Here is a 57,671-nt window from a genome sequence, read left to right on the forward strand (position 1 = left end):
GGTTCATGGGGCGGATACTATCTAGCTGGTGAGGTTGGATTTATGTCCTGAAGAGTGCTCTTTGAGGCCAGTAAGATAAAGGGTAGAGATGACTAGGCTGATTAGGGCTGTAACCATATGCTTATGGCTAAAGGTCAGGGCGAGCGAGTAAGCTCTGTCTGAAAGGTTCTGGGTAGTTTGGATAACCTTACAGACAAAACAAAAAGCTTGCACAGAGGCAAGCTTATTAAGGATTCGGCTAACTAAGCGCCTGGTGGAATCGCTAAACTGTCTGCAATAAGCTGGATAAGATTATCTTCTACTTCAAAACGTAGTTCGAGTAGTTCACCTACTTTGGACATATCTCCTTCGAAGTTAGGCAACTCATCGTCTGCATTTACTTTAACGTACTTATCATTGAATTCTAGAAGCGGCTCGGTTGTAAGTACGATCTTCGCGTAAGTTGTATCAATCTCGTCATTGGTTTTAAAGCCTGTTGCTTGCCATTTTTTCATGACCATATCGTAGATCTTAAAATGACCCTCTGAGATATAATCGACAACATGATCACAGAATGAGCTTATTTCTTTAGGGGAAGGGAGTTCAACAACGTTTGATTGCCCGTTGCTAGCTGGCTGCAAGGCACCTAGCTTACAATACTCAACGATTAGAGACTGTCGAGTTTCGAGCCAATGATCGATGACCTCATTAGAGCCACCCCATTGTTCTTGTATTTGTTTGAATTTATTTAGCATGACCATGTCCTCATGATCTGATCACAACCTTGTGATCAAGTAATTGCCTAAGCAGGGTCCGTTTTATTGGTAGCTACTAAAAGTAATAGCTTGAAATATTCTCTGCTACAACTCTAGTATGAAATTAGATTGCCAGTAAAATGAACGAACTGCAAGCAATGAGGCATAGGGATGTTAAAAAAAAGTGATAACAAAATGACAGAGCAAGCTTATTGGTGCGTCGTTTCTGGTAGTGATATTTGGGTTAATAATGATCAGTTTCCGTTTGGCTCTGCTGAAGAGCTTGGGCTGAGTGTGGAGCATGCAATCTGTATTGGTCAGCATCAAGGTCGCAAGGTGTATTGGCTCAACGATTGTGATGTGGAGAATGAGCTGAGCATGGTCAGCCTAAGAGAGTTACTGCACTGGCCTGAAGTGAGTTTCTTGACTGCAAGCAAAGCCATCCAATATGGGCATATGACTCAAAGTATGCGTTTTTGCCCTCAGTGTGGTGGTCGAAATCATCTCAACCATAACCAGGTGGCGATGCAGTGTGGAGATTGCCGCACACTTCATTATCCTCGTATCTTCCCGTGCATCATTGTCGCTGTACGAAACGACAACAAGATATTGCTTGCGCAGCACCCAAGACATAAGACAGGTATGTATACCGTGATAGCGGGCTTCCTAGAGGTCGGAGAGACCTTAGAGCAGTGTGTGGCAAGAGAAGTCAAAGAAGAAACGGGTATCGATGTCGATAATATTCGTTATTTTGGCAGCCAGCCATGGGCGTTTCCATCGAGTATGATGATGGGCTTTCTCGCAGATTATGCTGGTGGTACGCTCAAGCCTGACTACAGCGAGCTATCGGATGCTCAATGGTTTGACGTAACAAGCCTGCCTGATGTTGCTCCTGTTGGAACCATTGCGAGACAGTTGATTGAGAAAACCGTTGATGACGTGATGAAAGATGGTGTGACTGAGCAGATACTAGAGCACTAATTTGCCTGTGATAGTATTTGGCCTATGGGTGATCAAAAGCTAAAAAAAACCCTCCACAAGTGGAGGGGGTAAGTAAGATGTCGTTATGAGATGCTGAGTAGTGACTACTCAGATGTTATAATTGTAATTTTCGCTAGCGAACAAATTTTTAACATGCTCCCGTAATTGGGTGCAAATTAAGCATTGATTTAAAAGTTAATAACTTGATCTAGGTTGCAAAGCACAAAGCTTTTACCCTTCAATCAGTGTTAGAATACTTGCCATCAAAACTAGACAAGATTGAATTGGAATTTAACGGAATGACCGAATTAAAAAACGATCGCTATTTACGCGCACTTTTAAAACAGCCTGTTGATTACACACCGGTATGGATGATGCGCCAAGCTGGCCGCTATCTTCCTGAATACAAAGCAACGCGCGCTGAAGCGGGCGATTTCATGTCTTTGTGCAAAAACGCGGAACTGGCATCAGAAGTAACACTTCAACCTTTACGTCGTTTCCCGCTTGATGCGGCAATCTTGTTCTCAGACATCCTAACTATCCCTGATGCAATGGGCTTAGGTTTGTACTTTGAAACAGGTGAAGGTCCTAAGTTTGAGCGTCCTATCACGTGTAAAGCTGACGTAGAGAAGATTGGCCTACCTGATCCAGAAGGCGAGCTTCAATACGTAATGAATGCCGTTCGTCAGATCCGTAAAGACCTGAAAGGCGAAGTGCCACTGATTGGTTTCTCTGGTAGCCCATGGACTCTAGCGACATACATGGTTGAAGGTGGAAGCTCTAAAGCATTCACTAAGATCAAGAAGATGATGTACGCAGAACCACAAACGCTGCACCTGCTTCTAGACAAGCTGGCTGACAGTGTTATTGAATACTTGAACGCGCAAATTAAAGCGGGTGCTCAATCGGTAATGGTATTTGATACATGGGGTGGTGTACTGACTCCTCGTGACTACAACCTATTCTCACTGCAATACATGCACAAAATCGTTGATGGCCTAATCCGTGAAAACGAAGGTCGTCGAGTACCGGTTACTCTGTTCACTAAGAACGGTGGCATGTGGCTTGAGTCTATCGCAGCAACAGGTTGTGATGCGGTTGGTCTAGACTGGACAATCAACATCGCAGATGCAAAAGCTCGCATCGGCGACAAAGTTGCTCTGCAAGGTAACATGGATCCTTCAATGCTTTACGCTCAGCCTGAACGTATTCGCGAAGAAGTGGGCAGCATCCTTGAAGGCTTCGGCGACGGTGGTACAGGTCATGTATTTAACCTAGGCCACGGTATCCACTTAGATGTACCGCCAGAGAACGCTGGTGTATTCGTTGACGCTGTTCACGAATTGTCTAAGCCTTACCACAAGTAATTCTGAGTAAGATTATTGAAAGCGCTGTTGGGAAACCAACAGCGCTTTTTTTATTGCCTGAAATTGGCATTTGATGGCGGTTTAATCTTGTTGTGTGCAGTTAATTAGGTATTTGGATCATGGTAGGCCAAATGCTCAGAGATGTGTTTCCTGATATAAGGAATGACTTCACTTTCAAACCAAGGGTTCTTCTTGAGCCAGATATTATTGCGTGGCGAAGGGTGGGGTAATGGCAAAAACTCAGGCGCCCAACGTTGCCAATCACGCACGGTTTCGGTCAATGTGCTGGTGGTCTTGTTTGTTAGGTAATGGTTTTGTGCGTACTGGCCAATCAGCAGTGTCATTTGAATATTGGGTAGAGATTGCAGTACTTTGTTATGCCAAAGCTCCGCGCACTCTTTGCGTGGTGGAAGATCACCACTTTTCCCTTTCCCCGGATAACAAAACCCCATAGGCACAATCGCGACTTTTTGCTCGTCGTAAAAAGTATCGCTATCTATCCCTAACCATCCTCTTAATCGTTCGCCACTCGCGTCATTCCAAGGGGTCGACGACTCATGCACCTTGATACCCGGCGCTTGACCTATGATCAGCAAGCGCGCGTTTGGATGCGCTTGAATCACCGGGTTAGCACCGTGTGATAGGTGAGGCTCACAAGCTCGGCATTGTCGAATCTCTTTAAGTAACGAAGAGGACATCAGTAACCTTTATCAAAATCGATGACATGATTAAGTGTAAAGCCATCTCGCCACTGTTTGTAATTCTCTGCGAAGATCTCGACTACTTGTCTTGGCTCACTGAGTGCAGCGATGTGTGGAGTGATGGTGACTTGCGGTAGTTTCCAGAAAGGATGTTCCTGAGAGAGGGGTTCACTTTCAAACACATCTAAAAATGCGTGTTCTACCCATCTGTTTTTTATGGCGAGCAACAAGGCTTTATTGTCGATGCTTTCCCCTCGACCGACATTAAACAGCAACACATTAGAGCAGTAACCTAACGTGGTTTGGTTCAACAGCTGATAGGTTTCAGCGGTTGATGGCAAGGTGTTGACCACAATATCGGCCTGCTTAAGGGCAGCCTCTATCTCATTGATGTGGAAAGTCTCTTTAAAGGTTTCTTGTTTGGATGGGATGCCGGTACGGTTGACACCTATGGTATGAATACCAAAAGCCGCCGCGGTTTTTGCCAAATGACTGCCGATTGAACCTGTTCCTAAAATCACCATAGTTTTGTCAGTTAGGCTAGTATAAAGCTGTGGCTGCCAGTTTCGTTGTTGTTGATGCTGGTGGTAATGAGGGAAGTGTCTACAGTGACTGATTGTGTAACCCAATACGTATTCTGCGATAGCCGGACCAAAGATGCCTTTGACGTTGGTTAGCGTATAGTCCTGACGCAGATCTGGCTGAGTGAGTTTATTGATTCCGGCATAGGTACTCTGTACCCAGTCTAGCTCTTTAAACTCGCCGAGGCGCTCTGCGATTAGAGGTGGTGACGCCAAGACAATCTGTGCTGATTTGGGGTTTTGAGTGATTTCTAGGTCGGGTAAATCCTGGTTTAGAATCAGTTGCGTATAGGTATCGTCATGCTCAGTAAGAATATAGAGCTTATTCGTAAAATTGTTCATCGGCTTACCTTTTCCCCCCAGGGTTTATCAAGTACACTTTCGCTGTCTTTTTCTGCAATTATTGAGTGACTATGCTTCAGAATCCACTGCAGGTTCGTCTTGAAAAGTTAGAACCTTGGCAACAAATTACCTTTATGGCGTGTCTATGTGAGCGTATGTACCCTAACTATGCCATGTTTTGTGAGAATACAGAATTTGCGGAAGCTCGAATCTATCGTGATGTTTTGGATAGCATTTGGGAAATCCTGACGGTTAAAACAGCAAAGGTGAACTTTGAGCGTCAACTTGAGAAGGTTGAAGAGCTATTCCCTAGCGGTGATGATTTTGATTTTTATGGTGTTTACCCAGCAATGGACGCATGCCAAGGCCTAGCAACGCTAATTCATGGTCTGCTTGACCGTGAACATATGTTGGAAGCGGTAATTAAAGTGAGTCAACAATCGGTGAAGACGGTTGCTGAGCTTGAGTTTGCTCAAGGCGCTGAAGAAGTGACGAACGAAAACCAGAAAGAAAACGAAGCGGTGTGTGAAGAGTGGGACGTTCAGTGGGCCATTTTCCGACCTCTACGTGAAACGACTGAGCGTGACTTAGAGCTGATCAAAGACCTACGCCACGAACTGCGTGAAGACCCAGTCAGTAACATTGGTGTTGCGCTATAATTCGCAATTGCACCAAGGTACGAATAAAAACAAAGGCTCCCTAGGGAGCCTTTGTGGTATCTGACGGTATCAAATTGAGATTAAGCGTCTTTTTTGTCTTCGTTCTGCACTTTGTCTTTTGATGCGTCGTCGTCATTCGTTGATTTTGCATCTGAAGAGTCGTTGTCTGCTGGAGTTTCTTCCTCGTCCTCGTCATCGCGGTTTTCGATAACACCGTGTGTCTCTTTCCACTTCTCCCAGCGTTGGAACGCCAGTTCTTGCATGTCAGTCGTCTTATCCGCTTCGTCGACAATCTCTTCGCCCACTAGGTGCTCAAAGATGTCTTCTAGGGTGATGATGCCCTGAATAGTGCCGTATTCGTCCACAACTAAAGACAGTTGCAGGCGGTTTGCCATCATCTGGTCAAAGGCCTTAGCCAAGCCCATGTTGTTCAGCAACACGTGGATAGGGCGCATTACTTCACCCAAAGCTTTCTCACCACAACCGGCTTGCTGCAATCTAAACAGCTCTAAGCGGTGAACAAAACCGATGATGTTGTCACTCTGCTCGCTGTAAACCAGCGGACGTGAGAATGGCGTGTCTTTATGTTGTTCTAGGAACGTATTCACACTCATTTCCGCATCAACACGGAATACCACTGGGCGCGGCGTCATTACCTGAGTCACGGGTACATCTTGAATACCCAGTAGGTTGCTCAGGATTTTTGACTCGCCTTCTGCAAATTCACCGCTCTCTTTTGCCAAAATCGCCATTGCAGATAACTCATCACGCATTTTTGGTGCTTGGTGGCCACGAGCAAGACGTTTGGTGATCTGTTCTGAGAACCATACAAACGGTGTTAGGAAGAACACCATCCAACGAAGCACGCTTGCCGAAGCAGGAGCAAGTTGACGCCAGTAGGTTGCACCAATGGTTTTTGGAACAATCTCAGATAATACCAAGATACCTAGCGTTAGCACGGCAGAGAAGACACCTAACCATTGGCTACCAAAAACGACAGCCGCTTGTGCACCTGCTGTCGCAGCACCGATAGTATGGGCGATGGTGTTGAGCGTTAAAATTGACGCAAGCGGGCGGTCAATATCTGTTTTCAGTTTGTCTAAAGACTCTGCTGCAGGGTGCCCATTTTGTTTTAGTTGAGCAATGTAGCTCGGACTAATACTCAAAAGTACAGCTTCCAAAACAGAACAAATGAAAGAAACTCCAATAGCAATGGAGACGTAAATAGATAGCAGCAGCATGTTTGCCCTTAAATTAAATTGTACGCTTTAGCAGCGATTCAGCGTGGATTATAGTGAAAAAGTAGTGGCTAGGTCATCATTAATTTTGCTCTCAGCCCCTTTTAAACAAGGGCTTGCTTAATAAAATCAGTAACAAATTGTGAGTTATTACTCATATTATGGCTAAAACTACGGCATTAGAGCTAAAGATCGACGACAAACCTTTGCCAGATGGGGCATTTATGTTTTAGAGTGAATTGAATTCAAAAATACAAAGAAGGGAAACCTAAAATGAACAAGACTCAATTAATCGACTTTATTGCTGAAAAAGCGGACCTTTCTAAAGCACAAGCTAAAGCTGCTCTAGAAGCGACTCTTGGCGGTGTTACAGATGCTCTTAAAGATGGCGATCAAGTTCAGCTAATTGGTTTTGGTACTTTTAAAGTAAACCACCGTGCAGCTCGCACTGGTCGTAACCCAAAAACTGGTGATGAGATCCAAATCGCTGCTGCAAATGTTCCAGCATTTGTTGCAGGTAAAGCGCTGAAAGATTCAGTGAAATAATCTAAACTGTACCGAGGTAGTCGTATTCCACCTCGGTACAGGTTTTTATGAAAAAAGCATTTCTTCTCGTTTCACTATTATCTACATTTCTTATTGGCTGTTCTTCAACAAGCCCTCGCAAAAACCTAGAGCAATTTGAAACTCACACTGGCGGCCAAGTCATGGGCGACGCGACGAGTTTCTACTGGGTTACAAACAAGCTAACACAACCTCATACTTCAGCTGACTACGTCACTGTCGGCGATTACGGCTGGTACCAAACTGATTATGCTTGGTCAGAAGGCGTGCTTCGTGAATTCATTCGTGAAGGCGAGCAGCGTAACTCTTCTAATGAGCTGGTTCCCTATCGAGTCCATGTGCGTTTCAATAAGTCAGGCGAAGCTGTGTATCAACAGTATCGTATTGATAGCAAAATCTTACCTATCCAAGCCAAGCAGCTTGAAAACTATCAGAAAGAAGCGACGTCGGTTCTAGAGACCACAACGAAGCAGCATGATGAAGGGCTTAGGCTGATTCAGGGTTACTGGAATGGCAGCTCTTTTAAAACGTGCGCTGGTGGTGAGTTTGATCGCATTGAATTTAACCAGACCTTGCCAGGCTTCGTGATTGACCGATTGGCGTCTGTGGAAAGCTATGCGGCGTTTCTTGGCAGTGATTCACTGGGTAAGATGAGCGTGGAAGAGTTACTGATGCTGGCTGAAGACAGCCATGATTGTGTCGTTAGGCCATCATTGTTGAAAGAATAGCGAGTAATCAAAGGATTGAGAGTATTTGGCCTACTGTAGGCCAAGTGCCTATTTGTCTGTACAAATACAGATTCTTGTGTAAATGAGATAATAAAAGGCGCCTATTGAGGCGCCTTTTTCTGTTATTCACTTGCTGTCATTTGCTTACTGTTATTGGAAAGTAAGCGAGCAACAAGATTGTTTACTGCTCTTGTTCGCGCGCAATCGCACGGTAACCAATATCATTGCGGTGGAACATACCATTCCAGCTAACTTGCTTCGTCAACGCGTAAGCGCGCTCTTGAGCCTCAGAAACCGTATTGCCCAGTGCTGTTGCACAAAGTACACGACCGCCGTTTGTCACAACGTCGCCAGCTTCATTATTTGTCGTACCCGCGTGGAAAACCTTTTGGCCTTCAACTTCGCTTGTTGGTAGTGAAATAACGTCACCTTTTGCGTAGTCAGCAGGGTAACCGCCAGCCGCAAGAACAACACCGATAGAAGCGCGTGGATCCCACTTCGATTCTGCTTCGTCGAGCTTCTCGTCGATAGCCATTAGGCAAAGTTCAACAAGGTCTGACTCCATACGCATCATGATAGGTTGCGTTTCAGGGTCGCCAAAGCGGCAGTTGTATTCGATAACTTTAGGTGTGCCGTCAGCATCGATCATTAGGCCAGCGTAAAGGAAACCTGTGTAAGGTGCGCCTTCTGCGTCCATACCACGTACCGTTGGGTAGATAACTTCCTCAAGGATACGGTTGTGGATTTCTGGAGTTACAACCGGCGCAGGAGAGTAAGCACCCATGCCGCCCGTGTTTGGCCCAGTGTCTTTGTCGCCAACACGTTTGTGATCTTGGCTGGTGGCCATAGGAAGCACGCTAGAGCCGTCAACCATTACGATGAAGCTTGCTTCTTCGCCTTCGAGGAACTCTTCGATAACAACGCGGCTGCCTGCTTCGCCAAAGGCGTTGCCCGCTAGCATGTCTTTGATTGCGTCTTCTGCTTCTTCAAGGGTCATCGCAACGATAACGCCTTTACCTGCCGCAAGACCGTCAGCTTTCACTACGATAGGAGCGCCTTGCTCGCGAACGTAAGCGATAGCTGGCTCAATCTCAGTGAAGTTTGAGTAGTAACCTGTTGGGATATCATGACGAGCTAGGAAGTCTTTAGTGAATGCTTTAGAGCCTTCAAGCTGTGCTGCAGCTTGAGTAGGGCCGAAGATTGGCAAACCTACTTCGCGGAATGCATCAACCACACCGATAACCAATGGTGCTTCAGGGCCCACGATAGTCAGTTCGATTTTTTTATCTTGAGCAAACGCGACTAAACCAGCGATGTCTTCAACGCCGATGTTTACGTTCTCTAGTTTTGGCTCAAGTGCAGTACCTGCGTTACCTGGAGCGATGAATACTGTTTCAACGTTTGGGTTTTGTGCTGCTTTCCAACCTAGTGCATGCTCACGACCGCCAGCACCAATAATCAATACATTCATGTTTTAAACCTTCAATCAAAATTGATAGTAGTAGAACTAAAAAATGTCTGAGCAACACTAAATGATAGTGTTGCTCATCTCGGAGCGCAGCGTTCTCGTTTCCCGTAGCGAAGCGCTCTCGTATCTTTTCTTTCTAGTGGCGGAAGTGACGCATGCCCGTAAAGATCATCGCCATGCCGTGTTCGTCTGCTGCTGCGATAACTTCGTCATCACGCATAGAGCCGCCCGGTTGGATAACACACTTGATGCCAGCCTCTGCAGCCGCGTCGATACCGTCACGGAATGGGAAGAATGCATCTGATGCCATCACACAGCCTTCAACCTGTAGACCTTCGTCTGCAGCTTTGATGCCTGCGATTTTCGCAGAGTAAACGCGGCTCATTTGGCCAGCGCCAACACCAATTGTCATGTCGCCTTTCGAGTAAACGATAGCGTTAGATTTAACGTATTTCGCTACTTTCCAGCAGAATAGAGCATCTTTCAATTCTTCAGCTGTAGGTTGGCGCTTAGAAACCACTTTAAGGTCATCTTCAGACACCATGCCTTGGTCGCGGTCTTGAACTAGCAAACCACCGTTAACGCGTTTAACGTCAAAGCCAGTTGTCTTCGTTGTCCACTCACCACACTCAAGTAGGCGAAGGTTTTTCTTAGCCGCTACGATTGCTACTGCTTCAGCAGAAACTGATGGTGCAATGATAACTTCAACGAATTGACGCTCAGTGATAGCCGTTGCTGTTGCAGCGTCTAGCTCACGGTTGAAAGCGATGATGCCGCCAAATGCAGACGTTGGGTCTGTTTTGAATGCACGGTCGTAAGCTTCTAGGATGTCTTCACCTAGTGCAACACCACATGGGTTAGCGTGCTTAACGATCACACATGCTGGCTGGTCGAACTCTTTCACACACTCAAGTGCTGCGTCGGTGTCAGCGATGTTGTTGTAAGAAAGGGCTTTACCTTGAATCTGGCGAGCTGTAGAAACTGATGCTTCTTCAGGGTTTGCTTCAACGTAGAATGCGGCTGCCTGGTGGCTGTTCTCACCGTAGCGCATGTCTTGCTTTTTCTCGAACTGTTGGTTGAACGTGCGAGGGAATTTGCTCTTGTTTTCAGGAGAAGGTTCGTCACCTTCTTTGTTCTCACCGTAAGATGGAACCATAGTGCCGAAGTAGTTTGCGATCATGCCGTCGTAAGAAGCGGTGTGCTCGAATGCTGCGATAGCGAGGTCGAAGCGAGTCTCTAGTGTTAGAGATTTATCGTTCGCGTCCATTTCAGCGACAACGCGCTCGTAGTCGTGTGCGTTAACAACGATCGTTACGTCTTTGTGGTTTTTCGCTGCAGAGCGAACCATTGTAGGGCCGCCGATGTCGATGTTCTCAACAGCATCAGCAAGGGTACAACCTTCTTTAGCAACGGTTTCTGCGAATGGGTATAGGTTTACAACAACCATATCGATAGGGTTGATACCGTGAGTTTCCATCACGTCATCATCTTGGCCACGACGGCCTAGAACACCACCATGAACTTTTGGGTGCAGAGTCTTAACACGGCCATCCATCATTTCTGGGAAACCAGTGTAGTCAGATACTTCTGTAACAGAGATGCCTTTTTCAGCAAGCAGGCGAGCAGTGCCACCGGTAGATAGGATATCTACACCACGGTTAGCAAGAGCTTGTGCAAATTCAACGATACCAGTTTTGTCTGATACGCTGATTAGAGCGCGGCGAATTGGACGAGCGTTATTCATGCTTCCATCTTCCTCAAATTCATGGGGTTAAAATAAAGATATTTGCCAAAAAAGAACTTGTTTCTATCTTCTTAGCGTGGATTATCTTAGATACCAGTAAGAGATAAAATATTGGCCAGTTTTGGTAAAGACCTTTTGGGTTAGTCTTATGATTAAGCTATAAGATAACCAACTCCAAATTTGATGGCGCAGATTCTAACTAATTTATTACAAAAAAGCTCGCGCAATCGTTTGGCATCTCAAAATTAATTATGAAAAGTGCCATTTCAGCCTGAAAAGTAACGATAAGGTTAATTGTGGAATGGACGAAACAGTAGGAAAAAACATGTTTCAGATCGGTGAATTAGCGAAGCGATGCGGTGTGACAGCCGATACCTTGCGATTTTATGAGAAGAATAACCTGATCGCGCCAGCCAGTCGCAGTGACTCGGGTTATCGCCTATATGATGAAAATAACCAGAAACAGGTGACGTTTATTCTCAAATCTAAAGCGTTGGGGCTGAGTTTGGACGAGATTAAAGAATTGCTTGAGATTCGCCTCGAGGCCACACAGCACAGTTGCGCTGAAGTGAAGTCGATTACCTCAGCAAAGCTAGAGATGATTGATGAGAAGATTACCGAGTTAACTAAGATTCGCACCGCACTTAAAAAGATTAATGATGCGTGTTGTGGTCACGTAGACGATGATGCAAGCCATTGTTCGATTCTAGCAGCCTTGGACTCAGCAAACGTCGACAAAGGTCGCTGCTGTCGCACTGGAGAGTAATCAGCGACTATCACGGATCGACAAGCCAAAAAAAAGCCAAACTCAACAATGAGCTTGGCTTTCAATTCAATAAATTACGAAAGAACGATTAGTTCATGCCGTATTATCAAATCTGTGGTTTTTGTTCGTATTCTTTCCATCTCGACTTTGAATTAAATTCATTATAAAACATTTGTTTATCTTGTTTTTTTTGTTTTGATTTGTTTTTGTTTGTTTTCAGTCTTATCATGTTTTTGGGGTACATATTAGGGTACATATTTTTGTTTTGTGTACCCTTTCAGGAGAGCATTATGGGAAAGTTGTACGATAAAAGTTTAAAGTCAGTTGCAGGCAAGGAACATTCAGAGCCGTTTGTATTGACTGATGGCAATGGCCTCAGCGCCCGAGTTTCCGCAAAAGGAAAGGTCAGATGGCAGTATCGTTACAAGATTGAAGGTAAGAACCAGCGTATGGACTTGGGGGATTACCCTACTTTATCGCTAGTTAAGGCTAGAGATGCCGCAGGACGATGCCGCGAATGGTTGGCTGATGGTTTTGACCCTAAACAGCAAAGAAACTTGGAGCGTGAAGAGAGGCTCCACCCTGTGACTGTAAAGGAAGCGCTAGAGTATTGGTTAGTTGAATATGCAGAGCACAATCGTTCAAATGTGGCTAAGCATCGTGCTCAGTTTGAGCGACACATTTTCCCTTACATCGGCCATCTTCCTCTAGACAAAACTGAAACACGCCATTGGTTGGAGTGCTTTGACAGGACTAGAAAGGGAATCGCTGGAAAACAGCGTCCAGCCCCTGTTGCAGTTGGCTACGTTTTACAGAATGCCAAACAAGCTTTGAGATTCTGCCGTGTGCGCCGCTATGCCACCAGCCGTGCTCTTGATGATCTTATTGTTAAGGATGTCGGCAGTCGACAAGAAAAGAGGGATCGAGTTTTATCCACAGGTGAGTTAGCTGATATATGGCAAGTTACATCGAGTGATAGGTTGCTCCCATACTACAGCACTCTAATCAAACTACTCATTGTGTTTGGTGCTCGAACTCAAGAGGTGCGCCTGTCAACGTGGGCTGAGTGGGATTTTGATGCTCTTTTATGGACGGTTCCTAAAGCTCACAGTAAAACCAAAGACAAGATCGTCCGTCCAATTCCGAAGCAGCTATTACCTTGGCTGCAGCGCTTAAAAGAGGGAAGCAAAAGCAGTGATTATCTGCTGGGGGAGTTGAAGCAGTCCGAGGCGGTAAGTCAGTTTGGTCGGATGCTGTGGAAACGAATTGGACATGATGAATCATGGACGTTACATGACTTGCGTAGAACTCTTGCTACTCGAATGAACGATTTGGGTGTCGCCCCTCATGTTGTAGAGCAACTACTAGGCCATACACTTGGTGGTGTGATGGCGATTTATAATCGCAGTCAGTACCTTCCGGAAAAGCAGCAGGCGTTAGAGATGTGGTTAGAGCATTTGGAGGTGCTCTGCTACCCACCTGAAAATGTGACGTCAATTTTGAAGGCTTAGAGTAATGTTGGTAAACCCTTTGCTGAACTGGTAGGAACAATCGGGTTAACTGGTTTAATGAATTTGCTTTAGCTCGAACAATCAAGCATCGGGTGTTAACATATACGTAACTCCCAAAAGTGAGAAAACTAATGAAATCAAGGAAAACGGTTCTAATTACAGACTTAGATAATACGTTATTTGATTGGTTTGATATGTGGTATGCAAGCAACTCAGTGATGTATGCAAAGGTATCTGAAATATCAGGAGTAGGGTTAGAAACACTGCTTCCTGAGGTCAAAGCTGTGCACCAAAAGCATGGTACGGCTGAGTATGCCTTTGTCCTTGAAAGTTTGCCATCCTTGCAAAAGAAATACGGGGATAGACATTCTATAAATGAGGCTCTGGATGACGCTATCCATGCCTTTCGATCGAGTAGGAAAAGGCACTTAAAACTATACCCAAGCGTGCAAGCGACACTTGCCACTTTAAAAGATAAGGGCGTTCTTTTAGTTGCTTACACTGAGTCGAAATCCTATTACACGTCATACCGATTAAAAAAATTGGTTTTTGATTTTATGCTCGACTCTATTGCCCTGAAGTAAAGTGGGAAAAGTCGCTATGCAGAAGTATTGTGGGATTATTGGTGGCGGCTTTTGTGCTGGGGTTAGAGCAAGAACGGTGATATAGGAAGAGGATCAATGATAACAATACTGTTTGGTTACATGTGCGGTGCTTCGTTGGTGGGATTTGGTCTACTTTGGACAATGGCCAAGAAGTTAGATGAGTATGATTGGCGCTATAATAAGGCAGGTATCTGGCTTAGCTTTACTGTAATTGTTGTCTTTTGGCCTATTGTGTCTTTACGCTGGCTTCTCCAAGGTAGGCCGTGTCTAGGCAAATGGATGAACCCTGAACCTAATTATGCAGCTCGCCAACGTGAAGCGGTGCAGGTACGGTTGCGGGTACAACAATGTGGCGCTTATGTGCGCTTCTTACCGAACCCGGTGGGTATTTGCGAAGAAAGTTATGGTGAGTTTACTTTTCCTAGTGAGTTCATTGAACGTATCTTGATAGAAAAGCTTCATGAGAACCCGCATTTACAGTATAGCGACGAAGGTGAGTTACTGGCTTGGATTCAAGGACGTGATGATGCACTGCGAGAGTCAGTTGATGTGCCCACAATATGGCCGCGCTTTGTTTACTTGATTGACACTCTTATTGAAAAAAATATCGGTAAGGTAATCTGCAGAGTTTGCGGTGATGAGATGGAAGTTGGTCGACTGCAAGGTAAATCAAGCATGACTGGTGGCCACTCTCAAGAAAGCTACCACTGTTCTAATGGGCATACCTTAGTGGCTTATGAAGGTGTTCGGCTCATTCTGTCTACGCGATAGGCCTGTTTAAGCCTATTTAATCTTGGGTTGCGCAATATTGGTGTAACTTTTGATCAGATACTCGCTTCAAAAGACACTCCCGCCCCACCGCCGTTTCTAAAATTACCCTACATCAAAGTGCTCTTATACGGAATTGCAAAATAAGGGGGCGCTTCAACTCTTACTCCCCGATGTCGCAGTTGATACCCCGTCAACTGAAACTCCCACCAAAGTGATTACCCAAGAGATTTTGTTCTTTAGTGGTTGCCTTGGCAAAGTAACTTAATCGCATGAACGCGGCGCGATAAGTAAAGCTTTGACTCAGCCTATTGATGTAATACAAACGGTTTTTCGGACTATATGAGAAGTTGCCCTCATTGATACTTTCCCATATTTCTTTGGTTAAACGATCTATATGAAATGATTTGCGGCATAAGTGTCCGCTGACGGTGACCGCAAGGTGGTAGTGCTGTGATTGGCTTAACTTGCGCTCTCTTACCCAGAAAATACCGATTTTGCCCCCATACTGGGCTTTGAGTGCCTTTCGCAATCTTTTGTTGAAGTAAGTCATAGAGGCATTGTTTTCTGCATAATGTTTGCTGTGGAGCTGCAAGAAAACAACACAGACTTTAGAGTAGTGTTCAATCACTTGATTGAGCCAGTAAAAGCTCCGCTTCAGGATGCGATTCAGTAACAACTCGGGCTTGGGTAAGAACACAAGATAGTGTGAATCATTGAACTCGAACAGACCCACCCCTTTCTTTTGTGGGTGTAGTAGAACGGGGGCATACATTATTAAAAAACCTGCATGTCGTCGGAGAAAAACTAGAAAGGGCTCCCGATGCAAAAACGGGTCGCCCAATGTTGGTTTCTTTACCGGAAGTGCTTAACTTGTGACATTTGAGGACGATTTAGGACTTATCGCCTCTTTGATGACTCTGTCGATGGCAGGCCTGAACCAGCCGCCGTTGCGTCCTTGTCGAGTTTTCAATGGTTGGGGAAGTCGCCCGTCTTCAACCATTCGATAGATCTGCCTTTCGCTGCAACCAAGTTCTTGCGCTAACTGCTTCTTTTTAACTATTTGTGGAACGCCACCAGCAGTATGGCGTCTTGACGGATCAAACGGTTTCTTTTTCATTCCACTTCTCCTTGTTCTTAACCCACTGGTTCAGTTCGGACAGACGCCACGCAACAGATCGACTTCCAAGTTTTATACGTCTTGGGAAAAGGCCTTCTTTTTCAAGATACCAAGCTCTCGAGCGAGAAACTGACGTTATATGGAACCGTTCTTGTTCTCGCACCAATCTATCAGCAGGTCTAGGGCATGATTGTTGTTCGCTCATAGTTATGTACTCCTTTCATTCAGAACGTATTGGTTTGATTTCTATTGTGATGAAAAGGAAGCCACTCTGCTGTACTAAGGTAGCTTTTGACATTAAATCTCGTGAGTTTGTAGGAATGCCGTTATCAGTTCATGGTCTTTGCGACTGTTTCTACCTCGTTGCTTTGCAGAGGAGGGCACAAAATCAGAAGCAAGATCTTTTAGCGTGTTGATGCTTTTTCCCATTAGCGCTTGGTATTTGTCTCTGACGAGTGGCGCAGCTAGGTCGAGGTACTTTTGGAGGCAATTAAGGATGGCACCAAGTCGAATGTGGCTATGAGAGGGGCATTGATAGAAGGTAAGGAGTAAGTTCTTCAGCAACCCCTTGAGAGTGGAGTGCCTTTCTTTGTCATCGTTGGCGTCATAGCCGTTAAGCATACCACTGTAGACCCTGTGTAAAGTTTGTCGAATAGCCTTCCTTTCGGTTGGGGTTGGTTCTCTATCCCCCATCTCTTCATAGAAGCAATCGAGCTTCTTGGATAGAAGGATCTGTTCTGAAAGATAGGTACCCTTGTGCTCAGGTTTGATAATACTGTTTAGTTCTTGACGGATTGCTTTGGCAACCGGAGATAATGGAATAATTTGGTTAATGTCACCGTAGTTGCTCGACGACTCGAAGCCACTAACAGTCATTGTTTTTTTATTGAACACCTGATTGCTCCTTAATCAGTTTGAACCTCAAATACCCTCTAATAGAACCTTGAGGGTACATATGGGGGTACATATAATAAAAAAGGCCTTCAACCAACGGTTGAAAGCCTTGTTAAAACAGTAGCTTATATTTTAGCTATTAGTTCATGCCGTATTTTTTAAGTTTCTTGCGAAGAGTACCGCGGTTAATACCCATCATGGTTGCTGCGCGAGTTTGGTTACCGCGAGTGTACTGCATGATAGTGTCTAGTAGTGGCTGTTCAACTTCAGCTAATACTAATTCGTATAACTCGCTGACTTCTTGACCGTTTAATTGAGCAAGGTAATTTTTCAATGATGCTTTAACTGAGTCACGTAGTGGCTTCTGCGTGATTTGGTCTTGTGATGTAACTGTAGTTACTGTCAATGCTTCTGAAGTCAGATTTTGTTCGAACATATTCGGTCTAGCTCTTCTCGTAATTATGGTGCAACGTTATCAAAAAAACCTTCTAGCGCTTCAAGCTGCAGATCACCTGCTTCGAATGCGTTGAAGGTACGGCGAAACTCACTCGCTTGTTCATGTTCTTTTAGATACCAACCCACATGCTTACGAGCGATGCGAGGGCCTAAAAACTCTCCATAAAATTCATGTAGAGCGTGCACATGACCAAGCATGATGTCTTTCACTTCCGAAATCGGGAGTGGGTCCATCGTGGTGCCGTTTTCCAAATAGTGTAGGATTTCGTTAAAAATCCAAGGACGTCCTTGGGCAGGTCGACCTATCATTAAAGCATCAGCGCCGGTGTACTCCAGCACAAACTTCGCTTTTTCCGGACTATCGATATCACCGTTAGCGATAACCGGAATAGATACTGCTTGTTTCGCTGCTTTAATGTGTTTGTATTCTGCCTCACCTTTGTACATACAAGCGCGAGTTCTTCCATGGAGCGCAAGAGCTTGTATGCCGCAGTCTTCGGCTATTTTCGCGATTTGGACACAGTTTCTATTGTCTGTATCCCAGCCTGTGCGCGTTTTCAACGTTACTGGAACGTCGACAGCATTTACCACCGCTTTCAGAATGTCTTCAATGAGTTCTGGATGCTGCAGTAAGGCTGAGCCCGCAAGCTTCTTATTCACTTTTTTGGCTGGACAACCCATGTTGATATCGATGATTTGCGCACCGTTATCGACATTAAATTGAGCAGCCTCGGCCATAAGCTGTGGATCTGCACCAGCGATTTGTACTGAACGAATGCCCGATTCGCCTTCATGTACCATACGCTGCTGAGACTTTGACGTTTTCCAAACTTTCGGATTGGAGGACATCATTTCACTGACTGCCATCCCCGCACCGTAGCGAAGACACAACTCACGGAATGGTCTATCCGTTACGCCAGCCATAGGAGCGACGATTAGATTGTTCTTAAGTTGATAATTTCCGATTTTCAAAAATGTCATCACAGTTCTGTACCAGCAAGGGCGCGCATTTTACGCATTTTTTCGCTGCGTGAAAAGACTAATATTTGAGCATTTACAATTTGTTTTTGTAATTTGTTTAAATTTCAGTCAATTAGCGCCCAAAGTCTTGTCTAGCCTTGCTTGCGACCTGAGATTCGACACCATTCTTGTTGTTCGATGATCGGATCAATGTGAAGCTCATCACGATAATAAGTGGCAACATCTTCTGCTTGTGTATCTAAAACACCCGACATCGCAAGTACACCATTTGGCTTAACTAGGCCCTTGATGATGCCAGAAAGGTCGCGTAATGGACCCGCAAGAATGTTGGCAACAACAACGTCTGCTAGCAAACCTTCCGGTTGATCTTGTGGCAAGAACACCTCTAGTTGCTCAGCAACGCCATTGCGTTGTGCGTTGTCTTTTGATGCAAGCAGAGCTTGAGGATCAATGTCGATCCCGATAACTTTTGCTGCGCCTAGTTTGATCGCAGCGATCGCTAGGATGCCTGAGCCACAACCGAAGTCGATCACGGTTTTGCCTGCAAGGTCTAAGCCTTCAAGCCACTCAAGACACAATGCCGTTGTCGGGTGAGTACCTGTACCAAATGCAAGGCCAGGGTCTAGCATTACGTTAACAGCGTCAGGTTCAGGGATATCGCGCCAGCTAGGGCAGATCCATAAACGCTCACCAAACTTCATTGGGTGGAAGTTGTCCATCCATTCACGCTCCCAATCCTTGTCTTCAATTTGCTCTACTTTATGAGCAAAGTCTGCAGGGAACATGTTGCTTGCTTTAATCTGCGCTAGAACGACACCAGTATCAGTCTCAGCGTCATAAAGCGCGAGAATGTCAGTATCACCCCAAAGGCGAGTTTCGCCTGGCAGAGGCTCAAATACAGGGGTATCTTGTGCATCCAGGAAAGTTACAGAAAGAGCACCAGTCTCTTCCATTAACATGTCGCCGATTTGTTCGGCATTTTCATTGGTAGCATTAAGCTTGATTTGAATCCAAGGCATGGCTGCATCTTCTATATGAGAAAAATTGGATGGCGAGTCTAGCAGAAAATATGAGCAAATTCACCAAAACCCCACGGAATATAATGGGGATTAAAGATTGATTTTTTCGGCGGTTCAAAAACAAAAATGCTCACCGAAGTGAGCATTTTGACTGTTCTTAAACGAACGGATTATGACAAACCAAGTTTCTTCTCAAGGTAGTGGATGTTTGCACCACCGTGTTGGAAGTTTTCGTCGTTCATAATAGACAGTTGAAGCTCAGTATTAACGTTAATACCTTCAACAATCATTTCACCCAATGCGTTCTTCATACGAGCGATAGCAACATCACGGTTCTCACCGTAAGTGATCAGCTTACCAATCATTGAATCGTAGTGTGGTGGCACTGTGTAACCCGTGTAGATGTGAGATTCCCAACGTACGCCCATGCCGCCTGGTGCGTGGAAACGTTCAATCTTACCTGGTGAAGGTAGGAAACGAACTGGATCTTCAGCATTGATACGACATTCGATTGAGTGGCCACGCAGCTTAATGTCATCCTGAGTGAATGATAGAGGCTGACCAGCTGCAATACGTAGCTGTTCTTTCACTAGGTCGATACCCGTTACCATTTCAGTAATCGTGTGTTCAACCTGGATACGAGTGTTCATTTCGATGAAGTAGAATTCACCGTTCTCGTATAGGAATTCAAATGTACCTGCACCGCGGTAACCGATCTCAATACATGCACGAGTACAACGTTCGCCAATGTACTTACGCATCTCTTCAGTGATACCTGGAGCTGGCGCTTCTTCCACAACTTTCTGGTGACGACGTTGCATTGAACAGTCACGCTCACCTAGGTGGATAGCATTACCTTGGCCATCTGCAAGCACTTGTACTTCAATGTGACGTGGGTTTTCTAGGAATTTCTCCATGTAAACCATGTCGTTGTTGAAACATGCTTTTGCTTCAGCACGAGTCATCGCGATAGCTTCTGTTAATTCTGCTTCAGAACGAACAACACGCATACCACGACCGCCGCCGCCGCCAGATGCCTTGATGATAACTGGGAAGCCAATGCGTTTAGCGTGCGCTTTGTTTTTTGCTTCGTCGTCGTCAAGAGGGCCGTCAGAACCTGGTACACAAGGTACGCCAGCTTTCTTCATTGACGTGATAGCTGACACTTTGTCACCCATCATGCGAATGGTTTCAGCTTTAGGGCCAACGAAGATAAAGCCACTGCGCTCTACCTGTTCTGCAAAGTCTGCATTTTCAGATAGGAAGCCGTAGCCAGGGTGAACAGCTACTGCACCTGTAACTTCAGCTGCGCTGATGATACGAGGGATGTTTAGGTAGCTATCGATACCACGAGCTGGACCGATACAAATGGTTTCGTCTGCAAGCAGTACGTGCTTAAGGTCACGGTCAGCAGTTGAGTGAACCGCTACCGTTTTAATGCCAAGCTCTTTACATGCACGCAGAATACGTAGTGCAATCTCACCACGGTTCGCGATTACTAATTTATCTAACATAATGAGTGCTCTCTATTATTCGATAATTACTAGAGCTTGGTCGAATTCTACTGGTTGACCGTCTTCAACTAGGATAGCTGTTACAACACCAGATTTATCAGCTTCGATTTGGTTCATCATTTTCATTGCTTCAACGATACATAGCGTTTCGCCAGCAGTTACAGATTGACCAACTTTAACGAATGGTTTTGCGTCTGGGCTTGGAGCGCCGTAGAAAGTACCAACCATTGGAGAAAGAACTTGGTGACCAGCTGGAACTGCAGGAGCTGCTGCTTCTGCTGCTACAGGTGCCGCCGCAGGAGCTGCTGCCGCTACAGGTGCTGGAGCAGCTGCATATTGAACAGGTGCTACAGGTGCAGTGCTGTTACGACTGATTCGTACTGACTCTTCACCTTCAGAGATTTCTAGCTCAGAAATACCAGACTCTTCAACCAATTCGATTAGCTTTTTGATTTTGCGAATATCCATTGTTTCTTTCTCTTTATCTGTTAATTGAACTTACTCTATGACTGAGTAGGTTAGTAATAGTTCGTTGTTTATGTTTACTTTGAGTTGAGCTTGCTGAGCGCAGCGGTCAAAGCAAATTGATAACCTTGGGCACCTAAGCCACAAATCACACCTTCTGCTTTATCAGATAGGTAAGAGTGGTGACGGAATGGTTCACGCGCGTGAACATTCGATAGATGAACCTCAATAAATGGTATGGCAACGCCAAGTAGTGCATCACGCAGTGCCACACTGGTATGTGTAAAGGCTGCTGGGTTGATAATAATAAAATCAACATTTTGATAAGCACTATGGATAGCTTCAATCAGTTCGTACTCACGATTTGACTGTAAGTGAGATAGCTCAACATCGTGTGCTTTCGCTTGCTCGGTCAGTGAGCTAATAATCTGGTCAAGTGTTTGAGAACCGTAGTGTGCGGGCTCTCTAAGGCCTAACAGGTTAAGGTTTGGGCCATTTAAAACTAGAATGCGAAACTTTGTAGACATCGTGGGGCTATCTTCCTTTATCGTGTTTACGAACGTGAATGTTGCCATTTTATTGAAAATTTGCGGTTAATTTCCAGTGAGAAAAACCCAAATTTAAAAATTAGAACCAGATTATAGCTAATTCAGCGCAAATCGCAGCAATTTACTGGTCTAATCTCCTATTGATACAGCTTGGAATTGTTACCAACTTAACAAAAAAGCGTCTTAGCCTTAATTTGGGGCGGGATATTTGAGATCAAGATCAGCCATAAAAAAAACCGCCACATAGGTGACGGTTTAGAAAGTGCGGTTTTAAACAGTGATTAGCTGCTGTGACTGGTTGTTTATGCCAGTTCTGCTTTCTCGGCAATCAGCTTATCAACCACACTTGGGTCGGCCAGTGTCGAGGTATCACCTAGGTTACCTGTATCGCCAGTCGCGATTTTACGCAGGATACGACGCATTATTTTACCCGAACGAGTTTTTGGTAGAGAGTCGGTCCAGTGCAGTACATCTGGCGTTGCAATTGGGCCAATCTCTTTACGTACCCAGTCTTTTACTTCTTTATGAAGCTCTGCGGTTGGGAACTCACCATCATTCAGCGTGATGTAAGCGTAAATCGCTTGGCCTTTAATATCATGAGGGATGCCCACAATCGCGGCTTCTGCAATCTTATCGAACGCGACTAGAGCCGATTCAATCTCAGCAGTACCCATACGGTGACCTGATACGTTAAGTACATCATCGACACGCCCCGTAATCCAGTAGTAACCGTCTTCATCACGACGAGCGCCGTCACTGGTGAAGTACATGCCTTTAAAGGTCGAGAAGTAAGTCTGTTCGAAGCGGTCATGATCGCCATGAACGGTACGCATTTGGCCTGGCCAAGAGTCAAGAATCACTAGGTTGCCGTCTGTTGCACCCTCAATGATGTTACCCATGTTATCAACCAGTGCCGGTTGCACACCGAAGAATGGACGAGTTGCAGAGCCCGGTTTCAGGTCTGTTGCGCCTGGTAGCGGTGCAATCAAGATACCGCCCGTTTCTGTTTGCCACCATGTATCAACAATTGGAGATTGCTCATTACCGATTGTTTTGTAGTACCACTCCCACGCCTCTGGGTTGATAGGTTCACCCACTGATCCCATGATTCTTAGGCTGTCACGAGAAGTACCTTCAACGGCTTCATTGCCTTTCGCCATCAATGCACGAATAGCCGTTGGCGCCGTATAAAGAATATTAACTTGGTGCTTATCGACCACTTCGCTCATGCGGCTGGTGTTCGGGTAATTTGGCACGCCTTCAAACAGAATCGTTTTTGCGCCATTAGCAAGCGGTCCGTAAACAAGATATGTGTGACCGGTAATCCAACCCACATCGGCTGTACACCAGAAAGTCTCGCCTTCTTGGTAATCGAATACGTATTTGAAGGTCATCGCAGCATAAACAAGGTAGCCACCTGTGGTGTGCATAACGCCTTTAGGTTTACCTGTTGAGCCTGACGTATAAAGGATGAATAGTGGATCTTCTGCGTTCATCTCTTCTGGTGGGCAATCTGCAGATACATTAGCAATAGCATCGTGCCACCACACATCGCGATGTTCGTGCCATGCCACATCACCGCCAGTGCGTTTGAATACAACAACCTTCTCGATGTTTTTCACTTCAGGGTTCGTCAGTGCTTCATCGACATTCTTTTTCAGTGGAACAGCACGGCCGCCACGCACGCCTTCATCGGCAGTGATAACGACTTTAGAATTTGAATCGATAATACGACCAGACAGTGCTTCTGGTGAGAAACCACCAAATACGACTGTGTGAACCGCACCGATACGGGTACACGCCAGCATGGCTACTGCCGCTTCTGGCACCATTGGCATGTATAAACAAACCACATCACCTTTGCGCACGCCTTGCTCTTTTAGAGCATTCGAAAACAGGCACACTTCTTTATGCAGTTCATTAAAAGTTAGAGTTTTATCATCTGCCGGGTCATCGCCTTCCCAGATGATAGCGACTTCATCACCGCGCTCAGCAAGGTGGCGGTCGATACAGTTAGCCGAAACGTTAAGCGTGCCATCTTCAAACCAGCGAATATCAATGTGGCCAGGGTCGAAAGAGGTGTTTTTTACTTGTGTGAAAGGTTTGATCCAATCAACGATTTTTCCGTGTTCACCCCAAAAGCCTTCAGGGTCAGAAACAGATTGCTGGTACATGGCTAGGTAAGTGTCATTATCCGCGTGTGTGGTTGATTTAATATTTTCTTTTACCGGATAAACGTGGGCTTCACTCATTGCATCTCTCCTTGTGCCTACATTCCTAATGAACTGGCAACTTCCTTTGTGTTCAGTTTCTAGGTCTATTACAGAACCGTCTTTGTGTTATCACTCTCGGCTAGGACGGCGATTTCCACAATTAGACTTTAGGATGAGACGCTGCTTTTCACTTACAAAATAGCGAGTTAAGTTCAATTTTGAGATGTTGCTCTCTATGTGAAGCGCCAGTGGTTGAATTAAGAATAAGAAGAGTTGAAACGGGGAAGGTCACCATGTTTCAGGCGCACAAAGATCAGCGCAGCGGAGATAGCGTCTTGTAATGCATCATGTTTATTGACCGGGATAGGTAAATCGAGTTGGCGACAGATGGCGTCCATACTGAGATCAAAATAGGCATTGGGCAGCTGTCTTTCGAGTTTGTCTTGATAGAGTTGGCTCACTTCGACTAATCGGTTAGGCAGTGGAAATCCAAGCTGTTTTAAACAGGCGCGGTCGAGAATTTTTTTATCATAGCGGATGTGATAGCCGACTAAAGGACGATTTCCAATGAAGTTCAGTAGCTCGATTAAAGCCTGTTTTTCTTCGATGCCGTGCTTTAGATCTTGATGACGGATACGGTGGATTTTTATTGAATTGCAATCGAGCGATTGGGGGGCGCGCAACCGGACTTCAAAAGGTTGGCTGGTAATGATTCGGTTACCGATGATCTTGGTCGCGGCAATGGTAACTAATTCTGCCTGATTGGGATCTAGGCTGGTGGTTTCACAATCGAGCGATACATATTCATGATCAATAGGCGCGGTAAACAGAGGCTGATAGAGGGAGCCTTTGAGCTTGTGATGCCAGTAATAGCGAACCAACCTATTCATCGTTCAATGCCTAATCCCGTATCTGATAGTGGTAGCCGAGCCATTGCTTGAATTTCTTCACCACGTGCAGGCTATGACGAAGCAGATCCCTGTCTGCTCGTTCCATCAGTTTGACGTTAATCTTGTTGCTGCTGTGCTGCTGAGAAAGCCTTTGGGCTAAGCGCCACTTAAAGAATTGCTTGAGTGCTTCACTGAGATTATCGGCAGTACTTTGCTCTAATACTTTCTTGCTGACCAGCTGCTCAATGCGTTCGAAGGTGTTGTTGACCGTGACACCATGTTCTAGGCAAAGCGCTCTCACACCATGCACGATAGGGAAAATACCGCCTTGTTTGATATCGAGTCCGGACTTAGATTGCTTCACATTACCAAACAGGGTCAGGGGAACTGAGAAGTTCAGCGCCGGGCGGCAGAACTCCGTCAGAATCAATTCTTGTCCGAGCATTAAATCACTGAGGTGCTGCTTTACAGGTTTTAATAACTCTCTATTCCCCGCTACTGCGTGTGCATCTGCCATGATCGCGATATCCATCACGGTGTCTGGCGTGGCTTTTTTTACCCAATGGGTGAGGGTTTGTTTCCACTCTTGTTCTGAATGCACCCATTTCGGATTGTTGACCATTACGTTGCCCGGGCACAGTGGGTAACCCAATTGTTGAAGGGTATGGGTGAGGTCGTTCATGGCACTTTGGCATTGATGCCATTCCAAACCATCTTGAATAATCAGAGCGTTGTCTTGATCGGTTTTGAGAATTTGCTCTCCACGCCCCTCAGAACCCAACACGATTAGGCAGCAATGATTATGCAGTGCAGGTGGGATCACCAACTCAAAAGCCTTCTCTATGATCTGTTCGTTGACCGCAGAAATCAGCTCCATGATAAAGCGTGTGCGAATCCCATTACTGAGCAAGCTCTCGACCAGTTGACGTTGTTTGTTGGATGCCATTGCCAATTCTTCAACGCTGGTGGCGCGCGCAATACGCAAAGTAAGAACGTGGGAGTGTGTGGAGAATGCACTGAGAATCTGTGTCATATCCACCATGCCGACCGCATTTTTACCATCACAAACCATCAACCTTTTTACTCGATTTCTGGTCATGGTAATCATGGCGTTAAATAAGAAATCGCCTTGGTTCACGTGCATCACCGGAAACGTTGCGATCTCACCGACAGGCGCATCCAGTGTGAAATTATCGAGCATCACAGCATGCAATAAATTGGTTCGAGTGACGATTCCATACGGCAAGGAACATGATGATCCAAAAGCTTTTGGATCATTATGTTCCAAATGGACTAGGGCCGAGTCTAACCCTTGTTCTTTAAGGGTTTGAGTGACTTGGTTGATCGGTTGGTTTGGTTCAAGTATCAGTGGTGGGTGATAGATAGAGTCATCCACTTTGGTTAATATAAACTCGGCAAGATTCTGTTGCTGCTGGGCGGCTTCTATCAAAGCTTTTCGTGTTGATAGGTTGCTATCAAAGTAGGCAGCGAATTGGCCATTGGCGTGGTAAAGCTCAAGAAAAATATCGGTGGGCAGCAGATAACTTAATGTATCTTCGAGTGCGATATATTGGTGTTTGGTGTGGGGTTCAAACTGGCTGCGGACATCAAAAATATCGTCATTGGCATAGTGTGCGTAAATCTCACCATCACTGCTCGCGCGCTCTTCAACAGCTCCTTTGATCAAAATATGCAGGTGTCGGCTCGGCCTTTCAGCTTCCAGTATCACTTCTTGAGAGCGGTAATACACCACGTCTAATGAAGAGCGAAGCTTCAACTGTTCGGCGTCGGACAGGCTATCGAAGGGCGGGTGCTGCATATTAAATTTGTCAGGCATAAGCATCACAAGAAGAAATGGGAGTCTTTAATCAGTCTGACAAAATACCAGCGAAGCTCCAGACGACTTTAGTCTAAATGCGAGTATGAGTATTGATGAGCGTGAAATCTCTTGTTGAAATGCGATATCCAGACCCATTGAATATGGGAATACTATCCCAGTAATAATTCCCTTTTTCATCGTATGCGAGATAGGCATAATTGGTGCTGCCTTTTTCCGCACACTTTATAGGTCATTTATGTTTAGCCCTTCACCCTATGGCTGGATCTCTCAGTATTTTCTTGGTTTCTTTTTTGCGTATGGCGTGTATTTGCCATTTTGGGCGTTGTGGTTTGAAGACCAAGGCGTGTCTGCTGGTGATATTGGCGTATTGATTGGTATCGGCTTTGCAACTCGTTGTGTGGCCAACTTAGTGATTACGCCGCGTATCCATAAAGTGGAACACTTGATGCCAGCGCTACGCTGTTTGAGTTTCGCTGCGCTGCTGTTTGTCGGTTTCCACTTCTTCACCGGTGGCAGCTTTATACTGATGTTGTTGGCAACGGTACTGTTTAACCTCTGTTGTGGGCCGATCATTCCTCTTTCTGATGCGATGGCTAACCATTACAGTCGTTTGAAAATGCTCGACTACGGCCGAACTCGTCTTTGGGGATCAATTGCCTTTATCGCAGGTTCAACGGTTGTTGGCTATTTGGTGGCACAATTCGGCACTGACATGATTTTGTATACTGCGCTTGCCGGTGTGTTGCTGTCATTGATTCTTGCGATGAGAAACCCCAATGTGATGCCAGTAACACAATCTGAGCAACAAGCGGCGCGACCAAAACTAGGTGAACTGCTGCGTGAGTCGTCAGTGGTAAAGTTTTTAGCCTTGATGGCGCTGCTGCAAGGTAGTCATGCGGCTTACTACAGTTTTAGTGCGATTTATTGGAAAGAAGCGGGTCACTCAGAAGCTATCATCGGTTATTTGTGGAGTTTAGGTGTTGTTGCTGAAGTGGCCGTATTTGCTCTGAGTAAGCGATTATTCTCAGGCTGGTCACTGCGTACTTTGTTTGTCGTCGCGGCTATTGGGGTGATGGCGCGTTGGGGTATAACCGCATCAACCACGGCGATTTTTGCACTGGTGATGGTGCAGTTGCTGCACGGTGTGACCTTTGCCATGGCACACATCGCCGCGATTCAATACATCCAATCTGAAGAACAAAACAAGATGGTTGCGCTACAAGCCCTGTATAACGCGATTCCATTAGGTGCCTTTATTGCACTGATGACCACCTTAAGTGGTTGGGGTTATGAGCTTTGGGGTGCAAATATCTTCTGGGGTATGGCTGCTATGGGTGCACTTGCTCTGTTCATTAAGTTGGATGAAAGAAGTTCAGTGGTTGAGATTAATCAATCAGATTCGGAACAGTCAGAATCTCACAGCAAATGCTGATAATTAGAGTCTAAAGCACAGAATTTAAGCGATGCGATTGAGTTAATCACCCATCCTTAGTTAAATGAAACCTCTCCCTTATGGAGAGGTTTTTTTATGGATGAAAAAAGGGTTTTCAATGCAAGGATGGATAGTAATTCCAGTCTCTTTAGCCTACTTGGGCGTGTTATTTCTGATCGCTTGGTATGGAGACAGGCAGGTTCGTTGGCTATCGCGTTGGCGCCCGTGGATCTATAGCCTTTCGATTGCCGTGTATTGTACCTCTTGGACCTTCTATGGAACTGTCGGGCAGGCGAGCAATAACCCTTGGTCTTTTTTACCCATTTACCTCGCCCCGATTCTAGTCTTTACACTAGGCTGGCGGATCTTGGCGCGGCTGATCCTGATTGCGAAGCGGGAGCACATCACCTCCATTGCCGACTTTATCGCGGCTCGTTACGGGAAATCTCAGGGCTTAGCTGTGGCGGTGACGGTTATCGCCGTGGTTGGTATCCTTCCTTATATTGCTCTGCAACTGCGTGGTATTACCATGGGGTTGGATATTGTTGCACCCAACCTAGCGGCTGACTTCGGTTATCAGGACTATCATGTGTCTTGGTTTGTGGTCGGTGCTTTGGCTATTTTCACCATGCTGTTTGGTACAAGACACATTGATAACACAGAGCATCACCGTGGCATGATGATGGCGGTGGCGTTTGAATCCATCGTTAAGCTCGCGGCATTCCTGATCGTTGGCCTATTCATCATGTATCTGGCGATGAGCAGCGACAAGATCGACTTGCTTGATGTGGCGGCTTCCACCTACGAATCACCCAATATTCCGACCTTAATTATTCATACCGTTTTAACCATGTTGGCGATTGTCTGTCTGCCACGCCAGTTCCATACCATGGTGGTAGAGAACGAACGTCCTCAAGACCTGCATACCGCTCGTTGGTTGTTTCCGCTTTACCTGATTTTGATGGGACTGTTCGTGCTGCCAATTGCTTGGGCAGGACAAGGACTACTTACTGGTATGCCAGCGGATACCTATGTGATCAGTGTGCCAATGTCAGAAGGCGCTAATCACATTGCCTTGCTGGCTTTCCTTGGTGGTACGTCTGCGGCAAGTGGCATGGTGATAGTGTCGACCATCGCCTTGGCGATCATGGTGTCGAATGATTTAGTGATGCCATTGTTACTGCGCCGTATGCGCCTAACTCAAAGAACCCATCGACACTTTTCTGGCCTGCTATTGGTGATTCGCCGCGGGCTAATTTTACTGCTGTTACTGGGTGCTTGGCTGTTTTATCAGGCGCTCGATACCATCCATTCACTGTCAGCGATTGGCTTTCTTTCCTTTGCTGCGATTGCTCAATTCGCGCCAGCACTTATTGGTGGTTTGTACTGGCGCCCGGGTAACCGCAAGGGCGTGTATGTCGGCTTAATGGTGGGCTCGTTGATTTGGCTGATTACCTTGATGAGCCAAACCAGCATGTTGGCTGGCGACAGTGACAGTAACCTTTTACTGTGGATTATCACGCCGCCAGAACTGCTCAGTAGCTGGAATATCAGCAGTTCAAACTGGGGCATTGTGCTGAGTATTGTACTTAATACCTTGTGCTATGCCGTGGTTTCGATGACGACTCGCCCAAGCCTAAGTGAGCGCTTACAATCAGCAGCATTTGTTGGCACGCCGCTGCCTGAAAACGAGAATATCAGCCTTTACCAGAACCGAGTGACGGTCGCTGAATTAGAGATGCTGGCGTCGCGTTTTGTAGGCCGTAAGCGTGCCAAAAGTGCCTTACACAGCTATTGGCAACAACACGGTCAGCCGCTGCTTCCTAATCAACAAGCGCCTGCAAGTCTGATTCGACACGCAGAGCGCGTGCTCGCCGGAGTATTCGGTGCTTCGTCTGCTAAGTTAGTACTTACTTCCGCTTTACAGGGAAGAAACATGCAGCTTGAAGAAGTCGCGACCATCGTGGATGAAGCTTCGGAACTGTACGATTTCAGCCGTGGTTTACTGCAAGGAGCGATTGAACATATTGGCCAAGGCATCGCAGTAATCGACAAACAAATGAGGCTGGTGGCATGGAATCAGCGTTACCTAGAGTTGTTTGAGTTCCCTGCTGGCTTGATTCAGGTTGGGCGACCCATTTCAGATGTGATTCGTCATAATGCTGAACAAGGTTTGTGTGGCCCGGGTGACCCAGAAGATCACGTTCGCCGTCGTGTTTATCACCTTGAGCAAGGAACACGACACACCTCTTCTCGTATTCGTCCTGATGGTCGAGTGATTGAAGTGCAAGGTAACCCGATGCCAAGTGGTGGCTTTGTGATGAGCTTTACCGACATCACGGTATTCCGACAAGCAGAGCAAGCGCTAAAAGATGCCAACGAAAGTTTGGAATCGAGAGTGCATGAGCGAACTCAAGAACTCGAAAAACTGAACCATCGCTTGGTAAAAGCCACGCAGATTTCGGATCAAGAATCACAATCTAAGAGTCGTTTTCTAGCCGCGGTAAGCCACGATTTGATGCAGCCGCTCAATGCCGCACGTCTATTTGCTTCGTCACTGTCTGAGGTGGCAAAAGAGCAAGAGGTGAAGCAATTGTCATCTCACATCGAGAGTGCACTTGGCGCCGCAGAAGATTTGATTGGTGACTTGCTGGATATCTCTCGATTGGAGTCCGGAAAGTTAGAAACCAACATTCACGCGATTGCCGTGCATGACGTATTAACCAATTTGAACGCGGAATTTAGCGCTCTAGCGAGACAACAGAAAATTGAGTTTAAGATGATTCCGTCGTCATTGTTCATTCATTCAGACCCTAAGCTGTTGAGGCGTGTGATTCAGAACTTTTTGACCAATGCGTTCCGCTATAACCCGGAAGGGAAAGTGGTACTGGGTGCGAGAAGAGTGAATGGACAGGTTCGAATTGATGTGTGGGATAATGGAACCGGTATCGATGAAGACAAGCAACAAGAAATCTTTGAAGAGTTTACTCGTGGCAGCCAAGTACGAGCCGATCAAGGATTGGGGTTAGGGCTGGCTATCTCGAAAGGTATTGCTCATGTGCTTGGCCATCAAATTTCGATGCGCTCATGGCCGGGGCAAGGCAGTGTCTTTTCCATCACCTTAGCTAGAGCGGAAAAAGTGGCTCCAGTTGTGCAAGCTTCGACGCCAATGGCGACCAGCGACATCGAACATCTCAAGATATTGTGTGTCGATAATGAACGAGAAATCTTAGTCGGTATGGAAAACCTGATCGGACGTTGGGGCTGTGAGGTTAAGACGGCGGTTGATTTGGTCGAAAGCTTGCAGTGCCTAGATGAGGGTTGGCTACCTGATGTGATTTTCTCTGATTACCGTTTAGATAATGGCAGAACGGGTCTCGAAGTCCTGCAGCAGTGTCGCTTGCGCCTCGGAGACTCTTTTGAAGGGGTCATCATTAGTGCCGATAGAACCGATGACATGTTGGCAGCGATAAAGGCCAACAGCTTTCGCTTTATTGCCAAGCCAGTGAAGCCACTTAAGTTAAGAGCGGTCTTGAATCGAGTGAGCTAGTTTGGGTTAACAGGCTCGGATTAGTACGTTCGTGAGCGGATAGTGAAAAGGCCTCAGATGAGGCCTTTTTTGTCTCTGTTTTTTTTGCGAACGCCGATTCGCTTGTTAATTCAATAACTAACCAGCAATGCCACCTTGTGTCAGTGTGGTTGGATCAAGCAGTTTACTGAGCTCTTCTCGGCTAAGATCGGTTTCTCTTTCTGCGACATCCAGAATTGGTAAGCCTTCTTTGTAAGCTTTCTTGGCAATATCAGCCGCCTTCAAGTAGCCAATCACAGGGTTAAGTGCGGTCACTAGGATTGGGTTCTTTGACAGTGCCAAATCGAGATTGTCTTGGCGTACCGTGAAGGTCGCGATGGCTTTGTCCGCTAAAGCGACTGAGCTGTTTGCCAATAACTCAATACTTTCCAACACGTTATGAGCAATTACTGGCAGCATCACATTAAGTTGGAAGTTACCTGATTGTCCGGCTACGGTAATGGTGGTGTCGTTGCCAATGACTTGCGCCGCCGCCATAGCTGCAGCTTCTGGAATCACAGGATTTACCTTGCCAGGCATGATCGATGAGCCTGGTTGTAGAGCTTGTAATTCAATTTCCCCTAAGCCAGCCAACGGCCCAGAGTTCATCCAGCGAAGATCGTTTGAGATCTTCATGATCGCAACTGCTGCCGTTTTGAGCTGACCTGACAGCGCAACGATCGCGTCTTGACTGCTGAGGCTAAAAAAGAAGTTTTCACTCGAGCTAAAACTGATCTTTGTCGATTGAGACAGGTTACTCGCAAACTTATCGGCAAAGCGTGGGTCAGCATTGATCCCTGTTCCAACCGCAGTACCACCTTGTGCTAAAGCCTTGATAGCGGGCAGGGTGTTCTCTATTGCTTGCTTAGCGTGTTCTATCTGAAATTTCCAACCACCTAGCTCTTGAGCAAAGGTCATTGGCATCGCATCCATTAGATGAGTGCGGCCGGTCTTCACGAGCTCCGCAAGTTCCTGTTGTTTGATGGTGAGTGCTTCAGAAAGGTGAGTTAATGCAGGTAATAGCTTATTTTCAGCCATCAAAGCAACGCTCACTTGAATTGCGGTTGGCACCACATCGTTACTGCTTTGGCCCATGTTGACGTGATCATTGGGGTTCACGTCGCCTTGCAAGCTTCTTGAGGCAAGCGTAGCAATCACTTCATTGGCATTCATGTTGGAACTGGTACCTGAACCGGTTTGGTAGACATCGATAGGGAATTGATCGAGGTGTTTACCCTCAATGATCTCTTGGCTGGCTTCGGCTATCGCGTTGGCAATATCACCTTCCAGTAGACCTAACTGAGCATTGGTATCTGCCGCTGCCTGTTTAATTAACGCCAGTGCTTGAATAAAACTGGTCGGCATCTTGTGAGAGCTAAACGCGAAGTTATCCGCTGCACGCTGAGTTTGTGCTTGGTATAGCGCATCGGCAGGGACTTTCACTTCGCCCATGCTGTCTTTTTCAATCCGAAATTGTAGGGTCATGTTCTATCCTTGTTAGCCAAGTGGGGCTTGGACTTGTTGTAGTGTTTGGCTGAGATTCAAAAAACGCGCTTGGCCTTGAGGTTGCTGGCAGTAGTGGCGCTTCAAATAAAATAGTGGTGAGTGAATAGAGTCTAGGCAGATATGACGAAAGGCGAAACTGCGCTGAGAAGACTCAATCGCTTCAATCAAATGAAAGAAAACTTGGCGTAGATACAGCTCGCACAACAAGATGTTTTCTTGAGCGGCATGCTTTTCATAGTAAGCCGAAAGCGTCAGTGCACACTCGATATACTCTCGAATTACAAACGGCTCATGGCCTTGAGCTTGTTCTAATGAAGCAAAGCGATCCTGTGCTTTGTAAAATCTCGAATAGAGAACCTGCTGCTCTTTCATCATCATCTGCATCTCTTTATTGGATGTTAATGATAATTATTATCAAATAAAATTTTAAAAACAACCCTTTGTTTATCTTTTTATAAAGTGAGCAGAAAAAGAAAAAGCCGATACACGAAGTATCGGCTTTCTGGAGTCAGTACCTAATCCCTACAATGTAAGTGCTGATTCATTTTTTGCTAAACATCTTTGTTTAATGGTCGTGCTTAGTGGTCGTGAGCTTCACCTGCACCTTTCGGGTAACGGATGTTCTCAACCATATCTTGTACATCTTGTGGTACTTCAGCAGTTACTTTGTTTACAGCAATCGATACTACGAAGTTTAGACACATACCTAGCGTACCGATGCCTTCTGGGCTGATACCAAACCACCAGTTTTCAGGTGTGCTTGCTGCTGGGTTAATGAACTTGAAGTAGATGATGTAGCTTGCTGTGAAGGCAATACCTGACAACATACCTGCAATTGCGCCTTCCTTGTTCATCTTCTTGTAGAAGATACCTAGGATAATCGCTGGGAAGAAGGATGCTGCGGCTAAGCCGAAGGCAAACGCTACTACCTGTGCTACAAAGCCTGGTGGGTTAATACCTAAGTAACCGGCACCGACAATCGCGACCATGGCTGCCAGACGAGCGGCTAACAGCTCCTGCTTGTCGGTCATGTTTGGTCTGAAGCCTTTCTTCAACAAGTCATGTGAAATCGACGTTGAGATGACCAATAGTAGACCCGCGGCTGTTGATAGTGCGGCTGCTAGGCCACCGGCTGCAAGCAGTGCTACAACCCAGTTTGGTAGTTTCGCTAGCTCTGGAGAAGCCAGTACGATGATGTCACGGTTAATCTTCATCTCGTTGCGCTCATCGCCCGAGTAGAACATTTTGCCATCGCCGTTCTTATCTTCCCAACCTACTAGGCCAGTGCTTTCCCAGTTTTTATACCAGCTTGGTGCGTCCGCTGCAGCGACACCTTGCATGTCAGGGCCGTTGATTGTTTCGATCATGTTTACACGAGCGAATGCTGCAACGCCTGGTGCTGTTGTGTATAGCAATGAGATGAACAGTAGTGCCCAACCCGCTGAGATACGAGCATCACGTACTTTTGGTACCGTGAAGAAACGAATGATTACGTGTGGAAGACCCGCAGTACCGACCATTAGAGCCGCACAGATGAAGAATACATCTACCATGCTCTTGTTACCTTCGGTATAGGCGGTAAATCCGAGTTCTTCGGTCAGTCCATCCAGTTTATCAAGAAGGTAAACATCTGTGCCTGATAGCGTAGAGCCCATACCAACTTGTGGAAGTGGGTTACCTGTCATCATGATTGAGGTAAAGATTGCTGGAACAAGGAAGGCGAAAATGAGGACACAGAATTGAGCTACCTGCGTATAAGTGATGCCTTTCATGCCACCTAGTACTGCGTAGAAGAACACAATACCCATACCAATGATGATGCCTAGGTTAATATCAACTTCTAGGAAACGAGAGAATACAACGCCCACACCACGCATCTGGCCTGCAACGTACGTAAACGATACGAAGATTGCACAGAATACCGCTACCATACGTGCCGTTTTCGAGTAGTAACGCTCACCGATGAAATCAGGAACCGTAAACTGACCGAACTTACGTAGGTAAGGTGCTAAACATAGCGCAAGTAGTACATAACCACCTGTCCAACCCATTAGGTAAACCGCACCGTCGTAACCAACGAATGAGATGATACCTGCCATTGAGATGAATGATGCTGCCGACATCCAGTCAGCGGCGGTCGCCATGCCGTTTGCTACTGGGTGTACACCACCGCCAGCAACGTAGAACTCACTAGTAGACCCTGCACGAGCCCAGATTGCGATGCCGATATATACCGCGAAAGTAATACCGACGAGAATAAACGTCCAAGTTTGAATATCCATGTTCTAGCCTCTAGTCTTCCTGTACGTTGTATTTTTTGTCGAGCGCATTCATGCGGACAACGTAAATAAATATCAGCGCCACGAAGGTGTATATCGAACCTTGTTGAGCGAACCAAAATCCTAGCTTGAACCCGCCAAACTGAACGGTATTGAGGGCATCCACAAATAAGATGCCAGCGCCGTAAGACACCGCAAACCAGACCGCGAGCAGTGTTCCCATAATTCCCAAGTTTTCCTTCCAGTAGGCTTGAGCATGTTCCGTAGATTCGAACGCCATTGCCTTCTCCTTTATTCCGTTTTCGTAGAAACTGTTTTTGTGAAACCGTTTTGTAAAATAGCGTGTTAACGTAATGTTACGATTTAGAATGTAGCAAGGATAAGTCAAGGGATCTGTGCAACTTTAGTCGGGATGGTATTAGCGCTAATGTACTGAAATATGGGAGCTAGGAGACATAACCATAGAAAAATGTGATGTTACAATGTTGTTAAATTAGCCAAAGGTCTAACAAAAAGGGATGAATTAGACTGCGAGTCATAAAATTTAACAACTAAATGACCGAGAAACGGTATTTAGCCCTGCTTATGACACGAAGCGAAACATAAGTTTGTTATAGTAACAACGGCACTTTCACCGACCGTGCCTTGCTAAACGGCAGAAGATCAACATGCTTATATCTTGAGTTTTATTCTTTGGGGGAACGAATTGGACGCAATAACCATTAACCACTTATTCTTGACTGGTGCCGTACTCATCGCCATCAGCGTGCTTTTCTCACAAGTGTCCTCTCGATTGGGCGTTCCTATTCTTTTGATCTTTTTGTTCGTTGGTATGTTAGCGGGTGAAGATGGACCCGGTAATATTCATTTCGATGATTACTCACTGACCTACTTGGTGAGTAACCTTGCGCTTGCCGTGATTCTGTTGGATGGCGGTATGCGAACCAAGGTGGCGAGCTTCAAGGTCGCTTTCTGGCCTTCGCTCTCGCTGGCGACGATAGGTGTCGCATGTACAGCAACCTTAACCGGATTAATGGCGGCTTGGCTGTTTGACTTGTCATTAATGCAGGGCATCTTGGTCGGGGCGATTGTTGGTTCAACCGATGCGGCAGCGGTATTCTCTTTGCTGAAAGGACAGAGTCTCAATGAGCGTGTTGGTTCAACCCTAGAGATCGAATCGGGCACTAACGACCCAATGGCGGTCTTCCTGACGGTGACCTTAATTGCGCTGTTAGGTAACCCTGACGCTGAGATGGGGATGAACTTCCTACTGCAAAGTTTTGCGATGCAGTTTGGTATCGGTACTCTTGTTGGTATTGGCGGCGGCTGGGTTCTATGGAGCTTAATCAATCGAGTACAATTGGCTGATGGCCTTTATTCCATTCTGGTACTCAGTGGGGGCGTGGCTCTGTTTGCGTTCTCTAACATGCTTGGCGGCAGCGGCATCTTATCGATTTACCTAGTGGGCTTGTTCATTGGTAATCGTCCGACGCGCTCGCGACACTCGATTCTTAATGTTCTTGATGGCATGACGTGGCTAAGCCAGATCGTGATGTTCTTGGTATTGGGTTTATTGGTGACGCCATCAACGTTGATGGACATTGCTCTGCCTGCGCTGGCACTGGCCTTCGGTATGATTTTGTTTGCTCGTCCGCTGTCGGTTTGGTTGGGTTTGCTGCCGTTCAGAAGCTTTACCACCAAGGAACGTTGGTTTGTTTCTTGGGTCGGTCTACGCGGCGCGGTACCGATCATTCTGGCGGTGTTCCCGATGATGGCTGGCCTGCCTAATGCTCAGCTTTACTTCAACATCGCGTTCTTCGTGGTTATGGTGTCGCTGATTGTTCAAGGCGGCAGCTTGATGAAAGTCGCGAGATTGGCTCAAGTGACGCTACCTCCAACGCCGACACCGATTTCTCGTACTGGCATTGAAATTTACCCTGCTAGTGAGTGGGAGATGTTTGTCTACAAGCTGAAAGAAGAGAAGTGGTGTGTGGGCGAACCACTAAAGCGTTTGTCTATGCCGGAAGGAACGCGAATTACTGCACTGTTTAGAAAGGATGCCTTGCTTCACCCATCAGGCAGCACCGTGTTAGAGGCGAACGATATCTTATGTGTGCTTGGTCAAGACAAAGATTTGGACAGCTTAAGTTCGTTGTTCAGTGAGGCGCCTCTAGCAGAAGAGGCGGCACGATTCTTTGGTGACTTCTTCTTGGATGTTGAGCTATCAGTTGCGGCAGTGAGTGATTGTTATGGTATTGAACTTGGCTCGGAAGAAGAGCGAGAAATGACGCTAAAACAATTGGTTGCTCAAGAGCTTGGCGCACACTCTGTATTGGGTGATAGCTTTGAGTGGCATGACATCACTTGGGTGGTTGCAGAGATAGATGATCATAAAGTCGTCAGGTTGGGTTTATGTTTACCTAAGACGACTTTAGAAGAGGATATCAGTGAAGCTTAATTGTGGACTTCTTGTAGCAAGATAACCGCTTGAGTACGATTTTTCACATCCAGTTTACGGAAGATGGCCGTCATATGTGCTTTGATGGTCGCTTCCGAAACATTCAATTCATACGCGATTTGCTTGTTAAGCAAGCCGTCAGAAAGCATCCCTAATACCTTGTATTGCTGAGGCGTCAGTGTGGAAATCTTTTCTGCAAGGTCGCTACACGCTGCATTATTGGTGATAAGCCCTTCAGGGAAGAACGGGTCGCCATTCAGCACTTGATTCAGTGCACTCACCAACTCACGCATATCACTCGACTTAGGAATAAAGCCAAACGCACCGTGGCTCTTCACCTGAGTGACCACGCTGGCATCTTCACTGGCAGAAACCACCACAATCGGTAGATCTGGGTATTCAGCGCGCAGTTGAATTAAGCCTGACATGCCATTGGCGCCCGGCATTTTCAGATCGAGCAGTAATAGATCCGGCTCGCCTTCTTTCTTTAGCAGAGTCAGTAAGGCATCGAGAGAATCGGCCTCAAGCAGGTTCGCACCACTGATCGCCATATGAACTGACTGAAACAGGGCGTTGCGAAAGAGAGGGTGGTCATCAGCAATGATGATGGTATAGGTCGAGTCCATGACGTTCATACTTTTAACAATTTAGTTAATATTTATTATCATCCTGATTGAGTATGTGGACAATATCTATGCATTAAAAGTCTGAACCATATCGACTTTTATCCCCGGAATAAGAAAGCGTTACTCTGAATAGCAAAAAAGCCGCACTGCCATCTCGTTACGGAGGGGCGGTGCGGCTTTCGATTCGGCTTATATTTTAGTGAATATTGCCGTTATAGCTGGTGGTTTTGCATGTGTTTTAAGAATACATCAGCAGGCATAAAACCGGTTACACGAGCATTTGGAACATGGTTACCCTCGCCATCCCAGAACTCAATCGTCGGTAAGCCAAGTACCTGTAATTGTTTAAGCAGTTCAATGTCTTGAGGCATGTTTCTCGTTACATCGGCTTGTAGCAGTACAAAGTCAGAAAGCTTGTTTTCCACATCAGCTTGATGGAAGGTGTACTTCTCGAACTCTTTACACGCCACACACCAATCGGCGTAGAAGTCGAGCATCACAGGCTTACCGAGTTTCTTCGCTTCGATGAGCTGGATTTCTAGCTCTTCAACCGTGTTGATGCGTGCAAATTGGATGTGCTGTTGTTCTACCGTTACGCTCTTCTCCGCAAACCAATAGTTCAATGCAGGCTGTGCCGAAGCAAACAAGCCAAGCATCGCGATGATGCCTACCGCACTCTGCTTCCAGTCGCCGAATGGCAGTGCATTCTTGCTATGGTACAGCCAACCAAAGGCGATGAAGCCAAGGCCAGACCAAAGCACGGTTGCCCACAATTCAGGAATGATGCGCTCTAGCAGGAAGATAGGTGCTGCCAGCAAGATAAAGCCGAATACGATCTTCACCTTGTCCATCCAGCTGCCCGCTTTAGGCAATAGCTTATTACCAAATACCGCAACTAAAATCAGCGGAATACCCATACCCATGGCTAATGCATACAGAGCAATCGCACCGGTAAATAGGTCGCCACTCTGAGCCACATACAGCAGCGCGCCTGACAATGGCGCCGTGGTACAAGGTGAACACACCAAGCCAGAGATAGCGCCCATTGCGAATACGCCCAAGGTATTGCCACCTTGCTGCTTATTGCTTTGATTGTTGAGCCAAGTTTGAATGCTGCTTGGCAGTTGCAGGTTATAAACGCCAAACATCGACATTGCCAACGCCACGAACAGAACACTCAGCGCGATCAGCACGTAAGGGTGCTGCATAGCGGCTTGGAACTGCATGCCTGCTGAAGCAACCACTAAACCTAATAAGGTGTAGGTTAACGCCATGCCTTGCACGTAAATAAAGGACAGCATCAGCGCGCGACCTTGGCTGAGTTTGCCACCACCTAAAACGATACCCGTTAGAATCGGATACATAGGCAGCACACACGGCGTAAAGGCTAAACCAACACCGAGTGCTAAGAATAATAGAGGGGTCCACCAACTGTCACCGAGCTTATCGGCTAAGCCTGCTTCTTTTGAAACAGGGGCATTTGGCTGTTGAGTCGTGTTACTTACAACGTCTGCTTTCGGAGATGTTGGTTGCGTAGAAACATCGGTTTCGTTGCCAGCAGAAGATGAAGCTTGTGAGTCACTACCTTGCGAATTAGCAGAACCTGTTGCTGTGAAAGGTTCAATGTCGATGATACGAGTCTCTGGTGGGTAGCAGAACCCTGCGTCCGCACAGCCTTGATACTTAACGATCAGCTGTGAGCCATCTTGGTAACTCTGCAGAGGAACTTGCACGAATAACGGCTGAGTATAAATGCTCACCTCACCGAAGAATTCATCTTGGTGCGGCTTACCATCTTCTAATTCAACATTACCGATAGCGAGATTTTGCCCGGTGAACGAGAGGCTATGTTGATAGAGGTAGTAGCCCTCTTTTACTTGCCAGTCGAGAAGGACTTTGTCGTCTTGCTGGTAGTAATTGAAAGGGAAAGCTTGGTCTACAGGGACAAAACCATTGTTATTGCCTCCGAAGCTTGGCTCGGCGTTGTCGTTCCCAAATAGCGCCCACGCAGGCTGGGTGAATAGGGAAACACAAACAAAAAGTAATGTGGCAAGTCGTCGCATACTATTTAGTCATCAAAATGGAGTTGAAGGTATCTTAACTCAATCAGACCGTAATAGTTTGCTATTAGTTTCATCGGCAAACAAATATCCCCTAAGGCGGGATAGCGATTTTATTGGGTAATCGAGTGGGGAGCTGCAATTCAACTTGAGTGACTTGCCTTTGTAAAAGAGACATTTAAGCTACACCCAAGCGTGCTTTTACTACTTGTTCGCAAGCATCAATATTCATCGTATCTTTTGGAATAATAAGCACGGTATCATTACCGCCAACGGTGCCGATAATCTCAGTATGTGGGTCGATATCGACTAATCTTGCGACTAATTGAGCACAACCTGGATGAGTTTTTACGATGACCATCGCTTGGTTATGAGTGATGAATTCGATTTGCGATGAGATGGATGCATCGACACGAACCGGTGCACTTTCAACCGTGATGCAGTAAACCTTTTTACCGCAAGCATTCTGAATTTTGACAACACCAAGCTGTGACAAAATACGAGATACGGTCGATTGGCTGATACCGGTATAGCCAATATCGACGAGTTTCTCTCGCAGTTGATTTTGGGTCGAGAAGCTTTGTTGTTGTAGTAAGCGTTTGCACGCTGCAGTCAGTGTTTTATCTTCAGCTGAATACAAGCAACCGTGCTCAGTGATTGGGTTCATGAACAACTCCTTAAGGTCAACATGTGGTTATCGCTTGTCCATAGCGCCGAGCGTACTCCCAAAGCCGTAGAGTACGATTGTTAAATAGGGCTTACCGATGAATCCCGAAATAAAGAGGGAAGGTATGCGTGGTGTATGATCGTCTACCCATTGAGTCTACCACTAAAGGATAGTTATCTTTTTGAAGGGGATCACCAAATAAAATTCTAGTTAATTGCTTTTATTTTGGAGTTTTATTCTTTTGTTAAATGGATATTTATTCCAAGTTTGGCATAAATATCCATCGGTATTAGGGTGCTTTGGAGACCGTGATAATGGCGCTAAGGGTTAGCGAATTTCACTCATGATCTCGCGAGAGAATACTTTTTCACAGTAGTGACATTTTAGCTGCACGTTTTCCTGTTTTAGCTGCACTTTAAAGCTGCTTTCGACAGGTTCACCGTGCGAAATACAGTTGCTATTCGGGCAAGAGTAGACACTGTGGATTTGCTCTGGCAGCACAAGGGTTAGCTTATTAACCACTTTATACTCTTCAATCTGATTGACCGTTGCCTGCGGAGCATAAAGAGCCAATTGGTTGGCTTGTTCCTTGGTCAGGAAGATGTTCTCAATCTTGATTAGATCTTTATGGCCAAGTGCCGATGATGGCAGGTTTAAGCCCATAGTGATGCGCTGTTCTGTCTTGTGTAGCTTAAACAGTTTAAGGATTTTGATACCAAGGTGAGCAGGGATGTGGTCAATCACGCTGCCGTTACGGATCGCTTCTACTTGTAGCTGAGTTTGTTTAACCATGACTGTTTCTCCTGCTTATAAAGTGTCGTTAAGAACTAGGGCCAATAGGGCTTCGCGAGCGTATACACCGTTTTCAGCTTGTTCGAAGTAGTAAGCGTGTGGCGTTTTATCAACGTCGGTGGTGATTTCGTCGACGCGTGGCAGCGGGTGAAGTACCTTCATGTTTTGACGAGCGTCTTTCAATGTATCGGCGGTGAGGATGTAAGCCGATTTCATGTGTGCGTATTCCGACGCATCAAAGCGCTCTTTCTGCACGCGAGTCATGTACAGAACATCCAGTTTCGGCACGACTTCTTCAATGCTGCTGTGAGTGCTGTATTGGATGCCCATCTCTTCCAATTCTTCACAGATGTAATCTGGCATCTCTAAGACTTCTGGCGCGATAAAGAAGAAACGCACGTTATTGAATTTCGATAGTGCTTGGGTCAATGAGTGCACGGTACGGCCATATTTTAGGTCGCCGACGAACGCCACATTGAGGTTATCGAGCGTGCCTTGTGTTTCGTAAATCGAGAACAGGTCCAGCAAGGTTTGCGTCGGGTGCTGGTTAGCACCGTCGCCGCCGTTTACTACCGGCACACCGTTAGAAAATTCAGACGCTAAACGTGCTGCCCCTTCTTGTGGGTGACGCATTACAAAGGCATCGACGTAGGATGAAATAACCTGCACTGAATCGGCAAGTGTTTCGCCTTTCTTCGCCAGTGAGGTGTTACCGCCATTATCAAAGCCAATGACCGTGCCACCAAGGCGCTGGACGGCGGTCTCAAATGAAAGGCGAGTTCGAGTTGAAGGCTCAAAGAAGCAGCTCGCAACGACTTTATTTTTCAGCAACTCTGGGTTTGGCTCGGCCTTGAGTCTTGCTGCTGTGTCGACGATAAGCTCCAGTTCATTACGAGTGAGCTCAGGTATGGAGATGATGTGCTTGTTAAATAACGAATGCGCCATAACGGGTCTTCCTTCTATGCATACAGTCAAATTGCGGACAAAAAAAAGCCCCCTAAAAATAGGAGGCTTCGAAACGATCAATAGAGCAAAATAAAAATGACACCACCGCCACTCTTTGGCGTGTAGTTTGACAATCATGTGCGACAGAATTGCAGTTCATTTTTTGCTCTCTTAAGACAAATTGCGGAGGATTATACTCAGATAAAAAGGCCATGCAATACTTTCCGTAAAGTATTCATTTAATGGATTTTTATGCGAAATCACGTCCGTTTCTAGTTTCCATTTAAGCCTTTGTTGGAACTGCGAATCTCAGGCTTTTTCAGGTAATAATCTTTTCAAGGACATGAAAAAAAATGCGGGTTTTATCCAAGGTCAAAATCCCAAGAACGCCCCCCGCATTTCCCTGTCATTGCACTTAACTTATTAACGTCTTGCGAACAAGTGAGTGCTTAGCTTCTTAATTTTTAACGTCTTAACTGGTTAGCTTCTTAGGTAATTAGCTGCCTAACGTTGCAACCATGACTGCTTTGATGGTGTGCATGCGGTTTTCTGCTTCATCGAACACGATAGAGTATTCAGACTCGACCACTTCATCCGTCACTTCTACGCCATCTTTAAGCTGCGGATATTCAGCAGCAAGCTGTTTGCCTACTGTGGTATCTTCGCCGTGGAAAGCAGGTAGGCAGTGCATGAATTTCACATGTGGGTTGCCTGTTGCCTTGATCATGTCCATGTTGACTTGGTAAGGCATCATTAGGTTAATACGCTCAGCCCACGCTTCTTTCGCTTCGCCCATAGATACCCAAACGTCGGTGTACAGGAAGTCACAACCTTGCACGCCTTCTTGAACATCTTCAGTCAGTGTAATTTTGCCACCTGTGTGCTCTGCGATTTCACGACACTGAGCCAATAGTTCTTCTTGTGGCCAGAACTGTTTTGGAGCAACAAGGCGAATGTCCATGCCCATTTTCGCTGCGCCAACCATCAGAGAGTTACCCATGTTGTTGCGAGCATCACCTAGGTAAGCAAAGCTGATTTCATGCAGTTGTTTACCACGGCCGTATTCCGTCATGGTTAGGAAGTCAGCAAGAATTTGTGTAGGGTGGAATTCGTCAGTCAGACCATTCCATACTGGAACTCCAGCGTAAGCGCCTAGCTCTTCAACAATCTCTTGACCGAAGCCGCGGTATTCAATGCCATCGTACATACGGCCAAGAACGCGAGCGGTATCTTTCATTGATTCTTTGTGGCCAATTTGAGAGCCAGATGGGCCTAAGTAAGACACGCGAGCGCCTTGGTCGAATGCCGCTACTTCGAATGCACAGCGAGTACGAGTTGAGGTTTTCTCAAAGATAAGCGCAATGTTTTTGCCAGTTAGTGTTGGCTGTTCGTAACCGTTGTACTTCGCTTTTTTTAGCTCCATAGAAAGATCTAATAAGTGTTGAATTTCGCGTGGAGTGAAATCTAGTAGTTTTAGGAAGTTACGATTGCGTAGGTTAAAAGCCATGATGTATTCCTTCTTAGATTTAGGCGCTTTCTTGTTACAGGGAAAGAAAATTCAAGAAAGCGCGATTCAATTTTTGTGTATTAATTTCAGTTCAAACGGTGATTCAGTTTTCTCGCAAGGTTTGAAAAGCTCGCGAGTAGATTAATCTTTGGTGATGTTGGTGCCCGCCAAGCCTTGCAGGATTTGCAAACCATCTTCGAGTGCACCAATACCGACGACTTTGCCGCCTTGCTGAATGAATTCGCACGATGCTTCAATTTTTGGTCCCATAGAGCCTGCATCAAATTCGAATTTCGCCAGTTCACTTGGTGTGGTGCTGCGCAGTGCGTGTTGAGTCGGTTTGCCCCAATCCAGGTACACAGCGTCTGCATCGGTCAGAATCAGTAGCGCATCCGCATCCAGTTGTTTCGCTAAGAAAGCCGCAGACATGTCTTTGTCGATAACAGCTTCCACACCGACTAATTTGCCATTCTCTTTTTTCACTGGGATGCCGCCGCCGCCAGTACAGATCACGAGGTGGCCTGCATCGATAAGCTGAGTGATCGCTTCGTGTTCAACAATGCCGGTAGGGCGTGGGCTTGGCACAACGCGACGGAAGTGTTGGCCGTCTGGTTTGACGATCCAGTGGAATTTCTCCGCCAATTCACGCGCTTCCGCTTCTTCGTAGATCGGGCCAATCGGCTTCGTTGGATCGGCGAATGCAGGATCGTTTGGATCAACGGTCATTTGCGTCAACATGCACGAGATGTTGCGGTTAGGTAGATAGTTCTTGAACTCTTGCATCAGCATGTAGCCGATCATGCCTTGAGTCTCACTGCCCAATACATCTAGCGGATACGGGTTTACTTTTTTGTATTCCAAACCTTGCAGAGCCAGTAAACCAACTTGTGGGCCATTACCATGTACTAGAACCACGTTGTACACTTTCGCGATTTCAGAGATGGTTTTAACCGCTGTTTCAATATTACGGCGTTGAACATCGGCTTCTAACGGCTCACCGCGACGAAGTAGGGCATTACCGCCGAGTGCAACAACAACAGTTTGCTTAGTCATAATTGTGTTCTCTCATTTTGGCCAAGCTGAGATTATTTAAGATCATTCAACTTGGCCGTTTTCGTCTTAGTGATTAGATACCATCACGCTCAATTGGGCAGCTCATGCAGCGTGCGCCACCGCGACCGCGGCCAAGTTCATCTCCAGGGATAGGAAGAACTGTGATGCCTGCTTTATCGTATTTTTCATTGGTGTAGGTGTTGCCTTCGTAGCCAATCACAACGCCAGGTTTAACCGTTAGAACGTTGTTTGCATCGTTCCACTGTTCACGTTCTGCATGGAAGTTGTCACCACCGGTCGTGATTAGGTTTAGCTTGTCTACGCCAAGTGCTTTTTCGATAGCTGTTACGAAGTAGCCTTCTTCTTTCACTTTCACTGCGCCAGACTCATCACCAGTTAGGTTCCAGCACTGTACGTCTTTACTCACCACTTCCGGGTAAACAGAGAACGTATCTTCGTTCATGTGCGTCATAACGGTGTCTAAGTGCATGCAAGAGCGGTGTTTTGGTAGCTGCATTGCGATAACTTGTTTCGCTTGACCGTGTTTGAATAGGCTAGATGCTAAGTGCTCAACACCTTGTGCTGTTGTACGCTCAGACATACCGATAAGAACCGTGCCGCGACCGATTACAAGAACGTCACCGCCTTCAATGGTTGAGTTGTCGTAGCTGATGTTTTCTTCATCGCCGAAGTACTTAATGAAGTCTTGGCCAGCAAATGTTGGGTGCCAGCGGTAAATAGCGCGAACGTGGTTGGTTTCACGTTGACGAGCAGGTTTCGCCATCGGGTTGATGGATACGCCACCGTATACCCAGCAAGATGTGTCACGAGTAAATAGGTGGTTTGGTAGCGGTTCGATAATGAAGTCGCTTGGTGCGTGCATGCCTTGCATCATTGAAGATGATTTCATTGGCATCTCAGCGTAAGACAGACCACCCGTTAGGATTTTTGCTAGTTCTAGGTTTGGTAAGTCGCCCAAGTAGCAGCGCACATCGTTAGCAAAGGTTTTGCCTAAGCGGTAATCAGAAACTTGATGATTCAAAAGCCAATCTTTCGCTTCTGGCACTGCTAGCGTGTCTGCTAGTAGGTCAGTAAGAAGAAGAACTTCAACACCTTGATCACGCAGCGTTTGAGTAAATGCGTCATGCTCTTTACCAGCACGTTCAACAGCCAGTACGTCATCAAATAGTAAATCGTGACAGTTAGAGGGTGTTAGGTGAGTCAGTGCGCGTCTTGGACGGTGAACTAGAACGCGGCGTAATTGACCTATTTCAGAACCTACATAGAACTTACTCATGATCGTCTCTCTCTTATATATTTGAATTACTTTTATCGCTAAGAGTAATTATTTATTTTCAGTTGAGAAGAATGAATTATTTATTCATATCTCTTGTCTGGAATTAATATTACGCCTGCTAGTCAGGTATTCTTAGAGATCTATCACAAATCGTTTTTTATCCCGCAGCCCTTTGAAATTAAGGGTTTTAACAAACTTTATGCACTTTCAGTTATGAATAATACATTCTAAATAGTTAGCAGTTAGGGAACTTTATGCACGCTTTTTTGACGAAACTTACTAGAATCTAATTTACGAGAGATTATATGCAGAATAGTTTTATTGATAAGAGTGTACTTAGCTTGGAAGTATGCAGTGTTTTTATTTAGATATTTAATTTTGGATGTGGAATTAATTGTTTATTAACAAAGTAAATGCGAATAAAGCTGTTGCGATCACATTTTAAAATCGGCTTTTTAAGTGTGTTTTTTGATAGAAAAGGGCATTAATCCTCGTCTGTTTATTAGGCTATTAATTACTTTAAATATAATTAACGCTAATAAGTGACTAACTATTTGTTTAAACATCATGGTTGAAAATAGAGTGTTATTTCATCAAGAAAATTAGATGTTTAAAAGTAGGATTGATTCTTCTATTGCGAGTGCTTTGAGTTTGGTTGAGCTTGGCTACGAACAGAAGAACCTTGAATATCGCGTGTATGGCTTTGAGGAGCTGTTTCAGTGGCAGAGGGTTACATTGAGAGGGAACAATAAAAAAGCCGCTGTGAGAAGCGGCTTTGGATGAGAAAGGAGTGAAGTGCTGTTAGTTAGATCAGCGCACCAATACTCAGTACAACAATGCAGAACACCATCAATATACCGACTAGTGGCATCACCCATTTAACCCAGCGCACGTAAGGGACACGAGCAATCGCCAAACCACCCATCACCACCGCGGAGGTTGGGGTGATTAGGTTCACCAAGCCAGATGCAGATTGGTACGCAGTGATAACCAAGTCACGACCTACGCCAGCAAAGTCGGCCAGTGGTGCCATGATTGGCATGGTCAGTACCGCTAAGCCAGAGGTCGATGGCACTAAGAACGACAGTAGAATCTCTAAGAAGAACATCACGTTAATGAAGATAACCGAAGAAAGCCCCGTTACCATCTGTTCTGCTGAGAAGAGAATGGTATCGGTGATCATACCGCGGTCCATCACCACTACGATACCACGTGCAATACCTATGATGAGCGCAACGCCAAGTAGGTCGCGGGCACCATCAATGAAGCTGGTGGTAAACTCTTCTTCGCTCATGCGAGCCACAATACCAACGATGATGGTTGCTGCTAAGAACATCGCTGAGATCTCAGCCATCCACCATCCAGCAACGGATACACCATAAATCATTACAGCGAACGAGCCACCAAAAATGGTCAGAATCAGTTTGCGAGTCGCGGTGAATTCAAGTTTTTCGCCGCTCGCATTACCTAAGAAGTGCGCTTTGTTCTCTTCGTATTTGTCGTAGACAATTGATGTTGTTGGATCGGCTTGAACCATTCTTGCGTAACGCATTACGTAGGCAACACAAATACCCCAACCAATAATCAACATCGCAATGCGCAACACGATACCGTCTGTAAATGGAATACCAGAGGCGTTGGCAGCGATCACGGTTGCGAATGGGTTAATCGTTGAACCCAGCACCCCAATACCTGCACCAAGCAGTACGGTCGCAGCGGCAACAAGAGGGTCAAAGCGAGCTGCCATCATTACCGGCACTAGCAATGTATAGAAGGGCAGTGATTCTTCCGCCATGCCGTAGACGGTACCACCTGCGGCAAATAGCGCCATCAGTATTGGTATCATCAACTCTTCTCGCCCTTCTAAGCGGGCGGTGACGCGCTCGATACCGGCATCAATGGCACCCGTTTTGGTTACTAGCCCTAAGAAGCCACCAATGATTAAGATGAACAGCGAAACGTCGATAGCCGCCGCTTCATAGCTATTGTGGTCATAGAAGCCGTCAATAGGCGCGAGCAGTACATCAATCACGCCTTGAGGGTTACCTTCTACCGCTTGATAGGTTCCGGTTACGGGTACTTCTCGGCCTAGCTCTTCATTCATTGCACGGTCGTATTGGCCTGCTGGAACAATCCAGGTAAGCAGTGCGACGAACGCAATCAGAATAAATAGAATGGTGTAGGCAGAAGGGAATTTAAAGTTGGCAAAGAAGCCGCCCTTTTTTTTCTCGCTTGGTATCGTTTGAGTTGTCATGGCTATCTCCTTACATCATCTTAAATAGAAGTGATGTGAATTAGCGACTAATGATTTATAGATTGTAAATACACGGACACTTATAAAGCACTCAACGATATAAAGTTGCTGACTTTAAATTAAGGTTGTTTTTATATTTACTAATCCAAATGAAGTTAGATTTAATTTAGCTGCGGTTATTTTATTCCTTACTCCGGTATTTAAGTTTGGTGCTGTTCACAAAAATAATGGCTAATAAAAGGGCTAAAAAATGGCAGAAAATCGTCAAGGTTTTTTGGTTAGTTAGCTTGGATTAATATTCGTTTTGGATTAACTGGAAGTGGAAGGAGATTGATTTGGTAGGTGTTGTTTATGATTAGGCAGAATAATCTTGGAATTTTATTCAAACTTTATTTTTAGGCGGTTTTTAAAGTTTATAATGGTTATTTGATGCGTATCAAATAACACATTGAGCAGAAAACAAAAAAGGAAGCCGAAGCTTCCTTTTAAATGTTCAATCACCAGCGAATGTTAGATAAACAGACCGCCGAATGCGAAGCCGAGTGCTACCGCAGTACTGATTGTTACCACACCTGGAATGAAGAATGGGTGGTTGAATACGTAGTTACCGATACGCGTTGAGCCTGTGTCATCCATCTCAACCGCTGCTAGTAGCGTAGGGTAAGTTGGAAGTACGAACAGCGCACTTACCGCAGCAAAAGAAGCAACGGCTGTTAGTGGTGCTACGCCAATCGCTAGTGCTGCAGGCATCAGTGCAACTGTTGTTGCGCCTTGAGAGTAAAGCAGCATAGAAGCGAAGAACAGAACAAGAGCCAGCATCCATGGGTAGTCAGCCAGTAGAGCGCCTGCTACGTCTTTGATTTCAGCAACGTGTGCGTTTACAAACGTTGAACCTAACCAAGCCACACCAAGTACACATACACATGCCGTCATACCAGAACGGAACGTTGGTGCTGAAGAAATCTTCGCTGCATCAATCTTAGTGAACATCACGATAGCCGCTGCTGCTGCCAGCATTACAGACATGATCGCTTCGTTACGACCTAGCGCCGGGTTTTCAATTAGGCCAACAGAGCTAGAGATAGCCGCTGCGTAACAAACCACGAAACCAATTGCAGCTAGGAAGATGTACGTTGCTTTCTTCGCTGTAGGTAGAATTTCGCGTTTCTCTTCTGTTGCTAGCTTGATTAGACCTTTCTCTAGACGTTCTTGATAAACAGGATCGTCTTTCAATTCGCTACCCATGTAGTTAGCAACAACCGCACCAACCATACAAGCGATGAAGGTTGTTGGGATACAAACCATCAATAGCGTTAGGTAATCAACACCAAATGGTGCCAACATTGCTGCGAAAGCCACAACTGCAGCCGAGATTGGCGAAGCTGTGATAGCAATTTGAGAAGCGACAACTGCGATAGACAGTGGACGAGAAGGACGAACACCTTGGCCTTTCGCTACTTCTGCAATAACAGGAAGCGTAGAGAATGCTGTGTGACCAGTACCCGCCATTAATGTCATTACAAAGGTCACAATCGGCGCGTAAAAGGTGATGCGTTCAGGGTGTTTACGCAAAAAGTTTTCGGCAATTTGTACCAACCAGTCCATACCGCCAGCAACTTGCATTGCAGCAATTGCGGTGATAACTGACATGATGATCAAGATTACGTCGATCGGGATGAAAGATTGGCTTGTTGGAACGCCAAGAATAAGTGAAAGGGCAATAACACCAGCACCACCGGCAAAACCAATACCGATACCGCCAATTCTGGCCCCCAAAAAGATAAAGAGCAGGACGACAAACAGTTCTACTGCAATCATAAGTAACACCTCATTTAGATTTTATTATGTGAACATTCGCCGCTGGAATGTTCACATAATAGTTCTATGGTTTAGATTCAATTTGGCAAAAGCGCAACCAACGGAAATCCACAAAATAATCATGGTTAACCGTATTGGAGCCTAAAAAAGGGCTCCGTTTGGAACCCTTTCTCGCTAACTTTATTCGTAGCGCTTCGCTTTATACTGAGGATGCATCAAATTTTCAACAGAGAAAATGTCATCAAGTTCTTCTTCGGTCAATAAACCGCGTTCTAGAACTACATCACGAACACTCTTACCTGTTTCTGCACAGATCTTACCAACAATGTCACCTTCGTGGTGGCCAATGTATGGGTTTAGGTAAGTGACGATACCGATAGAGTTAAATACGTGCGCTTCACATACTTCTTTGTTTACCGTAATGCCGTCTACACACTTGTCGCGCAGGTTCACACAAGCGTTTGTCAGAATGTCTAGAGACTCAAACATGCTTTGTGCAATAACAGGTTCCATTACGTTCAGTTGAAGTTGACCACCTTCCGCAGCGAAAGAAACCGTGTTGTCGTTACCTAGAACTTTGAAGCAAACTTGGTTTACTACTTCAGGTACAACTGGGTTTACTTTAGCAGGCATGATTGAAGAACCTGCTTGCAGTTCAGGTAGGTTTAGCTCGTTCAAACCAGTACGTGGACCTGAAGAAAGTAGACGCAAGTCGTTACAGATCTTAGATAGCTTAACTGCTAGACGCTTAAGTGCGCCGTGCGTCATTACGTATGCGCCACAGTCAGACGTTGCTTCGATTAAATCTTCAGCCGCTACACACTCTAGGCCTGTTACTTCTGCTAGGTGTTTCACTGCTAGGCCTTGGTAACCCGGTGCTGCGTTCAGACCTGTACCGATAGCCGTTGCGCCTAGGTTTACTTCAAGCAGTAGTTTTGAAGTGTATTCTAGGTTTTTGATTTCTTCATTGATGGTTACAGCCCAAGCGTGGAACTCTTGGCCAACCGTCATTGGAACTGCGTCTTGAAGCTGAGTACGACCCATCTTCAAAATCGTGTTGAATTCTTGGCTCTTAAGCTCGAATGCACCTTTTAGGTATTCGATCGCATCAATCAGTTTACGAACGCTGTTGTAAACAGAGATACGGAAGCCAGTTGGGTAAGCACAGTTTGTAGATTGGCTGCGGTTTACATGGTCGTTCGGGTTGATGAACTCGTATTGGCCTTTTTCTTTGCCCATAAGTTCAAGAGCCACGTTCGCAACAACTTCGTTTGCGTTCATGTTTACAGAAGTACCAGCACCACCTTGGAAAACGTCCGATGGGAACTGATCCATGCACTTACCCGTGTCTAGAATTAGGTCACAAGCTTGGATGATGTATTTAGCCACTTCGCTTGGAATTACACCTAACTCTTTGTTTGCTAAAGCCGCTGCTTTCTTAGTCATCACCATACCGCGAACGAATTCAGGTACATCTGAGATCGTTACATTTGAGATGTTGAAGTTTTCAACTGCGCGTAGAGTGTGGATGCCGTAGTAAGCATCAGCCGGAACATGACGTTGACCTAATAGATCTTCTTCGAGACGAGTAGCTTGAGGAGCTTCAACTTGAGCTTCTGATTGAGTAGCCATAACAGGATCCTTAGAGAATTATTCTGATTATATAGTTAGTTATTAGCCTATTCTGTGTGCAAATACTCCGTTCGCTAGAATATTGGGCTGATAAATCCGTCCTGACTTATGTGGCACATGATACTGTACTTAGCGCATAAAAATATTAAGTGGATCACCTTTTTCGGTTTTGTTTCGTCAATATTTTGCAAAGTTATTCTTGGTCAATAAACACGCTTATTTACAGGATAAATTTGAGATTGTTAGGGCTTTCAGCGTAAACTGCAAGTAACAAAGGAGGGCGTGTGTTTCCTATCTTATTATTACTATTTATCTTCGTACCCATCATTGAGATTGGGCTATTTATTCAAGTTGGTGGCTTCTTAGGATTGTGGCCAACTATTGCGTTGGTTTTGATCACTGCATTTGTGGGTGCATCGCTGGTTCGTAGCCAAGGCATTCAGACACTTATGTCTGTGCAAGGTCGTTTGCAACAAGGCGAAATGCCAGCACAACAGATTCTTGAAGGCGTGATGCTTGCAGTTGCCGGTGTATTGCTGCTGACTCCGGGTTTTATGACGGACGCACTCGGTATGTTGGTATTATTGCCAGCACCAAGAGCGATGATTGCCAAGAAAATGATGGAAAAAATGGTGGTGACCAACATGTCTGGTGGTTTCCATGCCGGTGGACAAGCTGGTTTTGGCCAGAGCCCATTTGGACAAGACCCATTCAATCGCGATCCATCTGACCAATCAAAAGACGGCAACACCTTTGAAGGTGAGTTTGAGAAGAAAGACGACGACAACGATCGTAACCGCTTAAACTAATTAATTTTTTCTCTCTTTATATAGAGGGAAAACAGAAAAGGCTCTTACCTTTATCCTTCGCAAGAAAGTGATAATGGTAAGAGCCTTTTTTATTGTCTGTCGCTAGCTGTTACTTACTGTTTACTATCGATAACAGATAACAGATAACAGATAACAGATAACAGATAAGCTTGAGTGTTCGGTTATACCGCGCCTTCAAAACCCATTTGTCGCCATGCTTCAAAAGCAATGATTGCCACTGCGTTAGACAGGTTCAGGCTGCGCGCGTCTGGCATCATTGGAATACGAATGCGTTGTTCCATTGGCATACTTTCGATGAATTCAGCAGGCAGCCCGCGAGTCTCTGGGCCAAACATCAACACATCACCTTGTTGGAATTTTGCATCAACGTGGTGACCTGTCGTTTTAGTGGTGCAGGCAAAGATGCGGAAGTCACCCTCGCGTTCATTCTCAAGATACTCAAGGAAAGCTTCTAGGTTCTTGTGACGCTTAACTCGCGCAAGGTCGTGGTAATCCAAGCCAGCACGACGAACCTTCTTCTCTTCAAAATCAAAGCCAAGCGGTTCAATCAGGTGCAGGTTTGCACCGCAGTTAGCACATAGGCGGATGATGTTACCCGTATTGGGTGCAATTTCTGGTTCGTATAGAGCGATATCAAACATGTTGGTTCACAAGAGTAATCAAAGATAGCCCGAGTATACGGTGGCAAGCTGAGTGAGTACAGTTCGCCACCGTCACCATTCGCTTACGCTTGGTTCGTTAGTGCTTGCGCGTAGTTTTCAGATACGGCATTCCAATTCACCACGTTCCACCATGCATTGATGTAATCAGGACGACGGTTTTGGTAGCTGATGTAGTAGGCGTGTTCCCAAACATCGAGCGCGAGAATCGGTTCGCCATCACTCGCCACGGTATCCATCCACGGATTATCTTGGTTCGAGGTTGAGATGATCTTCAGTTGCCCTTGCTCTACCACTAGCCAAGCAAAGCCGGAGCCAAAGGTATTGATCGCCGCTTGGGCGAACTGATCTTGGAATGTCTCGAAATCACCGAAGGTACTCTTGATAGCCTCACCAAGCTCGCCCGTAGGTTCACCACCACCGTCTTGCGACATGCAATTCCAATACAAGATGTGATTGTAGTAGCCACCACCATTGTTACGCACGTCAGGGCTGTGCTGAGATATGTTGGCAAAGATCTCGGTCAGAGATTGCTGTTCTAGCTCGCTGCCAGACACCGCCGCAACAAACTTATCGTAGTAGGTTCTATGGTGCTTGCTGTAATGCACTTCCATTGTCTTAGCGTCAATGTAAGGCTCTAGGGCATCGTAAGCGTAGGGTAAAGCAGGGAAAGTGTGCGACATGGTAAATCCTCCTTAATTAGAGGATTTACCATAATGACAATCATTATCAACTGCGATCTTTGTGGGGGTATTACACCGGTAAGATAGGCAGGGTGATTTCGAGTTGTAATCCACCGAGCTGGCTGCGGGTTGCGGTGATGGTTCCGCTGTGTTGGCGAATCGCACTTTCAGTAATGGTTAATCCAAGCCCTGTGCCGCCAGAGTTTCTGTCACGCGCTGTTGAGACACGGTAGAAAGGTCTGAAGATAGAATCGAGTTCATCCTCTGGAACACCATCACCATTATCATTGACGCAAATTGTTAGCTGATCTTGAACCACATGGAACTGTACATCCACTTGGTCTTTACCGTAGTAGATGGCATTGCGTGTAATGTTGTCTAGCGCACTCATCAGCAGTTTAGGGTTCCCCGAAATAGAGCGTTCTGGGATCTCCGAGAACGTCAGTTGTTTGCCCATCTGTTCGGCTTCAAACTCTGCGTCTTTTAAGATCTCTTCCCATAGGCTCGAGATAGGCTGAACCTCACGAGTAATATGGCTGTCGACCTGCATACGAGATAGCGTTAGCAGCTCACTGATCATCTGTTCCAAACGCTGTGCTTCGGTATCAATGCGTTCTAACTCTTGGCTCTCGCCTTGTTTACGAATCGCCAGTGCATTGGCCATGCGAAGACGTGTCAGTGGCGAGCGGAGCTCGTGTGAGATATCAGAGAGCAGGCGTTGTTGCCCCGAAATCATCTGGTTTACCGCTTCTACCATCTGGTTAAAGCTTTCACCAGCTTGTCTGAACTCTGAAGTACCTTTTTCGAGTGTTGGATCGACCTCGAATTGACCTTTCGCCACGCGTTGTGCCGCGCGTTCTAGCCTGCGAGCAGGTTGGCTGAGTGCCCAAGCTAACCAAAGTAATAGCGGGGTACTCGCCAACATCACGGCAAGCAATAGCTGCAGAGGTCTATCAAACAGGCGCAGTAAGAATGGCGGTGGTTGGTTCCACTTCACTCCGGCATACATCAGCAACTCTTCACCAGCGAGAGTAATTGGCACTGGCCCTGCGACCATGTAGTGTCCGTAGAGTTTTTGCTTCGGCATCTCAGGGTTATCAATCGAGGTAACAAAGTTACGAATCGCCTTTAGCTTATAGTCTGAATGCCTTTTCGAGGTAAGGACTGCGCCCTCAAGATCGGTCAGGTAGATGCGAGCTCTAGAATCCTTGCGGCTGCGTGGTGCCTCCAGTTGGAAGACAATCTTGCCCAGATTAGGTTCTTTGGCGTAGCGTTTCTCTGTGATTTTAGCGATACGCTCGAGTTTATCGAGGTGATCTGCGGGCACATCTCGCGCGACTCGAGGGTCTAAATGGGGAAGTGACAGCACCGACAAAAGCACCAGTAACATGGTGAACCAAAAGATAGCAAAGATACGTCCATATAAGCTGGTGATTTTAGGTATACGCATTAATCTTCCTCTACCAATAAGTAGCCACGGCCTCGTAAGGTTTTGATGCGTGATTTGCCGTCAGTGCGCTCAGGAATCTTCTTACGTAGATTAGAGATGTGCATGTCTATCGCGCGGTCAAACGCTGCGAGCCTTTTACCCAGCACATCCAAACTCAATGCTTCTTTGGTGATCACTTGCCCTGGGTTTTGGATAAGGTGACTCAGTAGGGCGAACTCGGTTGTGGTGAGGTCGATGAGCTCCCCATTGCAGTAGGCTTCTTGTTTGCCAGGGAAGACTTCGATGTCTTGATATTGAACTCTATCACTGGCCGCCTTAGGTGCGGTGTTGGTTTGAGTACGACGCAAGATAGCTCGAATACGCGCTAACAACTCTCGGTCACTGAAAGGTTTAGGCAGGTAATCATCCGCGCCAAGTTCAAGACCAATCACACGGTCGATCTCTTCGCCTTTTGCGGTCAGCATCAGCACTGGTGTTTCCCAATTTTCTCTCAGTTTCTTTAGTGTTTCCATGCCATTAAGACGCGGCATCATCACATCCAAAAGAATCAGGTCAATCTCATCATTGATAGCTTCCAGCCCTGCATAGCCATCATTGGCTTCGGAAACAGTGAAGCCCTCAAAGCTCAGAATGTCTTTGAGTAAGCTGGTTAACTCGGTGTCGTCATCAATAAGAAGAATGTTCGCCATTGGGAAGCCTTAATTGGTTATTTACAGGTTAATAATACTGCTAATTATTCGTCAACTTTCACTCTTTACGATTCTTTACGCTTTCTAAACGTCACTTTACGAGGGAAAGACTAATCTATATCTAAGCGCTGAGAAACAGACGCAACACATGACTTATTATACCGAATTGAGGCAACAATTATGAAAATGACTAAGAAACTTGTACTAGCAGCTGCGGCACTTCCACTAATGTTAGGTACAGCAAGCGCGTTCGCATATGGCGGCGGCGATAAAGGCGACCACAAAGGCATGCACGGTAAATGTGGTGGCTTCGATAAGAAAGTGATGCGTCAACTAGACCTGACTGATGCACAAAAAACAGAATTGAAAGAGATGCGCGAAGCGAACCGCGCTGAGATGAAAGAAAAACACGCTGGCAATAAAGCCGATAAAATGGCGAAAATGAAAGCGCACCAAGAAAAAGTTCAAGCATTGGTACTGGCTGACAACTTTGACGAAGCAGCAGCAAACGACCTAGCAAGCCAAATGGTTGAGAAGCAAACTGAGCGTCGCGTAGCAATGCTTAAGAAGCAACACGAAATGATGAGCGTACTAACGGCTGAGCAAAAGACTCAACTGAAAGAAATCCAACAAGAGCGCATGACTAAGTGTGCTGACAAAATGGAAAAACGCATGAACAAAGACAAGTAATTCATTGCTTGAGAAATCAGCGTTGAATGAAAGTGTTTAGAAAGAAGCGGCCGAGTGTCGCTTTTTTTGATCCTTAAAA

General features: G+C 45.9%; 52 protein-coding genes. 14 read left to right on the top strand and 38 right to left on the bottom strand.

Going from position 1 to position 57,671, the window contains the following annotated elements; all coding sequences use genetic code 11:
* Window positions 1-242: 242 nt before the first annotated feature.
* Window positions 243-740, bottom strand: a complete 498-nt coding sequence (locus AB4493_RS01585; RefSeq protein WP_032546263.1) for an Rsd/AlgQ family anti-sigma factor — start codon at window positions 738-740, stop codon at window positions 243-245.
* A gap of 165 nt (window positions 741-905) precedes the next feature.
* Here AB4493_RS01585 and nudC point away from each other — a divergent pair, with 165 nt between their 5' ends.
* Entirely contained in the window at window positions 906-1,715 is an 810-nt protein-coding gene (nudC, locus tag AB4493_RS01590; protein WP_017060529.1) for an NAD(+) diphosphatase, read from the top strand.
* A 299-nt stretch (window positions 1,716-2,014) separates the two neighbouring features.
* Complete coding sequence (hemE, locus tag AB4493_RS01595; protein WP_017060530.1) at window positions 2,015-3,082, top strand: uroporphyrinogen decarboxylase; 1,068 nt, start codon at window positions 2,015-2,017, stop codon at window positions 3,080-3,082.
* 104 nt (window positions 3,083-3,186) lie between these two features.
* On the opposite strand, the gene AB4493_RS01600 is transcribed toward hemE, so the two are convergent.
* On the bottom strand, window positions 3,187-3,780 hold the full coding sequence (locus tag AB4493_RS01600; protein ID WP_372111773.1) for a uracil-DNA glycosylase family protein: 594 nt from the start codon (window positions 3,778-3,780) through the stop codon (window positions 3,187-3,189).
* Window positions 3,780-4,706, bottom strand: a complete 927-nt coding sequence (locus tag AB4493_RS01605) for a D-2-hydroxyacid dehydrogenase (RefSeq protein WP_017063654.1) — start codon at window positions 4,704-4,706, stop codon at window positions 3,780-3,782. The genes AB4493_RS01600 and AB4493_RS01605 overlap by 1 nt, the downstream gene beginning before the upstream one ends.
* Before the next feature lie 71 nt (window positions 4,707-4,777).
* On the opposite strand from AB4493_RS01605, the gene AB4493_RS01610 reads away from it, so the two are divergent.
* Window positions 4,778-5,365, top strand: coding sequence for a YjaG family protein (locus tag AB4493_RS01610; protein ID WP_017062699.1), 588 nt, complete (start codon window positions 4,778-4,780; stop codon window positions 5,363-5,365).
* Between the two features lie 80 nt (window positions 5,366-5,445).
* Here AB4493_RS01610 and AB4493_RS01615 read toward each other — a convergent pair whose 3' ends face one another.
* A complete protein-coding gene (locus AB4493_RS01615; protein ID WP_372154417.1) occupies window positions 5,446-6,606 on the bottom strand; it encodes a CNNM domain-containing protein in 1,161 nt (386 codons plus the stop codon).
* 270 nt (window positions 6,607-6,876) lie between these two features.
* Here AB4493_RS01615 and hupA point away from each other — a divergent pair, with 270 nt between their 5' ends.
* Window positions 6,877-7,149, top strand: a complete 273-nt coding sequence (gene hupA, locus AB4493_RS01620; RefSeq protein WP_004729753.1) for a nucleoid-associated protein HU-alpha — start codon at window positions 6,877-6,879, stop codon at window positions 7,147-7,149.
* Window positions 7,150-7,196: 47 nt separating this feature from the next.
* Window positions 7,197-7,895: a DUF1481 domain-containing protein gene (locus tag AB4493_RS01625; protein WP_017063655.1), complete on the top strand. Its 699-nt coding sequence runs from the start codon at window positions 7,197-7,199 to the stop codon at window positions 7,893-7,895.
* A 181-nt stretch (window positions 7,896-8,076) separates the two neighbouring features.
* Here AB4493_RS01625 and purD read toward each other — a convergent pair whose 3' ends face one another.
* Both purD and purH read right to left on the bottom strand, forming a co-directional pair.
* Complete coding sequence (purD, locus tag AB4493_RS01630) at window positions 8,077-9,366, bottom strand: phosphoribosylamine--glycine ligase (protein ID WP_017062702.1); 1,290 nt, start codon at window positions 9,364-9,366, stop codon at window positions 8,077-8,079.
* A gap of 133 nt (window positions 9,367-9,499) precedes the next feature.
* On the bottom strand, window positions 9,500-11,107 hold the full coding sequence (gene purH / locus AB4493_RS01635; protein WP_065584281.1) for a bifunctional phosphoribosylaminoimidazolecarboxamide formyltransferase/IMP cyclohydrolase: 1,608 nt from the start codon (window positions 11,105-11,107) through the stop codon (window positions 9,500-9,502).
* 325 nt (window positions 11,108-11,432) lie between these two features.
* Here purH and zntR point away from each other — a divergent pair, with 325 nt between their 5' ends.
* The 4 genes from zntR (at window position 11,433) to AB4493_RS01655 (ending at window position 14,760) form a co-directional block, all read left to right on the top strand.
* On the top strand, window positions 11,433-11,873 hold the full coding sequence (zntR, locus tag AB4493_RS01640) for a Zn(2+)-responsive transcriptional regulator (protein ID WP_017062704.1): 441 nt from the start codon (window positions 11,433-11,435) through the stop codon (window positions 11,871-11,873).
* 290 nt (window positions 11,874-12,163) lie between these two features.
* Entirely contained in the window at window positions 12,164-13,384 is a 1,221-nt protein-coding gene (locus tag AB4493_RS01645) for a tyrosine-type recombinase/integrase (protein WP_372154418.1), read from the top strand.
* 131 nt (window positions 13,385-13,515) lie between these two features.
* Window positions 13,516-13,968, top strand: coding sequence for an HAD family hydrolase (locus tag AB4493_RS01650; RefSeq protein WP_372154419.1), 453 nt, complete (start codon window positions 13,516-13,518; stop codon window positions 13,966-13,968).
* A gap of 96 nt (window positions 13,969-14,064) precedes the next feature.
* Window positions 14,065-14,760: a hypothetical protein gene (locus AB4493_RS01655; RefSeq protein ID WP_372154420.1), complete on the top strand. Its 696-nt coding sequence runs from the start codon at window positions 14,065-14,067 to the stop codon at window positions 14,758-14,760.
* A 190-nt stretch (window positions 14,761-14,950) separates the two neighbouring features.
* Here the strand turns inward: AB4493_RS01655 and AB4493_RS01660 are convergent, their stop codons facing one another.
* The 13 genes from AB4493_RS01660 to AB4493_RS01720 all read right to left on the bottom strand — a co-directional run bounded on the left by AB4493_RS01660 (window position 14,951) and on the right by AB4493_RS01720 (window position 26,700).
* Window positions 14,951-15,532 carry an inovirus-type Gp2 protein gene (locus AB4493_RS01660; protein WP_372154421.1) on the bottom strand — a complete coding sequence of 194 codons (582 nt, stop codon included), beginning with the start codon at window positions 15,530-15,532 and terminating at the stop codon, window positions 14,951-14,953.
* 93 nt (window positions 15,533-15,625) lie between these two features.
* Window positions 15,626-15,877, bottom strand: a complete 252-nt coding sequence (locus AB4493_RS01665) for a helix-turn-helix transcriptional regulator (RefSeq protein ID WP_372154422.1) — start codon at window positions 15,875-15,877, stop codon at window positions 15,626-15,628.
* Window positions 15,858-16,082 carry a helix-turn-helix transcriptional regulator gene (locus tag AB4493_RS01670; RefSeq protein WP_372154423.1) on the bottom strand — a complete coding sequence of 75 codons (225 nt, stop codon included), beginning with the start codon at window positions 16,080-16,082 and terminating at the stop codon, window positions 15,858-15,860. The genes AB4493_RS01665 and AB4493_RS01670 overlap by 20 nt, the downstream gene beginning before the upstream one ends.
* Window positions 16,083-16,174: 92 nt before the next feature.
* A complete protein-coding gene (locus tag AB4493_RS01675) occupies window positions 16,175-16,771 on the bottom strand; it encodes a hypothetical protein (RefSeq protein WP_372154424.1) in 597 nt (198 codons plus the stop codon).
* 139 nt (window positions 16,772-16,910) lie between these two features.
* Complete coding sequence (fis, locus tag AB4493_RS01680) at window positions 16,911-17,207, bottom strand: DNA-binding transcriptional regulator Fis (RefSeq protein ID WP_004729744.1); 297 nt, start codon at window positions 17,205-17,207, stop codon at window positions 16,911-16,913.
* A 23-nt stretch (window positions 17,208-17,230) separates the two neighbouring features.
* Window positions 17,231-18,199, bottom strand: a complete 969-nt coding sequence (gene dusB, locus AB4493_RS01685) for a tRNA dihydrouridine synthase DusB (RefSeq protein ID WP_032546269.1) — start codon at window positions 18,197-18,199, stop codon at window positions 17,231-17,233.
* Window positions 18,200-18,339: 140 nt separating this feature from the next.
* On the bottom strand, window positions 18,340-19,227 hold the full coding sequence (gene prmA / locus AB4493_RS01690) for a 50S ribosomal protein L11 methyltransferase (protein WP_017055901.1): 888 nt from the start codon (window positions 19,225-19,227) through the stop codon (window positions 18,340-18,342).
* A gap of 170 nt (window positions 19,228-19,397) precedes the next feature.
* Entirely contained in the window at window positions 19,398-20,741 is a 1,344-nt protein-coding gene (accC, locus tag AB4493_RS01695; protein WP_017062706.1) for an acetyl-CoA carboxylase biotin carboxylase subunit, read from the bottom strand.
* A gap of 15 nt (window positions 20,742-20,756) precedes the next feature.
* A complete protein-coding gene (gene accB / locus AB4493_RS01700; RefSeq protein WP_017062707.1) occupies window positions 20,757-21,209 on the bottom strand; it encodes an acetyl-CoA carboxylase biotin carboxyl carrier protein in 453 nt (150 codons plus the stop codon).
* A 74-nt stretch (window positions 21,210-21,283) separates the two neighbouring features.
* Entirely contained in the window at window positions 21,284-21,733 is a 450-nt protein-coding gene (aroQ, locus tag AB4493_RS01705; RefSeq protein WP_010435475.1) for a type II 3-dehydroquinate dehydratase, read from the bottom strand.
* A 323-nt stretch (window positions 21,734-22,056) separates the two neighbouring features.
* The gene (acs, locus tag AB4493_RS01710) at window positions 22,057-24,006 is read right to left on the bottom strand and encodes an acetate--CoA ligase (protein ID WP_009844693.1); all 1,950 of its coding nucleotides are present in this window, start codon (window positions 24,004-24,006) and stop codon (window positions 22,057-22,059) included.
* 218 nt (window positions 24,007-24,224) lie between these two features.
* Window positions 24,225-24,857, bottom strand: coding sequence for a 3'-5' exonuclease (locus tag AB4493_RS01715; protein ID WP_017062708.1), 633 nt, complete (start codon window positions 24,855-24,857; stop codon window positions 24,225-24,227).
* Window positions 24,858-24,867: 10 nt separating this feature from the next.
* A complete protein-coding gene (locus AB4493_RS01720; RefSeq protein WP_017071170.1) occupies window positions 24,868-26,700 on the bottom strand; it encodes a DUF294 nucleotidyltransferase-like domain-containing protein in 1,833 nt (610 codons plus the stop codon).
* 232 nt (window positions 26,701-26,932) lie between these two features.
* On the opposite strand from AB4493_RS01720, the gene AB4493_RS01725 reads away from it, so the two are divergent.
* Together AB4493_RS01725 and AB4493_RS01730 are read left to right on the top strand one after the other, a co-directional pair.
* Window positions 26,933-28,129 carry a 3-phenylpropionate MFS transporter gene (locus AB4493_RS01725; RefSeq protein ID WP_017062710.1) on the top strand — a complete coding sequence of 399 codons (1,197 nt, stop codon included), beginning with the start codon at window positions 26,933-26,935 and terminating at the stop codon, window positions 28,127-28,129.
* Between the two features lie 118 nt (window positions 28,130-28,247).
* Entirely contained in the window at window positions 28,248-31,679 is a 3,432-nt protein-coding gene (locus AB4493_RS01730; protein WP_372132782.1) for a PAS-domain containing protein, read from the top strand.
* A 117-nt stretch (window positions 31,680-31,796) separates the two neighbouring features.
* On the opposite strand, the gene AB4493_RS01735 is transcribed toward AB4493_RS01730, so the two are convergent.
* From AB4493_RS01735 to AB4493_RS01750, 4 genes are all read right to left on the bottom strand, one after another.
* A complete protein-coding gene (locus AB4493_RS01735) occupies window positions 31,797-33,182 on the bottom strand; it encodes a class II fumarate hydratase (RefSeq protein ID WP_372154425.1) in 1,386 nt (461 codons plus the stop codon).
* A 12-nt stretch (window positions 33,183-33,194) separates the two neighbouring features.
* Entirely contained in the window at window positions 33,195-33,581 is a 387-nt protein-coding gene (locus tag AB4493_RS01740; RefSeq protein WP_372154426.1) for a hypothetical protein, read from the bottom strand.
* 200 nt (window positions 33,582-33,781) lie between these two features.
* Window positions 33,782-35,485, bottom strand: coding sequence for a sodium:solute symporter family protein (locus AB4493_RS01745; RefSeq protein ID WP_017062715.1), 1,704 nt, complete (start codon window positions 35,483-35,485; stop codon window positions 33,782-33,784).
* Window positions 35,486-35,495: 10 nt separating this feature from the next.
* Window positions 35,496-35,762 carry a DUF4212 domain-containing protein gene (locus AB4493_RS01750; protein ID WP_010435433.1) on the bottom strand — a complete coding sequence of 89 codons (267 nt, stop codon included), beginning with the start codon at window positions 35,760-35,762 and terminating at the stop codon, window positions 35,496-35,498.
* 426 nt (window positions 35,763-36,188) lie between these two features.
* Here AB4493_RS01750 and AB4493_RS01755 point away from each other — a divergent pair, with 426 nt between their 5' ends.
* Entirely contained in the window at window positions 36,189-37,940 is a 1,752-nt protein-coding gene (locus tag AB4493_RS01755) for a potassium/proton antiporter (RefSeq protein WP_017066561.1), read from the top strand.
* Here the strand turns inward: AB4493_RS01755 and AB4493_RS01760 are convergent.
* The 11 genes from AB4493_RS01760 to aspA form a co-directional block, all read right to left on the bottom strand.
* Window positions 37,937-38,566 (bottom strand): response regulator transcription factor, encoded by a 630-nt coding sequence (locus AB4493_RS01760; RefSeq protein WP_017062717.1) that lies wholly within the window; start codon window positions 38,564-38,566, stop codon window positions 37,937-37,939. The genes AB4493_RS01755 and AB4493_RS01760 overlap by 4 nt on opposite strands.
* A 212-nt stretch (window positions 38,567-38,778) precedes the next feature.
* The gene (locus AB4493_RS01765; RefSeq protein ID WP_372154427.1) at window positions 38,779-40,629 is read right to left on the bottom strand and encodes a protein-disulfide reductase DsbD; all 1,851 of its coding nucleotides are present in this window, start codon (window positions 40,627-40,629) and stop codon (window positions 38,779-38,781) included.
* A gap of 175 nt (window positions 40,630-40,804) precedes the next feature.
* Complete coding sequence (locus tag AB4493_RS01770) at window positions 40,805-41,293, bottom strand: arginine repressor (RefSeq protein ID WP_017063664.1); 489 nt, start codon at window positions 41,291-41,293, stop codon at window positions 40,805-40,807.
* A 327-nt stretch (window positions 41,294-41,620) separates the two neighbouring features.
* Window positions 41,621-42,085 carry an aspartate carbamoyltransferase regulatory subunit gene (pyrI, locus tag AB4493_RS01775; RefSeq protein ID WP_017062720.1) on the bottom strand — a complete coding sequence of 155 codons (465 nt, stop codon included), beginning with the start codon at window positions 42,083-42,085 and terminating at the stop codon, window positions 41,621-41,623.
* Window positions 42,086-42,100: 15 nt separating this feature from the next.
* The gene (pyrB, locus tag AB4493_RS01780) at window positions 42,101-43,030 is read right to left on the bottom strand and encodes an aspartate carbamoyltransferase (RefSeq protein ID WP_372154428.1); all 930 of its coding nucleotides are present in this window, start codon (window positions 43,028-43,030) and stop codon (window positions 42,101-42,103) included.
* A gap of 496 nt (window positions 43,031-43,526) precedes the next feature.
* Entirely contained in the window at window positions 43,527-44,537 is a 1,011-nt protein-coding gene (locus AB4493_RS01785; protein ID WP_004729719.1) for an ornithine carbamoyltransferase, read from the bottom strand.
* 141 nt (window positions 44,538-44,678) lie between these two features.
* A complete protein-coding gene (gene arcC / locus AB4493_RS01790) occupies window positions 44,679-45,590 on the bottom strand; it encodes a carbamate kinase (protein ID WP_017062723.1) in 912 nt (303 codons plus the stop codon).
* 73 nt (window positions 45,591-45,663) lie between these two features.
* Window positions 45,664-46,887, bottom strand: coding sequence for an arginine deiminase (gene arcA / locus AB4493_RS01795; protein ID WP_372154429.1), 1,224 nt, complete (start codon window positions 46,885-46,887; stop codon window positions 45,664-45,666).
* Between the two features lie 805 nt (window positions 46,888-47,692).
* Entirely contained in the window at window positions 47,693-49,141 is a 1,449-nt protein-coding gene (locus tag AB4493_RS01800; protein ID WP_017062726.1) for a YfcC family protein, read from the bottom strand.
* A gap of 510 nt (window positions 49,142-49,651) precedes the next feature.
* Window positions 49,652-50,959 (bottom strand): anaerobic C4-dicarboxylate transporter, encoded by a 1,308-nt coding sequence (locus AB4493_RS01805; RefSeq protein ID WP_017061168.1) that lies wholly within the window; start codon window positions 50,957-50,959, stop codon window positions 49,652-49,654.
* A gap of 180 nt (window positions 50,960-51,139) precedes the next feature.
* Window positions 51,140-52,591, bottom strand: a complete 1,452-nt coding sequence (aspA, locus tag AB4493_RS01810) for an aspartate ammonia-lyase (RefSeq protein ID WP_017063668.1) — start codon at window positions 52,589-52,591, stop codon at window positions 51,140-51,142.
* A gap of 284 nt (window positions 52,592-52,875) precedes the next feature.
* Here aspA and AB4493_RS01815 point away from each other — a divergent pair, with 284 nt between their 5' ends.
* Entirely contained in the window at window positions 52,876-53,400 is a 525-nt protein-coding gene (locus AB4493_RS01815) for an FxsA family protein (protein ID WP_012604974.1), read from the top strand.
* Between the two features lie 182 nt (window positions 53,401-53,582).
* Here AB4493_RS01815 and trmL read toward each other — a convergent pair whose 3' ends face one another.
* The 4 genes from trmL to AB4493_RS01835 form a co-directional block, all read right to left on the bottom strand.
* Entirely contained in the window at window positions 53,583-54,062 is a 480-nt protein-coding gene (gene trmL, locus AB4493_RS01820) for a tRNA (uridine(34)/cytosine(34)/5-carboxymethylaminomethyluridine(34)-2'-O)-methyltransferase TrmL (RefSeq protein ID WP_009844716.1), read from the bottom strand.
* Between the two features lie 83 nt (window positions 54,063-54,145).
* Entirely contained in the window at window positions 54,146-54,763 is a 618-nt protein-coding gene (locus AB4493_RS01825) for a superoxide dismutase (protein WP_102320305.1), read from the bottom strand.
* A gap of 70 nt (window positions 54,764-54,833) precedes the next feature.
* Window positions 54,834-56,213, bottom strand: a complete 1,380-nt coding sequence (cpxA, locus tag AB4493_RS01830) for an envelope stress sensor histidine kinase CpxA (RefSeq protein ID WP_017066565.1) — start codon at window positions 56,211-56,213, stop codon at window positions 54,834-54,836.
* Entirely contained in the window at window positions 56,213-56,902 is a 690-nt protein-coding gene (locus AB4493_RS01835; RefSeq protein ID WP_017061163.1) for a response regulator, read from the bottom strand. The genes cpxA and AB4493_RS01835 overlap by 1 nt, the downstream gene beginning before the upstream one ends.
* 180 nt (window positions 56,903-57,082) lie before the next feature.
* Between AB4493_RS01835 and AB4493_RS01840 the strand changes: the two genes are divergently transcribed.
* Entirely contained in the window at window positions 57,083-57,592 is a 510-nt protein-coding gene (locus AB4493_RS01840) for a CpxP family protein (protein WP_017061162.1), read from the top strand.
* The last annotated feature ends 79 nt before the right edge of the window (window positions 57,593-57,671 follow it).

The sequence above is a fragment of the Vibrio sp. 10N.222.55.A1 genome (assembly GCF_041473835.1).
Classification (GTDB): Bacteria; Pseudomonadota; Gammaproteobacteria; order Enterobacterales; family Vibrionaceae; genus Vibrio; species Vibrio crassostreae_C.

Coding starts and splice junctions, on each gene's coding strand:
- arcC (WP_017062723.1), bottom strand. CDS start 45,590: ATGACTAAGCAAACTGTTGTTGTTGCACTCGGCGGTAATGCCCTACTT.
- AB4493_RS01625 (WP_017063655.1), top strand. CDS start 7,197: ATGAAAAAAGCATTTCTTCTCGTTTCACTATTATCTACATTTCTTATT.
- AB4493_RS01765 (WP_372154427.1), bottom strand. CDS start 40,629: ATGCGACGACTTGCCACATTACTTTTTGTTTGTGTTTCCCTATTCACC.
- zntR (WP_017062704.1), top strand. CDS start 11,433: ATGTTTCAGATCGGTGAATTAGCGAAGCGATGCGGTGTGACAGCCGAT.
- hemE (WP_017060530.1), top strand. CDS start 2,015: ATGACCGAATTAAAAAACGATCGCTATTTACGCGCACTTTTAAAACAG.
- AB4493_RS01770 (WP_017063664.1), bottom strand. CDS start 41,293: ATGAACCCAATCACTGAGCACGGTTGCTTGTATTCAGCTGAAGATAAA.
- AB4493_RS01600 (WP_372111773.1), bottom strand. CDS start 3,780: ATGTCCTCTTCGTTACTTAAAGAGATTCGACAATGCCGAGCTTGTGAG.
- AB4493_RS01825 (WP_102320305.1), bottom strand. CDS start 54,763: ATGTCGCACACTTTCCCTGCTTTACCCTACGCTTACGATGCCCTAGAG.
- AB4493_RS01615 (WP_372154417.1), bottom strand. CDS start 6,606: ATGCTGCTGCTATCTATTTACGTCTCCATTGCTATTGGAGTTTCTTTC.
- AB4493_RS01650 (WP_372154419.1), top strand. CDS start 13,516: ATGAAATCAAGGAAAACGGTTCTAATTACAGACTTAGATAATACGTTA.
- AB4493_RS01645 (WP_372154418.1), top strand. CDS start 12,164: ATGGGAAAGTTGTACGATAAAAGTTTAAAGTCAGTTGCAGGCAAGGAA.
- AB4493_RS01785 (WP_004729719.1), bottom strand. CDS start 44,537: ATGGCTTTTAACCTACGCAATCGTAACTTCCTAAAACTACTAGATTTC.
- accB (WP_017062707.1), bottom strand. CDS start 21,209: ATGGATATTCGCAAAATCAAAAAGCTAATCGAATTGGTTGAAGAGTCT.
- AB4493_RS01725 (WP_017062710.1), top strand. CDS start 26,933: ATGTTTAGCCCTTCACCCTATGGCTGGATCTCTCAGTATTTTCTTGGT.
- AB4493_RS01760 (WP_017062717.1), bottom strand. CDS start 38,566: ATGGACTCGACCTATACCATCATCATTGCTGATGACCACCCTCTCTTT.
- purH (WP_065584281.1), bottom strand. CDS start 11,107: ATGAATAACGCTCGTCCAATTCGCCGCGCTCTAATCAGCGTATCAGAC.
- AB4493_RS01840 (WP_017061162.1), top strand. CDS start 57,083: ATGAAAATGACTAAGAAACTTGTACTAGCAGCTGCGGCACTTCCACTA.
- accC (WP_017062706.1), bottom strand. CDS start 20,741: ATGTTAGATAAATTAGTAATCGCGAACCGTGGTGAGATTGCACTACGT.
- AB4493_RS01720 (WP_017071170.1), bottom strand. CDS start 26,700: ATGCTTATGCCTGACAAATTTAATATGCAGCACCCGCCCTTCGATAGC.
- pyrB (WP_372154428.1), bottom strand. CDS start 43,030: ATGGCGCATTCGTTATTTAACAAGCACATCATCTCCATACCTGAGCTC.
- AB4493_RS01610 (WP_017062699.1), top strand. CDS start 4,778: ATGCTTCAGAATCCACTGCAGGTTCGTCTTGAAAAGTTAGAACCTTGG.
- AB4493_RS01740 (WP_372154426.1), bottom strand. CDS start 33,581: ATGATGATGAAAGAGCAGCAGGTTCTCTATTCGAGATTTTACAAAGCA.
- AB4493_RS01655 (WP_372154420.1), top strand. CDS start 14,065: ATGATAACAATACTGTTTGGTTACATGTGCGGTGCTTCGTTGGTGGGA.
- acs (WP_009844693.1), bottom strand. CDS start 24,006: ATGAGTGAAGCCCACGTTTATCCGGTAAAAGAAAATATTAAATCAACC.
- AB4493_RS01805 (WP_017061168.1), bottom strand. CDS start 50,959: ATGATTGCAGTAGAACTGTTTGTCGTCCTGCTCTTTATCTTTTTGGGG.
- AB4493_RS01745 (WP_017062715.1), bottom strand. CDS start 35,485: ATGGATATTCAAACTTGGACGTTTATTCTCGTCGGTATTACTTTCGCG.
- cpxA (WP_017066565.1), bottom strand. CDS start 56,213: ATGCGTATACCTAAAATCACCAGCTTATATGGACGTATCTTTGCTATC.
- AB4493_RS01665 (WP_372154422.1), bottom strand. CDS start 15,877: ATGAAAAAGAAACCGTTTGATCCGTCAAGACGCCATACTGCTGGTGGC.
- hupA (WP_004729753.1), top strand. CDS start 6,877: ATGAACAAGACTCAATTAATCGACTTTATTGCTGAAAAAGCGGACCTT.
- trmL (WP_009844716.1), bottom strand. CDS start 54,062: ATGTTTGATATCGCTCTATACGAACCAGAAATTGCACCCAATACGGGT.
- aroQ (WP_010435475.1), bottom strand. CDS start 21,733: ATGTCTACAAAGTTTCGCATTCTAGTTTTAAATGGCCCAAACCTTAAC.
- pyrI (WP_017062720.1), bottom strand. CDS start 42,085: ATGGTTAAACAAACTCAGCTACAAGTAGAAGCGATCCGTAACGGCAGC.
- aspA (WP_017063668.1), bottom strand. CDS start 52,591: ATGGCTACTCAATCAGAAGCTCAAGTTGAAGCTCCTCAAGCTACTCGT.
- nudC (WP_017060529.1), top strand. CDS start 906: ATGTTAAAAAAAAGTGATAACAAAATGACAGAGCAAGCTTATTGGTGC.
- AB4493_RS01605 (WP_017063654.1), bottom strand. CDS start 4,706: ATGAACAATTTTACGAATAAGCTCTATATTCTTACTGAGCATGACGAT.
- AB4493_RS01585 (WP_032546263.1), bottom strand. CDS start 740: ATGGTCATGCTAAATAAATTCAAACAAATACAAGAACAATGGGGTGGC.
- fis (WP_004729744.1), bottom strand. CDS start 17,207: ATGTTCGAACAAAATCTGACTTCAGAAGCATTGACAGTAACTACAGTT.
- AB4493_RS01735 (WP_372154425.1), bottom strand. CDS start 33,182: ATGACCCTACAATTTCGGATTGAAAAAGACAGCATGGGCGAAGTGAAA.
- purD (WP_017062702.1), bottom strand. CDS start 9,366: ATGAATGTATTGATTATTGGTGCTGGCGGTCGTGAGCATGCACTAGGT.
- AB4493_RS01800 (WP_017062726.1), bottom strand. CDS start 49,141: ATGACAACTCAAACGATACCAAGCGAGAAAAAAAAGGGCGGCTTCTTT.
- AB4493_RS01670 (WP_372154423.1), bottom strand. CDS start 16,082: ATGAGCGAACAACAATCATGCCCTAGACCTGCTGATAGATTGGTGCGA.
- arcA (WP_372154429.1), bottom strand. CDS start 46,887: ATGAGTAAGTTCTATGTAGGTTCTGAAATAGGTCAATTACGCCGCGTT.
- prmA (WP_017055901.1), bottom strand. CDS start 19,227: ATGCCTTGGATTCAAATCAAGCTTAATGCTACCAATGAAAATGCCGAA.
- AB4493_RS01715 (WP_017062708.1), bottom strand. CDS start 24,857: ATGAATAGGTTGGTTCGCTATTACTGGCATCACAAGCTCAAAGGCTCC.
- AB4493_RS01660 (WP_372154421.1), bottom strand. CDS start 15,532: ATGTATGCCCCCGTTCTACTACACCCACAAAAGAAAGGGGTGGGTCTG.
- AB4493_RS01750 (WP_010435433.1), bottom strand. CDS start 35,762: ATGGCGTTCGAATCTACGGAACATGCTCAAGCCTACTGGAAGGAAAAC.
- AB4493_RS01835 (WP_017061163.1), bottom strand. CDS start 56,902: ATGGCGAACATTCTTCTTATTGATGACGACACCGAGTTAACCAGCTTA.
- AB4493_RS01730 (WP_372132782.1), top strand. CDS start 28,248: ATGCAAGGATGGATAGTAATTCCAGTCTCTTTAGCCTACTTGGGCGTG.